Source organism: Neorhizobium sp. 2083 (genome assembly GCF_031455615.1).
Lineage (GTDB): Bacteria > Pseudomonadota > Alphaproteobacteria > Rhizobiales > Rhizobiaceae > Neorhizobium.
The window spans coordinates 173,014-229,116 of the sequence record NZ_JAVDTC010000008.1 but is presented as its reverse complement, the minus strand read 5'-3'; the positions used below and the strand labels follow the sequence as shown (position 1 = coordinate 229,116).

The 56,103-nt window shown below is 62.1% G+C and carries 54 protein-coding genes and 1 riboswitch (2 of these 55 cut by a window edge); of the genes, 32 read left to right on the top strand and 22 right to left on the bottom strand.

The genetic code is table 11. From position 1 onward, the window contains the following. From J2X76_RS26710 to J2X76_RS26680, 7 genes are all read left to right on the top strand, one after another. Window positions 1-215: the end of an ABC transporter permease gene (locus tag J2X76_RS26710; protein WP_310220580.1), read on the top strand. 772 nt of this gene lie to the left of the window's left edge; 215 of the gene's 987 nt are visible here — the last part of the coding sequence; its start codon lies beyond the left edge, outside the window; the stop codon is at window positions 213-215. 12 nt (window positions 216-227) lie between these two features. After that, the gene (locus J2X76_RS26705) at window positions 228-1,361 is read left to right on the top strand and encodes an ABC transporter permease (RefSeq protein ID WP_310220579.1); all 1,134 of its coding nucleotides are present in this window, start codon (window positions 228-230) and stop codon (window positions 1,359-1,361) included. Then, entirely contained in the window at window positions 1,351-2,400 is a 1,050-nt protein-coding gene (locus J2X76_RS26700; RefSeq protein WP_310220578.1) for an ABC transporter ATP-binding protein, read from the top strand. Before J2X76_RS26705 ends, J2X76_RS26700 begins: the two co-directional genes overlap by 11 nt. Continuing rightward, on the top strand, window positions 2,400-3,458 hold the full coding sequence (locus J2X76_RS26695; RefSeq protein ID WP_310220577.1) for an oligopeptide/dipeptide ABC transporter ATP-binding protein: 1,059 nt from the start codon (window positions 2,400-2,402) through the stop codon (window positions 3,456-3,458). The genes J2X76_RS26700 and J2X76_RS26695 overlap by 1 nt, the downstream gene beginning before the upstream one ends. After that, the gene (locus tag J2X76_RS26690; RefSeq protein ID WP_310220576.1) at window positions 3,458-4,291 is read left to right on the top strand and encodes a 5-deoxy-glucuronate isomerase; all 834 of its coding nucleotides are present in this window, start codon (window positions 3,458-3,460) and stop codon (window positions 4,289-4,291) included. The genes J2X76_RS26695 and J2X76_RS26690 overlap by 1 nt, the downstream gene beginning before the upstream one ends. A 65-nt stretch (window positions 4,292-4,356) precedes the next feature. Beyond that, window positions 4,357-6,222, top strand: coding sequence for a GH39 family glycosyl hydrolase (locus J2X76_RS26685; RefSeq protein WP_310220575.1), 1,866 nt, complete (start codon window positions 4,357-4,359; stop codon window positions 6,220-6,222). Window positions 6,223-6,300: 78 nt separating this feature from the next. Further along, window positions 6,301-7,113 (top strand): SDR family oxidoreductase, encoded by an 813-nt coding sequence (locus J2X76_RS26680; RefSeq protein WP_310220598.1) that lies wholly within the window; start codon window positions 6,301-6,303, stop codon window positions 7,111-7,113. A 128-nt stretch (window positions 7,114-7,241) separates the two neighbouring features. On the opposite strand, the gene J2X76_RS26675 is transcribed toward J2X76_RS26680, so the two are convergent. The 7 genes from J2X76_RS26675 to J2X76_RS26645 all read right to left on the bottom strand — a co-directional run bounded on the left by J2X76_RS26675 (window position 7,242) and on the right by J2X76_RS26645 (window position 13,589). Then, window positions 7,242-8,690, bottom strand: coding sequence for an amidohydrolase family protein (locus J2X76_RS26675; protein WP_310220574.1), 1,449 nt, complete (start codon window positions 8,688-8,690; stop codon window positions 7,242-7,244). Window positions 8,691-8,771: 81 nt separating this feature from the next. Beyond that, on the bottom strand, window positions 8,772-9,155 hold the full coding sequence (locus tag J2X76_RS26670; RefSeq protein WP_310220573.1) for a hypothetical protein: 384 nt from the start codon (window positions 9,153-9,155) through the stop codon (window positions 8,772-8,774). Next, window positions 9,152-10,012: an extradiol ring-cleavage dioxygenase gene (locus J2X76_RS26665; protein WP_113282844.1), complete on the bottom strand. Its 861-nt coding sequence runs from the start codon at window positions 10,010-10,012 to the stop codon at window positions 9,152-9,154. The genes J2X76_RS26670 and J2X76_RS26665 overlap by 4 nt, the downstream gene beginning before the upstream one ends. A 37-nt stretch (window positions 10,013-10,049) precedes the next feature. After that, window positions 10,050-11,228, bottom strand: a complete 1,179-nt coding sequence (locus J2X76_RS26660) for a CaiB/BaiF CoA-transferase family protein (protein ID WP_310220572.1) — start codon at window positions 11,226-11,228, stop codon at window positions 10,050-10,052. Between the two features lie 9 nt (window positions 11,229-11,237). Continuing rightward, window positions 11,238-12,050 (bottom strand): citryl-CoA lyase, encoded by an 813-nt coding sequence (locus J2X76_RS26655; RefSeq protein ID WP_310220571.1) that lies wholly within the window; start codon window positions 12,048-12,050, stop codon window positions 11,238-11,240. Between the two features lie 21 nt (window positions 12,051-12,071). Then, window positions 12,072-12,647: an NADPH-dependent FMN reductase gene (locus tag J2X76_RS26650; RefSeq protein WP_310220570.1), complete on the bottom strand. Its 576-nt coding sequence runs from the start codon at window positions 12,645-12,647 to the stop codon at window positions 12,072-12,074. Between the two features lie 126 nt (window positions 12,648-12,773). Then, complete coding sequence (locus tag J2X76_RS26645) at window positions 12,774-13,589, bottom strand: IclR family transcriptional regulator C-terminal domain-containing protein (RefSeq protein WP_310220569.1); 816 nt, start codon at window positions 13,587-13,589, stop codon at window positions 12,774-12,776. 118 nt (window positions 13,590-13,707) lie between these two features. On the opposite strand from J2X76_RS26645, the gene J2X76_RS26640 reads away from it, so the two are divergent. From J2X76_RS26640 to J2X76_RS26610, 7 genes are all read left to right on the top strand, one after another. Continuing rightward, complete coding sequence (locus J2X76_RS26640; protein ID WP_310220568.1) at window positions 13,708-14,976, top strand: amino acid ABC transporter substrate-binding protein; 1,269 nt, start codon at window positions 13,708-13,710, stop codon at window positions 14,974-14,976. Window positions 14,977-15,029: 53 nt separating this feature from the next. Next, the gene (locus J2X76_RS26635; RefSeq protein WP_310220567.1) at window positions 15,030-15,908 is read left to right on the top strand and encodes a branched-chain amino acid ABC transporter permease; all 879 of its coding nucleotides are present in this window, start codon (window positions 15,030-15,032) and stop codon (window positions 15,906-15,908) included. Continuing rightward, the gene (locus J2X76_RS26630; protein ID WP_310220566.1) at window positions 15,905-16,858 is read left to right on the top strand and encodes a branched-chain amino acid ABC transporter permease; all 954 of its coding nucleotides are present in this window, start codon (window positions 15,905-15,907) and stop codon (window positions 16,856-16,858) included. The genes J2X76_RS26635 and J2X76_RS26630 overlap by 4 nt, the downstream gene beginning before the upstream one ends. Continuing rightward, window positions 16,855-17,568 (top strand): ABC transporter ATP-binding protein, encoded by a 714-nt coding sequence (locus J2X76_RS26625; RefSeq protein ID WP_310220565.1) that lies wholly within the window; start codon window positions 16,855-16,857, stop codon window positions 17,566-17,568. The genes J2X76_RS26630 and J2X76_RS26625 overlap by 4 nt, the downstream gene beginning before the upstream one ends. Further along, a complete protein-coding gene (locus tag J2X76_RS26620) occupies window positions 17,561-18,295 on the top strand; it encodes an ABC transporter ATP-binding protein (RefSeq protein WP_310220564.1) in 735 nt (244 codons plus the stop codon). Before J2X76_RS26625 ends, J2X76_RS26620 begins: the two co-directional genes overlap by 8 nt. 223 nt (window positions 18,296-18,518) lie before the next feature. Continuing rightward, window positions 18,519-19,286 carry an SDR family NAD(P)-dependent oxidoreductase gene (locus tag J2X76_RS26615; RefSeq protein WP_310220563.1) on the top strand — a complete coding sequence of 256 codons (768 nt, stop codon included), beginning with the start codon at window positions 18,519-18,521 and terminating at the stop codon, window positions 19,284-19,286. An 8-nt stretch (window positions 19,287-19,294) separates the two neighbouring features. Next, window positions 19,295-20,533, top strand: coding sequence for a D-arabinono-1,4-lactone oxidase (locus tag J2X76_RS26610; RefSeq protein WP_310220562.1), 1,239 nt, complete (start codon window positions 19,295-19,297; stop codon window positions 20,531-20,533). Between the two features lie 98 nt (window positions 20,534-20,631). On the opposite strand, the gene J2X76_RS26605 is transcribed toward J2X76_RS26610, so the two are convergent. Further along, window positions 20,632-21,627 (bottom strand): LacI family DNA-binding transcriptional regulator, encoded by a 996-nt coding sequence (locus tag J2X76_RS26605; RefSeq protein WP_310220561.1) that lies wholly within the window; start codon window positions 21,625-21,627, stop codon window positions 20,632-20,634. A gap of 175 nt (window positions 21,628-21,802) precedes the next feature. On the opposite strand from J2X76_RS26605, the gene J2X76_RS26600 reads away from it, so the two are divergent. The 5 genes from J2X76_RS26600 to iolG all read left to right on the top strand — a co-directional run bounded on the left by J2X76_RS26600 (window position 21,803) and on the right by iolG (window position 26,703). Then, window positions 21,803-22,750 (top strand): sugar ABC transporter substrate-binding protein, encoded by a 948-nt coding sequence (locus J2X76_RS26600; protein WP_113128209.1) that lies wholly within the window; start codon window positions 21,803-21,805, stop codon window positions 22,748-22,750. Window positions 22,751-22,872: 122 nt separating this feature from the next. Beyond that, entirely contained in the window at window positions 22,873-23,994 is a 1,122-nt protein-coding gene (locus J2X76_RS26595; RefSeq protein ID WP_113282853.1) for an ABC transporter permease, read from the top strand. Between the two features lie 2 nt (window positions 23,995-23,996). Continuing rightward, window positions 23,997-24,791, top strand: a complete 795-nt coding sequence (locus J2X76_RS26590) for an ATP-binding cassette domain-containing protein (protein ID WP_113282854.1) — start codon at window positions 23,997-23,999, stop codon at window positions 24,789-24,791. A gap of 73 nt (window positions 24,792-24,864) precedes the next feature. Then, complete coding sequence (locus tag J2X76_RS26585) at window positions 24,865-25,668, top strand: TIM barrel protein (protein ID WP_310220560.1); 804 nt, start codon at window positions 24,865-24,867, stop codon at window positions 25,666-25,668. 42 nt (window positions 25,669-25,710) lie between these two features. Further along, window positions 25,711-26,703: an inositol 2-dehydrogenase gene (gene iolG, locus J2X76_RS26580; RefSeq protein ID WP_310220559.1), complete on the top strand. Its 993-nt coding sequence runs from the start codon at window positions 25,711-25,713 to the stop codon at window positions 26,701-26,703. Between the two features lie 91 nt (window positions 26,704-26,794). Here iolG and J2X76_RS26575 read toward each other — a convergent pair whose 3' ends face one another. Continuing rightward, on the bottom strand, window positions 26,795-28,183 hold the full coding sequence (locus J2X76_RS26575) for an MFS transporter (protein ID WP_310220558.1): 1,389 nt from the start codon (window positions 28,181-28,183) through the stop codon (window positions 26,795-26,797). A gap of 117 nt (window positions 28,184-28,300) precedes the next feature. On the opposite strand from J2X76_RS26575, the gene J2X76_RS26570 reads away from it, so the two are divergent. Together J2X76_RS26570 and arr are read left to right on the top strand one after the other, a co-directional pair. Next, a complete protein-coding gene (locus J2X76_RS26570; protein ID WP_310220597.1) occupies window positions 28,301-29,200 on the top strand; it encodes a LysR family transcriptional regulator in 900 nt (299 codons plus the stop codon). Between the two features lie 22 nt (window positions 29,201-29,222). Beyond that, a complete protein-coding gene (gene arr / locus J2X76_RS26565) occupies window positions 29,223-29,639 on the top strand; it encodes an NAD(+)--rifampin ADP-ribosyltransferase (RefSeq protein WP_310220557.1) in 417 nt (138 codons plus the stop codon). A 96-nt stretch (window positions 29,640-29,735) separates the two neighbouring features. Here arr and J2X76_RS26560 read toward each other — a convergent pair whose 3' ends face one another. From J2X76_RS26560 to J2X76_RS26545, 4 genes are all read right to left on the bottom strand, one after another. Then, window positions 29,736-30,686 carry a sugar-binding transcriptional regulator gene (locus J2X76_RS26560; protein ID WP_310220556.1) on the bottom strand — a complete coding sequence of 317 codons (951 nt, stop codon included), beginning with the start codon at window positions 30,684-30,686 and terminating at the stop codon, window positions 29,736-29,738. 21 nt (window positions 30,687-30,707) lie between these two features. Further along, a complete protein-coding gene (locus J2X76_RS26555; protein WP_310220554.1) occupies window positions 30,708-32,174 on the bottom strand; it encodes an FGGY-family carbohydrate kinase in 1,467 nt (488 codons plus the stop codon). Window positions 32,175-32,240: 66 nt separating this feature from the next. Continuing rightward, window positions 32,241-33,197, bottom strand: a complete 957-nt coding sequence (locus J2X76_RS26550) for a transketolase family protein (protein ID WP_310220553.1) — start codon at window positions 33,195-33,197, stop codon at window positions 32,241-32,243. Then, on the bottom strand, window positions 33,197-34,006 hold the full coding sequence (locus J2X76_RS26545) for a transketolase (protein WP_310220552.1): 810 nt from the start codon (window positions 34,004-34,006) through the stop codon (window positions 33,197-33,199). Before J2X76_RS26545 ends, J2X76_RS26550 begins: the two co-directional genes overlap by 1 nt. 209 nt (window positions 34,007-34,215) lie before the next feature. On the opposite strand from J2X76_RS26545, the gene J2X76_RS26540 reads away from it, so the two are divergent. The 7 genes from J2X76_RS26540 to ribB all read left to right on the top strand — a co-directional run bounded on the left by J2X76_RS26540 (window position 34,216) and on the right by ribB (window position 41,144). Next, a complete protein-coding gene (locus J2X76_RS26540; RefSeq protein WP_310220551.1) occupies window positions 34,216-35,196 on the top strand; it encodes an ABC transporter permease in 981 nt (326 codons plus the stop codon). 117 nt (window positions 35,197-35,313) lie between these two features. Then, the gene (locus J2X76_RS26535; RefSeq protein ID WP_113128196.1) at window positions 35,314-36,243 is read left to right on the top strand and encodes a sugar ABC transporter substrate-binding protein; all 930 of its coding nucleotides are present in this window, start codon (window positions 35,314-35,316) and stop codon (window positions 36,241-36,243) included. Window positions 36,244-36,271: 28 nt separating this feature from the next. After that, window positions 36,272-37,750: a sugar ABC transporter ATP-binding protein gene (locus J2X76_RS26530; RefSeq protein ID WP_310220550.1), complete on the top strand. Its 1,479-nt coding sequence runs from the start codon at window positions 36,272-36,274 to the stop codon at window positions 37,748-37,750. A 24-nt stretch (window positions 37,751-37,774) separates the two neighbouring features. Continuing rightward, entirely contained in the window at window positions 37,775-38,563 is a 789-nt protein-coding gene (locus J2X76_RS26525) for an SDR family oxidoreductase (RefSeq protein WP_310220549.1), read from the top strand. A 4-nt stretch (window positions 38,564-38,567) separates the two neighbouring features. Next, window positions 38,568-39,305 (top strand): triose-phosphate isomerase, encoded by a 738-nt coding sequence (tpiA, locus tag J2X76_RS26520; RefSeq protein ID WP_310220548.1) that lies wholly within the window; start codon window positions 38,568-38,570, stop codon window positions 39,303-39,305. Window positions 39,306-39,369: 64 nt separating this feature from the next. Then, the gene (locus tag J2X76_RS26515) at window positions 39,370-40,152 is read left to right on the top strand and encodes a glucose 1-dehydrogenase (protein ID WP_310220547.1); all 783 of its coding nucleotides are present in this window, start codon (window positions 39,370-39,372) and stop codon (window positions 40,150-40,152) included. A 105-nt stretch (window positions 40,153-40,257) separates the two neighbouring features. Beyond that, a riboswitch (FMN riboswitch) is annotated at window positions 40,258-40,402 on the top strand. Between the two features lie 115 nt (window positions 40,403-40,517). Further along, window positions 40,518-41,144, top strand: a complete 627-nt coding sequence (gene ribB / locus J2X76_RS26510) for a 3,4-dihydroxy-2-butanone-4-phosphate synthase (RefSeq protein WP_310220546.1) — start codon at window positions 40,518-40,520, stop codon at window positions 41,142-41,144. A 216-nt stretch (window positions 41,145-41,360) separates the two neighbouring features. Here the strand turns inward: ribB and J2X76_RS26505 are convergent, their stop codons facing one another. From J2X76_RS26505 to J2X76_RS26480, 6 genes are all read right to left on the bottom strand, one after another. Beyond that, window positions 41,361-43,196 carry a methyl-accepting chemotaxis protein gene (locus tag J2X76_RS26505; protein WP_310220545.1) on the bottom strand — a complete coding sequence of 612 codons (1,836 nt, stop codon included), beginning with the start codon at window positions 43,194-43,196 and terminating at the stop codon, window positions 41,361-41,363. A gap of 134 nt (window positions 43,197-43,330) precedes the next feature. Further along, window positions 43,331-44,212 carry a dihydrodipicolinate synthase family protein gene (locus J2X76_RS26500; protein ID WP_310220544.1) on the bottom strand — a complete coding sequence of 294 codons (882 nt, stop codon included), beginning with the start codon at window positions 44,210-44,212 and terminating at the stop codon, window positions 43,331-43,333. Window positions 44,213-44,247: 35 nt separating this feature from the next. Further along, window positions 44,248-45,864 carry an ABC transporter ATP-binding protein gene (locus tag J2X76_RS26495; protein WP_310220542.1) on the bottom strand — a complete coding sequence of 539 codons (1,617 nt, stop codon included), beginning with the start codon at window positions 45,862-45,864 and terminating at the stop codon, window positions 44,248-44,250. Further along, window positions 45,857-46,780: an ABC transporter permease gene (locus J2X76_RS26490; protein WP_310220541.1), complete on the bottom strand. Its 924-nt coding sequence runs from the start codon at window positions 46,778-46,780 to the stop codon at window positions 45,857-45,859. Before J2X76_RS26490 ends, J2X76_RS26495 begins: the two co-directional genes overlap by 8 nt. Window positions 46,781-46,791: 11 nt before the next feature. Further along, complete coding sequence (locus tag J2X76_RS26485) at window positions 46,792-47,706, bottom strand: ABC transporter permease (RefSeq protein ID WP_113128187.1); 915 nt, start codon at window positions 47,704-47,706, stop codon at window positions 46,792-46,794. An 81-nt stretch (window positions 47,707-47,787) separates the two neighbouring features. Further along, a complete protein-coding gene (locus J2X76_RS26480; protein WP_310220540.1) occupies window positions 47,788-49,287 on the bottom strand; it encodes an ABC transporter substrate-binding protein in 1,500 nt (499 codons plus the stop codon). Window positions 49,288-49,728: 441 nt separating this feature from the next. Here J2X76_RS26480 and J2X76_RS26475 point away from each other — a divergent pair, with 441 nt between their 5' ends. Genes J2X76_RS26475 through J2X76_RS26465 form a run of 3 tightly spaced genes read left to right on the top strand, consistent with a single transcriptional unit; the run spans window position 49,729 to window position 53,002 of the window. Then, window positions 49,729-50,922 carry an exo-alpha-sialidase gene (locus tag J2X76_RS26475; RefSeq protein WP_310220539.1) on the top strand — a complete coding sequence of 398 codons (1,194 nt, stop codon included), beginning with the start codon at window positions 49,729-49,731 and terminating at the stop codon, window positions 50,920-50,922. Then, entirely contained in the window at window positions 50,922-51,869 is a 948-nt protein-coding gene (gene pdxA, locus J2X76_RS26470; protein ID WP_310220538.1) for a 4-hydroxythreonine-4-phosphate dehydrogenase PdxA, read from the top strand. Before J2X76_RS26475 ends, pdxA begins: the two co-directional genes overlap by 1 nt. A gap of 14 nt (window positions 51,870-51,883) precedes the next feature. Beyond that, window positions 51,884-53,002: an iron-containing alcohol dehydrogenase gene (locus J2X76_RS26465; protein ID WP_310220537.1), complete on the top strand. Its 1,119-nt coding sequence runs from the start codon at window positions 51,884-51,886 to the stop codon at window positions 53,000-53,002. A 61-nt stretch (window positions 53,003-53,063) separates the two neighbouring features. Here J2X76_RS26465 and J2X76_RS26460 read toward each other — a convergent pair whose 3' ends face one another. The 3 genes from J2X76_RS26460 to J2X76_RS26450 all read right to left on the bottom strand — a co-directional run bounded on the left by J2X76_RS26460 (window position 53,064) and on the right by J2X76_RS26450 (window position 55,628). Next, a complete protein-coding gene (locus J2X76_RS26460; protein ID WP_310220536.1) occupies window positions 53,064-53,768 on the bottom strand; it encodes a FadR/GntR family transcriptional regulator in 705 nt (234 codons plus the stop codon). Between the two features lie 3 nt (window positions 53,769-53,771). After that, window positions 53,772-54,800, bottom strand: coding sequence for a four-carbon acid sugar kinase family protein (locus tag J2X76_RS26455; protein ID WP_310220535.1), 1,029 nt, complete (start codon window positions 54,798-54,800; stop codon window positions 53,772-53,774). A gap of 624 nt (window positions 54,801-55,424) precedes the next feature. Further along, window positions 55,425-55,628, bottom strand: a complete 204-nt coding sequence (locus J2X76_RS26450) for a cold-shock protein (protein ID WP_310220534.1) — start codon at window positions 55,626-55,628, stop codon at window positions 55,425-55,427. 395 nt (window positions 55,629-56,023) lie between these two features. Between J2X76_RS26450 and malQ the strand changes: the two genes are divergently transcribed. Then, on the top strand, window positions 56,024-56,103 hold the beginning of the coding sequence (malQ, locus tag J2X76_RS26445; RefSeq protein WP_310220596.1) for a 4-alpha-glucanotransferase. Its footprint extends 1,762 nt past the window's final position; 80 of the gene's 1,842 nt are visible here — the first part of the coding sequence; its start codon is at window positions 56,024-56,026; its stop codon lies beyond the right edge, outside the window.

The following is a 56,103-nucleotide window of genomic DNA, read 5'->3' as shown; positions in this document are numbered from 1 at the left end:
GCTGGGTGCTGCCGCACCTGGTTTCGGGTTCGGTGGTGGTTTCCATCGTCCTCAGCCTGCCGATTACGGGCCCGCTTCTGCTCAACGCCCTTTTTGCCCAGGACATGTATCTGGCCGGCACCTTCATCCTGCTGATGAGCATGTTGACCCTCATCGGCACGCTGATTTCCGACCTGCTGCTCGCCTGGCTCGATCCACGTATTCGCAACGGCTGAGGGACGATAACCATGACCGACCAAGTCATCGCGCTGGCGCCGGAAGCCGTTCGCAATTCCGATGCCGTCGCCGGGCAGTGGAAACTGATCTGGCGCCGCTTCTGTCGCCATCGGCTGGCGCTGGCGGCAGGCGTCGTCATCCTCCTGATTTATCTGGTCGCCCTGTTTGCCGAGGTTCTCGCCCCGGTCTCATCGCAGACCTACGATCCGCGCTACACCTACGCGCCGCCACAACAGCTGAAGATCGCCGGTTATGACGCCGCGGGGCAGTTTTATCCGCTCTATGTGAACGGCTATTCGATGAAGATCGATCCGATTGCGCTCAACCGCAATTATGCCGCCGATCCGGCCGTGCTCATTCCCGTCGGCTTCTTCGTCAAAGGCGAACCCTATCGGCTCTGGGGGCTGTTCGATCTGGACCGGCATCTCATTGGCCCGACCGAACCGGGCAAGCCGTTCTATCTGTTCGGGGCCGACCGCCTGGGCCGGGACGTCTTCAGCCGGACGGTACACGGTACCCGCGTTTCCATGTCTGTGGGCCTCATCGGAGTGGCGATCAGTCTCGCTCTCGGCATCATCCTGGGCGGCATCTCCGGCCTCTACGGTGGATGGGTCGACGATGTGATCCAGCGTTCCATCGAACTCATCAACTCGATCCCGACGATCCCGTTGTGGATGGGCCTTGCGGCGGCCGTGCCGATCAGCGCCGATCCGGTTCTCGTCTATCTCTGGATCACGGTCATCTTGTCGCTGATCGGCTGGACCGATCTGGCGCGGGTGGTGCGCGGCCGCTTCCTGTCGCTGAAGACTGAGGACTTCGTGATCGCCGCGGGCCTCGATGGCTGCTCGCGGATGCGCATCATCTGGCGGCACATGGTTCCCTCCTTCATGAGCCATATCATCGCCTCGGTCACGCTTGCCATCCCGACGATGATCCTCGCCGAAACCGCGCTCTCCTTCCTCGGCATCGGCCTGCGTCCCCCCGTGGTGAGCTGGGGCGTTCTGCTCCAGGAGGCGCAGAACATTCTCGCCGTATCGAGCGCGCCCTGGCTGTTTCTTCCAGGCCTGGCGGTCATCGTCACGGTGCTCGCCCTCAACTTTCTCGGTGATGGACTCCGCGATGCTGCAGATCCCTATGAATACTGATCCCGATTTCGCCATGGCCGGCGGAAGGCTCCCGGACCGCGACCTGCTGATCGAAGTCGACGATCTCAGGACCCATTTCTTCGGTGGAGCGGGTTCCATCAGGGCGGTCGACGGCGTTTCGTTTTCCATCCCGCGGGGCAAGACGGTCTGCGTCGTCGGCGAATCCGGCTCCGGCAAGAGCATTACCGGCCGCTCGATCCTCAACCAGGTCCCGCGCGGCGGACGCATCGTCTCCGGCGCCATCCGCTATCGGCCCGATCCGGCGGCGCCCGCCATCGATCTCGCCTCGCTTGATCCGCGCGGACGCGACATGCGGGCGATCCGCGGCGCCCAGATCGGCCTGATCAGCCAGGAGCCGATGGCGGCGCTTTCGCCCGTCCATACGATCGGCAACCAGATGATGGAAGTGATCCGCCTGCATCTGAAGATGGGAAAGAAGGAAGCGCGCGAACATGCGATCGAAACGCTTGCTCTGGTCGGCATTCCCCGGCCGGCAGAGCGGATGGACAGTTATGCCTTCCAGTTTTCCGGCGGCATGCGCCAGCGCGTCTGCATCGCGCTGGCGCTCGCTTGCCGGCCGAAGCTCCTGATCGCCGACGAGCCGACCACGGCGCTCGATGTCACCACCCAGGCCAATATCCTGGATCTCCTCGGCTCGCTGCAGGCCGAATTCGGGCTCTCGGTGCTCTTCGTGACCCACGATCTCGGTGTCGTGGCCGAGATCGCCGACGAGGTCGTCGTCATGTATGTCGGCCGGGTGGTGGAGGCAGGCGATGTCGATACGATCTTCCATGCGCCGGCCCATCCATACACCAAGGCGCTGCTGCAATCCGTGCCGCGCATGCATGGGCAACCCACGGAACGGTTGGCGATCATCGAGGGCATGGTGCCCTCGCGTTTCGCCCGGCCTCAGGGCTGCAGCTTTCATCCCAGGTGCAAGCAGGCCAGGGCAGGCCTTTGCGATCAAAGGGATCCCCAATCCGTCGGTGTCGGCGACGGGCATGTCGTCAGCTGTCTGCTTTACGAGGGAGGACAATAATGGCCGTTTCCCAGACCCCGCGCAGCCCGCTGCTGGAGCTCAATGATCTGCGGATGCATTTCCCCATCCGCAAGGGCGCGTTCCGTCACGTCGTGGGGCACGTCAAAGCCGTGGACGGCGTCTCGCTCCGCGTCGAAGATGGCGAGACGCTCGGCATCGTCGGGGAATCCGGCTGCGGCAAGTCCACGCTTGCCCGGACGGTGCTGCGCATCTACAAGCCGACCAGCGGCGAAATCCGCTATCGCGACCGCAGCGGCGGCACCGTCGATCTCGCGGCGCTGTCCGGTCCGGCGCTCGACGAAATCCACCGCGACCTGCGCATGGTCTTTCAGGATCCTCAATCCTCACTCAATCCGCGCCTTCCCGTCATCGACATCATCGGCGAAGTGCTGAGCGTCAACGGTATCGTCAAGGGCCGGGAGCTTGAGCATCGGGTTGCCGATCTCATGCTGAGCGTTGGCCTGCGGCCCGAATATATGCGCCGGTACCCGCATGCTTTTTCGGGCGGGGAGCGGCAACGTATCGGTATTGCGCGGGCGCTGGCCTCCAATCCGCGCCTTGTCATCGCCGACGAAGCCGTTTCGGCGCTGGATGTCAGTGTGCAGGCGCAAACCATCAACCTGCTGCAGGACCTGCAGGAGCAATTCGGCCTCACCTATCTCTTCGTCGCCCACGATCTCTCGGTCGTCCGGCATATCTCGGACAATATCGCCGTCATGTATGTCGGAAGGGTCGTCGAAAAGGCGCCGACCGAGCTGATCTTCTCGCGCCCGCTCCATCCCTATACCGAAGCGTTGCTCTCGGCCGTTCCGATCGCCGATCCCCGGCTGCGGCGCCACGGCACGCGCATCCGGCTCGCGGGCGAGGTCGCCGATCCTGCGCATCCGCCTCCCGGCTGCCCATTTCATCCGCGCTGCCGCTACGCCACCGAGCTTTGCAGGCAGGAGCTGCCGGTCTTGCGCACCATTACGGCCGATGGGCACGCGGCGGCCTGCCATCACGCCGAATCCTTGTCGCTTAATCCCTTTGCCGACCGCACCGTTCCGGAGTTCAATTGATGCCCGAATTTATTCCACGCTCCGAGCAGCGCCCCATCGTGGACGCCTCCTCCGGGACGCTCGATCTTATCTACTTCGACCTCGTGACGCTTGCTGCCGATGGCGAGGACAGCCGGCGGCTGCCCTTGCACGAAAGCCTCTATGTCGTGCTCTCAGGTCAGGTGGATATCGAGGTCGATGACACCAGGTTCGAAGCCGTGGGCCGGCGAACGGATATCTGGGGAGGCGATGCGGATTCGGTTTACGCACCCGTCGATGCGAACGTCCGGCTATCGGCCCGCGGCGGCCCGGCGGAAGTTGCGATCGCCGGCGGCCTTTGCGACACGCGCTATGCCCCGTTTCGGGTGAGGCCTGATGAGGTCGATGCGGTCGAGGTCGGTTCGCCCGACACCCACAGTCAGCGGCGGATCGTCCACCTTCTCGGCCAGCGGCAGAACGGACGCTGCGGCAATCTTCTGGTCAGCGAGCTCTATGCCGGCGAGGGCTGCTGGTCGGGCTACCCTCCCCACAAGCACGATACGGAGGACGGCGATGCCGAGACGCTTCACGAAGAACTCTACCACTACCGTTTCCAGCCCGAGACCGGCTTCGGCAGCCAGATCACCTATGACGAGAACGGTCCGGTCAAGATCTTGATGACCCGCAACGGCGACACCTTTCTGCTCGATCGGGGATACCATCCGACGGTCACCTCGCCGGGCCATCGCGGCTACATCTTCACCATCCTCGTCGGCAAGCATCGCCGGGGGCTGATCCAGCGCTTCGATCCTGCCCATCAGCATCTGACGAAGACCATACCCGGCATCGATGCGATGCGCGACAAGTTCAAATAATCGCCTTCAACCTTCCGCGCCGGCTCCATGGCGCGCCGTCAGCCTTCCGCTCAAGGAGAACGACCATGCGTGAACGTACACGATTGATCATCGATGCCAGCGAAACGGTGCGCCCTTTCGACCGTTTCTGGCGCGGCACCGGCTTTTCGCCCGCCGAACTGCTGCTCGAACCCGAGATGCGCCAGATGCTTGCCTATATCGGCGGCCTGCCCAACGAGGGCATCCGCTATCTGCGCGTGCATTATCTTTACAATCTGCTGCGTACGGCCGGCAATGCGGACGTCTATGACTGGTCGCTGCTCGACCGCGCGCTCGACGTGATGATCGAGCACCGCCTGAAGCCGTTCTTCGAGCTGATGGGCAATCCGTCGGGCCTGTTCACGGACTATGAGGACATGGACCAGGTCAGGCGCTGGCGCGATCTGGTAACCGCGACGGCAGACCGCTATGGCGCGCGCTACGGCATGGACGAATTGCGCACATGGTATTTCGAAACGACCAACGAGGCCGATTCCGGCTGGTGGACCTACGGGATCAAGGGCTACACCAATTATTACGACGCCTGCGTCGCAGGGCTCGATGCTGTCGACCCGTCCCTTCCGATGGGCGGCCCCGGGACCGCCCGCACGCTTTCGCCGATTTTTCGCGCCCTGATGGCCCATTGCGACAGCGGCACGAGCTGCTTGAGCGGTGATGGCCCGCCGCGCCTTGACTATATCTCGATCCATGAAAAGGGCGTCAACGGCAGCAAGGACGACCTCACCCCGAAAACCAACGGCATCGTCGATCGCACGTTGCTCGTGGTCGACTATCTCAGGGAGCACCATCCGCGCCTTGCGGGCCTGCCGATCGTCAACGATGAATGCGATCCGCAGCTCGGCTGGAGCGATCATCACAGCTGGCACGGCAAGGCTTACTATGCCGGCATCATCGCCCGCATCATCGAACAGCACGACCGGCGCATCATCGCCCCCAAAGCGGCGAACTTCTCCTTCCTCAGCAATGACCACGCCTTTATCGGCGGCTGGAGCCAGCGCACGATCTTTGCCTATTTCGGCTCCCGCAATTTCACCAAGGCGCAATGGGAGCACAAGACCGATCTCGACAAGCTCGTTACCGACATCGACAGTGCCCCGCCCTTCGACATCATCAAGAAGCCCGGTCTGACCTCGATGGAATTGCTGGCAACGCTCGGCGACTCCGTCTGCAAGGTGACGGCCGAACCGCCGCTTTCTCCCGATCAGGACGGGCTCGCGATCCTGCCGACGCGACTGCCGGGCGGCGGTGTTTCCGTAAGCCTTATCCATAGCGTCGATGCCATCAACCGCTCGGGCCGGACTGCCGTCCGCCTTGAAGTGGGCGGACTGGTTTCCGGCCGTCACGCGCTCTGCCTGCTGCGCATCGACGACGAATTCACCAATCCGATGGAAGTCTGGGAGGCCCAGCGCGACGAAAGCAATCCGCGTGGCCTCTTCGAGCCGGTCGGCGCGCCGTCTGCACCGACGCAAGCGCAGTTCGAGGAAATGCGTCGCGCCCAGGAACCAGCCCTGCTGCATCCGATCAGCGTCTTCGCCTGTGACGAGGGGCGGATCAGCGTCGATCTCGACGTGCCGTTACCGTCGCTGACACAGGTGCTCGTCGTTCCCGACGCCGGCAGGCGTCCGGCCGCACCGGTCGGGCTTGTCGTCGAGCGTTACCTCGGTCTCGGCGGTCGGGAAGAGCGCATGCTGTTCTGGGGGGCCGGGGATACCAGCCCTGCGATCTTCTACGACGTCCTGATCAGCACGGATGGGGAAACCTTTGAGAAGGTCAGCCCCGCGCCACTGATCTCGACGGCGTTCCTCCATATGTCGCCGCCGGAGGGCGTGCGTTATGCGGTGCGCGCCTGCGACGCATTCGGCCGCCGCAGCGAGCTTTGCGTCTATCCTTGATCGCCACCGGTTCGCTTGGCGCCGTCGGCTGCGCGGGCGGCGCCTTGCCCGATTTCGAAGCAATGGAGGCGTTTCACGATGGTTACGGATAGTCAGCACCAACTTGGGGAGCGGGTTTTGTCAAAGGGTATTGAACTGTTCGATCTGTCCGGCAAGCGGGCCCTGATCACCGGATCGAGCCAGGGCATCGGGTTGAGCCTGGCGAAGAGCCTGGCCGCGGCGGGTGCCGAAATTGTGCTCAACGGCCGGGATCGCAGAAGGCTTGCCGCTGCGGCCGAGAGCATGAGCGGTGCCGGCGCAACGGTGCGGACGCTGTTGTTCGACGCCATCGACGTCAGGGCTGTGCGCGCCGCCATCGATGGGTTCGAGCAATCCACCGGGCCGATCGATATTCTGGTCAACAATGCCGGCATGCAGCATCGCGCCCCGCTGGAGGAGTTCGATCCCGACATGTTCGAACTGCTGATGCGAACCAATGTCTCAAGTGCCTTCAATGTGGGGCAGACGGTCGCGCGCCACATGATCGCGCGCGGGCGCGGCAAGATCATCAACATCGCTTCGATACAGACCGCGCTCGCACGGCCGGGAATTGCGCCCTACACCGCAAGCAAGGGCGCACTCGGCAATCTCACCAAAGGCATGGCGACCGATTGGGCCCGCCATGGGCTCGCGGTCAATGCCATCGCGCCCGGCTATTTCAATACTCCACTCAATGCGGCACTTGTCGCCGATGCCGAGTTTTCCAGGTGGATCGAGCGGCGCACGCCGGCGGGCCGCTGGGGCAGGCTGGAGGAATTGACCGGCGCATGCATCTTTCTCGCCTCGGACGCTTCCAGCTATGTCAACGGCCACATATTGTACGTGGATGGAGGTATGTCGGCATGTCTGTGAAGGCCACCGGATACCGTCGACGACCGGGCCGGCATGGCCCCAACTGATCCCATCTCAATCCAGCCGTGCCGGTTCAGGCATCGCGTCGAGGCGGCTGCAGGTATCAAAGCCCCATCGTCCGTCGCTTCTCAAAACATGTCGGGCGTGATGCCCGCCTTGTCGAGCAGATAGTCGCGGCTGGCCTCCAGTTCCGCCCTCAGCCTGGCGATGTCGTGACCGAGCAGCGAGCCTTGCCACTTGCGGACCCTTCCGGCGCAAAGGACGGTCGAGACGTTCGAGCGCTCCATCAGCGTGACGACCGCGCCCGGCACATGGTTCAGCGGGGCGACGTTGATGGCATTGGCATCGAGCAGGATGATGTCGGCTTCCTTGCCGGGCGTCAGGGTGCCCGTCTTGTGGTCGAGCTTCAGGCCGCGCGCGCCCTCGATGGTCGCGAAGCGGATGACATCCATCGCCGACAGCAGTTTCGGGTATTCCTCGCCGCGCAGCGCCTTGTCGTTGGCGAGCATGCGCTGAAGCGTGATTGCCGAACGCATCTGGGTGAACATGTCGGCAGTCATGGTGCATTCCACGTCCGTCGACAGGGAGGGTTGAAGACCAAGATCGAGCGCCTGTTGCAGCGGCGGATTGCCGTGCCGCATCTGCATCTCGATCGGCACGGAGAGCGAGACGTGCGCACCGGCATCCGCCGCCCGTTTCCAGGCCATGTCGCTCATGCCCGTCATGTGGATGAAGATGTTGTCCGGCCCGAATTTTCCCGCCTCGGCCAGCTGGTCGAAGATCGGCTGCATGCCGAACGTGCCGACCACATGCAATGCGATCGGAATGTCGAGCTCCCGCCCCAGTGCCCAGGCCTCTTCATGGAAGGGCAGGTAGATTTCGCCGCCCATCACCATGGTCAGCAGTTGATCGTCGCTGGAGAAGTACTCGGCCTTGATGCGCCGCGCGTCCCCCGGATACTTTGAGGCCTCGCCCCATCCTTCGAAATAACCGAAGACTGCGCGCCGTCCCGCATCCCGGAGTGCCGCGACCGCCGCATCGGAATGGTCCGGTGAATGGTGGATCTGGCTGACGTCCATGACGGTCGTGACGCCAGCGTCGATCTGCGAAAGCCCACCGAACAGCTCCGAAATATAGACGTCCTGCGGCCGGTAAAGAACCGAGAACTTCTGCAAGATCCATTCGTAATAGTTGATGGCGCTTTCCGGCCGCCCGTCGTTGATGAGGATCGCGTCGGCGAGCAGGCCGCGCAGTGCGGTCTCGAATTGGTGATGATGGGTGTCGATGAAGCCGGGCATGACGATCATGCCCGCAGCGTCGATGACGGCAGCCTCCGGCGCGGAGATCGAAGCGGCGACCTCAACGATCCGCGACCCGCGGATCAGGACGTCGCCCCTGACGAAATTGCCGACCGCGTCGTCCATGGAAAGAACCGCACCGCCGCGGATGAGCGTCAGACGGTCGGCATCACCGATCCCGGCAGGCATGCCGGCCGGGACGATGCCGGACTTGCCGGCGCCGATGCCGGTACCGATTTCCGCCGGCGCATGTGTCCGGTTGCCGCAGAATTTGCACATCGCTTTCCTCCCGATCCCTGTGCCCAACGCGTCGAGCCTTCCGTCTTCGAAGTGGGCGGAAGGCCTATGCAAACGAAACGATCAGCGCGCCGCCGCCTGCCACAGCGCCACCGACGGATAGTCCTTGCCGGTCCAGTGCTGCAATTTTTCGGCAAACTCCCGCTGGAAGGAGAGCGGGCCGCTCTTCGCCATATAGTCCCCGTCATAGATGGCGATGAAGATCGTCAGCGACAGAAAGAAATGGGCGCCCATCTCGAACAACGCGACATAGTCGTGGTCGATCAGCGCCTCACGCTCCGCATCCGTCAGGAAATTGACGGTCGAAAGCTCCGCGTCGTTCAGCTTCGGGCCGATCGACTGCTCCCAGCTGGCGACGAGCGAGCGTGGATCTTCCTTGTAGCGGCGCAGGAGTTCCGGGTCCCTGTCGACGGTAAAGAGGAACTTGTTCACATAATATTTGCTCATGCGGCTGCTCCTTCCGGATACCAGGTGAAATATGCCTCCATCGTGTGGAAGAGGTCCAGGTTATCGTGATAGGCGGTCGGGATCGGCCCGGCGATGCCCATCATCAGGATCAGGTCCATGAAGCCGTGGGTCGCGTTGCCGCTCTTCGTCATGCTCTCATGAGTGACGTTTTCAAGGATCGCGCCGATATTGCCGGTCGACAGCCATTCGATCGCCTTGCGGTCGAATTCGGGGTCGGGCCCCGTTTCCTTGAACTGACGCGGTCCACCGAGTTCGAGCGACAGGTGCCCGCTGCCGACGGCGGCGATGCGTTTGTCGGATGGAAACTCGTCGATGATCTCGCGGATGGCGCGGCCGAGATCCCAGAAACGCTTCGGGGAAGGGAGCGGCGGTACGAATATGTTGGTGTAGATCGGCACAACCGGCAGATCGGCGTCCGGCCGCGTGGTGATGATCGGGCAGATGATCGAATGGTCGAGCTTCAGTTCATGGCTGAAGGCGAAGTCGAAGCCGCGCTCCATCAGCCCTTCATGCATGAAGTTCGAAAGTTCCTCATGGCCCTCCAGCACATATTTCGGGATGCCGAACTCGCGTTCCTCGTTGTAGAAGGTGGCGTCGTAGCGCGGCGCCTTGCCGATCAGGAATTGCGGATAGTTGTCGAGGAAGAACTGGTGGAAATGGTCGGCGCCGACCATGACCAGGATATCGGGTTTCGCGCGGGTCAGCGTCTCTCGATAGGCCTCGACCTTGCGCTTCCATTCCGCCGCCTGCGGCATCTGCTGCTCCGGCGGCATGGTCGTCGCCTTCAGGTAAAAGGGGTGATGGGTGGTCGCAAGGACCGCTGCCAGGGTTGCCATGTCTCTCCTCCAGATCCGCTGTGTTCCATATATCGAATTATCGTGCGTCGGCGTCCGGTTTCAGCGCCGGCCATGCATCGGGATTGCTTTCGAGTGCCGAGCGGATCTCGGCGCTGTGCTGATCGACGATCGGCGCGGCCCGTACGTTGGTCGCGTGCTTGCCATCGAAGGAATAGGCCGGGCGGATCGTCTGCCGGGCACCCTCGATCCGGTCGGCGACGGGGACGAACATGTCCAGATGCCTCGCCTGCGGATCGTCCACCACGTCGGGGATCGTGTTGATCGGCGCCGCCGGCACGTCGAACCCGGCGAAACGCTTCACCCAATCCTCCCGCGTCTTCGTCGCGAAGATCGCGTTCAGCTCGGCATTCAGCGCCTCGTAATTGTCGATACGCTTGAGCCGCTGCGAGAAACGTTCGTCGTTTGCGAGCGCCTGCCCTTCGATCGCCTCGACCAGCGCGTCCCAAAATTTGTCGAGCGAGGAGAGGTGGAAAGCGAAGAGCTTGTCGTCCTTGCAGCGGACGATGAAGGCTTGTGCAAGCCGCGGGCGATCCACGCCGCTCGGCTCCTCCCCGAGCGCGAAATAGCCCATGAACGGCTCGACGGCGAAGTGCATCATCGCTTCGATCATCGAGATGTCGATACGCTTGCCCTGGCCGGTGCGGTTGCGCTCGACAAGAGCTGCGGAAATGCCGAGTGAGGCATAGATGCCGGTGATCGCATCGGCGAGCGCCGGGCCGATGAATCGCGGCTGTTCCGGGTCGATGGAGACGCTCAGAAAACCGCTGACGGCCTGGGCGACCGAATCGTAGACCGGCCGCTGCGCATAAGGGCCATCGGGACCGAAACCGCTGATCGAGCAATAGATGAGCTTCGGATTGACCTTCGACAGCGTTTCGTAGTCGGCGCCGATGCGGCCGGCGGCGCCCGGGCGGAAATTCTGGATATAGACATCTGCCTGGGCGATGAGCTGATAGAAGACCTCCCGGTCCTTCTCGCTCTTGAGGTCGAGACCGATCGCCCTTTTATTGCGGTTGTAAGCCTGGAAATGGGCGCTGTAGAAACCGGTCTTGAAGCTGCGATAGGGGTCGCCGGTGCCGGCCGACTCGATCTTGATGACGTCGGCACCGAGATCCGCGAGCATCATGCCTGCGCAGGGACCGGTGATGAACGTGCCCTGTTCGACGACACGGATATGGTTCAAAGCAGTCAGCATTTCCGGATCCTAGTTTTCATTCGCGACGAAGCCCTCGGGGGCGGGGCCGTCATATTCGATGGCCCCGGCGGCGGCGTGGGACATGATGAAGCCGATCGGGCGGGTCTGTTCTTCCAGCAGATGGCCGATCAGCCCCGCGGTGCGGGCAAGAAGCGGTACGCCCTTTAGCGCCAGGAGCGGGTAGCCGGCATCGAGCAGCACGCAGGGAATGGCGCTCGATACGTTCATCACGAGCGGCTTGCCTATGATCCCGGGGATCAGCCTCTCGACCGTCTTGGCGATTTCGCAGTGAACGCCGGCGAGGCCGAGTTCGCGGGCGATCGCCAGCAGCCGTTCGGCGCGCGGGTCGTGCCCCTTGTGCAGCGGATGGCCGTAGCCGGGCACCGCCTTTTTCTGCTCCTTGTATTGGCGCAGCAGTTTTTCGGCCGCCGCCTCGGTCGTGCTTCCGTCGGCTTCCTTTTGTTCTCGCACATCGCGGAAGAAAGCGCCGGACGTCTCCGACGCACCGAGGATGACCGAGCCGCAGCCGAGAAGACCCGCGGCGACGGCTCCCTGCACCGCCTCGGGGGAAGCGGCAAGCGTCATGCGGGCCGCCTGCACGCTCGGCACCAGCCCATGCTCGGCGATCGCCACCAGCGTGGCGTCCAGCATGCGGCGCTGGTTTTCGTTCGGCAGCGAACCGGTGACGAGAAGCCAGGTGTAGTCCGTGAAGGAAATCGAGCCGACGAGGTTTTCGACGAGGTCATGGCCTCTTACGATGATCCTGTCCGGATTGGAGGTGCATATCGCCTGATAGGGGGCGGACTGCTTTCCGATTTTCATGTTCAAGTCCTTGGGTTTGGGTCAGGCCGGGGTGCTCGTCTTGCCGGCGAAGCGGCTGGCCCAACGGTCGAACTGATCCATGAATTGCTGCAGGAACAGGCGGGTCTCCTCATTGGTCACGTCGCCTTCCGGGGTGATGAGGCCGGGAGTGAGATGGATGAAGGCCTCCGGCAGTCCCATCACAGCCACGTCAAGGCAGCCGAGAATGGCCCGCAGGTGCTGCTGCGCGGCGGCCGTACCGATCCGCCCATAGGAGGCACCGGTGATCGCCGCCGGCTTGCCGGCCCAGACGCTGGCGTCCCTCGGCCTTGATCCCCAGTCGATGGCGTTTTTCAGCATCGCCGAGATCGAGCGATTGTGCTCCGGAGTGACGAAAAGCAGGGCATCGGCCTGACTTATCTGATCTTTCAGCCGCTGGACCTGCGGCGGGGTGCCCGCATCCAGCACCTCCTGGTCGAAGATCGGCAGGTCGCGGATGGTGATCCAGTCGAACCCGATATCGGGTTTTGCGAGCTTTGTCAGGGCGAGCGCCAGCAGCCGGTTGAGTGACGCCTGGCGTGCACTGCCGACAATGACCGCGACGGTCAATCGCGCCATGAAGAATCCTCCCGTCAGCATTAAATATTCGTCTAGCGAATTTATATTCGTATAATGAATTCGCAAAATGGCCGGGGTGTCAAGCCCTCGTCAGGGCCCGCAGGAAAATTTCGGGGAAGCCGAAGGTTAGCGGACCGCAGCCGTCGTCGGTCCCAACGAATGCAGCAGCGCCGGGAAACGGGTGAAGAGTTGCGAGAGGCGGTTTGCGGCAAGCCGCATTTCCGGCAGGCGCTGTTCAATCAACTCTTCGGGCGTCAGCCGCGGCGTGTAGCCGGAGCTGTTGATCGAACAGACCACGCGACCGGTGTTGTCCTTCACCGGCACCGCGATCGCGGTAATGCCGTAGTCGAGTTGGTCGACGGTGATCGAATAACCCTTGGTCCGGGTTTCGAGAAGGATCTCCCGCAGTTCGGGCTCACCGGTCACGGTATAGTCCGTAAGCTTGACGGGTGCGTAGGTCTCGAAATAACGGTCGATCTCATCCTCCGCCAAGGCGCAGAGCAGCACGCGCCCCATCGAGGTGGCGTAGGCCGGATAGGTGACGCCGAGACTGGCGTTGCGGCGCACGCCGCGGCTTTCCGAAAGATGGGCAATGTAGAGCACGTTGGTGCCGTCGAGCACCGCCATGTTGGCGGCATCGCCGAATTGCGAGGTGATCCGGTGGAGTTCGGGTGTCACCGCTTCCTCGACATTGAAGGCGTTGAGATAGGCCGACCCGAGGGTAAGGACGCGAGGCGCGAGCAGGAAATGCTTGTTGTGGCGGCGGATGAAGCCCAGCGCTTCCAATGTCAGCACGTTGCGGCGGACGGTGGCGATCGACATTCCGACTTTGCGCGAAAGCTCGGCGAGCGTCATCTCGGGGTCCCGGGAATCGAAAGCTTCCAGAACGGACAGCCCCCTTGCCAAAGCCTCTACGAACTCGGGTGAATTGCTGTCGATCATCGAATTCTCCTGCGCTTCCGTTTTTCGTTCGCACACGGGATTGACAAGCGCAAGGCCCACTGCCTATCGTTATGCGAATATTTATTCGTCTAGCGAATTTTCTTTGGGAGGGAAAGTTATGAAGACAAGACGTCAGTTTCACAAGCTCGCGGCCGCCACGGCTGCAAGTCTCGTTGCGCCTGCGATCCTCGGAAACAAGGTGTTTGCGCAGGACAAGCCGATCCGGATCGGCGCCAGCGTTTCGCTAACTGGTCCGCTGGCCAGCACCAAGAACGGCCTCATCGGCTACGAACTGTGGCGCGACGACGTCAACGCGGCGGGCGGTCTTCTCGGCCGGAAGGTCGAACTGGTCACTTATGACGACCAGAGCAGCGCCGCGAACGTGCCGGCGATCTATTCGAAGCTAGTCGATGTCGATGCCTGCGATGTACTGTTTTCACCCTATGGCGCCAATCTGTCGGCGCCGGTCATGCCGTTCATCAAGCAGCGCGATCTGTTCATGGTCGGCATGTTCGGGCTTGCCGGAAACGATGTCGCCAAGCACGACAAGTTCTTCCATAGCGGTCCCTGGGGACCGAATTCCGGTCGCGACTGGGCCCGCGGTTTCTTCGACCTCGCCAAGGCGCAAGGGGTGAAGAAGATCGCCATCATCAATGCGGATCTGGAGTTTTCCAAAAACGCGGCGAAGGGCGGTGCGGAAGTCGCCAAGGAATACGGTATGGAGATCGTCTTCAACCAGAGCTATCCGCCGAACACCTCCGACTTCTCGGCGATGATCCGCAACATCAATGCCGGCGATCCCGAAGCGATCTTCATTGCCTCATATCCGGCCGACAGCACCGCGATCATCCGCGGCGTCAAGGAAATCGGCATTTCCGACAAGGTGAAGCTCTTTGGCGGCGCCATGATCGGACCGCAATACGGCGCGCTCCTGAGCTCTCTCGGCCCGGAACTGAACGGTCTCGTTAATTCGCATACCTTCGTTCCCGAGCCGACCATGCAGACCCCCGCGATCAAGGGCTTCTTCGATCGTTACACGCCGATCGCGGTCAAGCAGGGCGTCGATCCGCTCGGCTACTACATCCCGCCCTTCTATTATGTTGCAGGCCAGATCGCCGCGGCCGCCATTACCGGTTCAAAATCGGTCGATCCCGCCAAGATGGCGGCTTTTCTGCACGCCAACGCGGTCGATACGATCGCCGGCAAGATCGCCTTCAACGAGATCGGCGACTGGAAGGAGCGGCGCGTGCTGATGGTGCAGCTGCGGGGCATCAAGGGCAACGACCTCGAACAGTTCCGCAGCCCGGGCCGCCAGGTCATCCTCGATCCGCCGTCGCTGAAGACAGGCGATCTCGCCGCTCCCTACAACAAGGCGCGCGCCAGCTAATCCCGTCAACCGATCCAGAGAGCCGGCGGGTCGCCGGCTCAAGGACCCTTTATATGTTCTCGATCGACATTCTGCTGAACGCCATTGTGACGGGCATTCTGCTGGGCAGCGTTTATGCATCGCTTGCCCTGGGGCTCGCCATCACTTTCGGCATCCTTCACATTCCCAATATCGCGCATCCGACGCTGGTCGTCGCCGGTGCCTTCTTCGTCTATACGCTGGCGCAATGGGGGCTCGATCCGATCGTTGCCGCCGTGATCGGCCTGGTTCCCTTCTATGTGCTCGGCCTCGCGCTTTACCTCTTCTATTCGCGGGTCTTCGAGCGACGCGGCGGCGCCAATGTGCTTCAGAGCCTGACGCTGTTCTTCGGGCTGTCGCTTGTGGTCGAAATCCTTCTGGTGCTGAGCTTTGGTTCCGAACTCAAGTCCGTGAACGTCTCCTATATCGGCTCGAGCCTGAAGTTCGGCGCCTTGACGATTCCCTACCGGCTGCTGATCCCCGCGCTGCTCGGCCCGGTGATGATTGCCGCTGTCTGGCTCTATCTGAGCCGCACCAATTCCGGCACCGCTATCCGCGCCGTCGCCCATGAGGAGCGGGCGCTGTCGATTGCCGGCCTGGATCCGGCAGCCGTCAAGCGGCACGCTTTCGGCATTGCCACGGCGACGGCGGTCGTGGCCGGCGCCGCATTGATCATGATCGGCCCGGTCGAGCCCTTTGGCGGACGGTTCCAGATCGGGCGAGTGTTCGCCATCGTCGTCCTGGCCGGCATGGGCTCCATCCCCGGCAACCTCGTGATCGCCATCGTCATCGGCGTCGCCGAGGCCCTGGTTGCAAGCTATCTCAATCCCTCCTGGTCCCCGGGCGTCGCCTTCGCGATCCTGCTTCTGGGCCTTGCATTTCGCCCGCAGGGCCTGTTCGGAGCGGCGCGATGAGAAAGAACTCCTTCCCGTTTCTCGCGGCCGTGGGCATCGTGCTCGCGCTCGGCTTTCTTCTGCCCTGGACGGTCCGCAATCCGTTCTATTTCTTCGTCGGCTATGTCGTCCTTCAATATGTGACGATCGCCACTGGCTGGAATATCCTCGGTGGCTATGCGGGTTATATCAATTTCGGCGCCGCGGGCTTCTTCGGGTCGGGCGTCTATCTCTCGGCCTTCCTGTTCACCACCCTCGGTTTGCCGCTGCCGCTCTGCATCCTCGCTGCGGCGATTTTCGGAGCCCTCCTCGGCGTATTGACGGGATATCTGACGCTGCGCATCCAGGGCGTCTATTTCGCCATCGCCACACTCGGCCTCGTCGTCGTGCTGGAGACGATCGTGCACAACATCTCCGCCCTCGGCGGGGCAAGCGGCATGGCCGTCTACGGTCCGCGCCCGCCAGCCTGGAGCCCCGGTCCGTCGCAATATAACTTCACCGTCATGCTGATCATCGCGGTTGCGAGCGTGGCGCTTGCCCGCTTTGTCGAAATCTCCTGGATCGGCCGTGGTCTGCGTGCGGTCAAGGCCAGCGAGGATGCGGCGGAATGCTCAGGCGTGCCGACGCTGCGCCTCAAGCTGCTTGCCTGCGCCCTGAGTGGAGCGGTGCTGGCGGCGGCCGGCGCGCCTTATCCCTTCTACACGTCCTATGTGGAGCCGGTCACGGCTTTCAGCCTGATCATCGGCCTCAATGCCATCGCCATGCCGCTGATCGGCGGCACGAAGAGCTGGTCGGGTCCGGTTCTCGGCGCGCTGCTGCTCGCTTCGGTGCAGCAGATAGCGACCGTCACGATTTCGTCGGAGCTCAATATCCTGTTCGTCGGACTGGTGCTGATCGCCTTCGTCGCCTTCGCGCCTGGCGGGCTTGCCGATCTCTTCGGCCGCAAGTCGTCCGGAGGAGCGAAGCCATGAGCGAGATTGTTCTTTCGATGAAGGGCGTCGAAAAGGTGTTCGGCGCGTTTCGGGCGCTCGGGCCCCTCGATCTCGACCTGCGGGCCGGCGAACGGCTCGGCATCATCGGCCCGAACGGATCCGGCAAGACGACGCTGATCAACTGTATCACCGGCGTCTACCGTCCCGACAAAGGCTCGATACATTTCCAGGGGCAGGATATTTCCCATTTCGAGGCCCATAGGCGGGCCCGGCTCGGCATATCCCGCAGCTTCCAGATCCCGCGGCCCTTTACCGGCATGACGGTGCTGGAAAACCTGCTCGTGCCGCTGGACTACTGCCATATCGACGGCAGCAAGGAGGAGCGGGCGCGCTCGGTGCTGGCAAGCGTCGGCCTCGCCGGTCGCATCTCCCATCCCTCCGAAAGCCTGTCGCAGCTCGAACTGCGCAAGCTCGAACTTGCCCGGGCGCTTGTCGGGGACCCGAAGGTGCTGATCGCCGACGAGGCGATGGCGGGGCTTTCGGAAGGGGAGATTGACGAGGTTCTGGCAATATTGCTTGCGCTCAACCGGTCCGGCGTCGCGGTGATCATGATCGAGCATATCATGCATGCCGTCATGCGCTTTTCGGAGCGGATCGTCTGTTTCGAGACAGGCAGGTTGATCGCATCCGGCACCTCGGCCGAGATCGCGGAAAATCCACTGGTTCGGAGGGTGTATTTCGGTGAATAGGCTGATTGTCGAAAATCTGTCCGCCGGCTACGGCGCCGTCTCCGTGCTCCGCAATGTCTCGCTGGAAGTGAACGAAAACGAGATGGTCGCGCTGCTTGGCATGAACGGCAACGGCAAGAGCACCCTGCTCAACTGCGTGCTGGGTTTCGTGCGCGCGAGCGCCGGCCGCATCCTGCTCGAATGGGATGGCAAGGTCAGCGATCTTACGAAGCTTCCGCCGCACGAAATCGTCCGGCTGGGCCTGTCGATCGTGCCGGAAGGGCGGCGGCTGGTGCCGAATATTTCCGTGGAGGACAATCTCAGGCTCGCCGGCAGCAATCCGCTGGTCAGCGGCCGGATGAAGGAAAACGTTGCCTCCTGTTTCGAGACCTTCCCGCTGCTTCTGGAACGCCGCAGGCAGATCGCCGCGACGATGAGCGGCGGCCAGCAGCAGCTCCTGGCGATCGCCCGTTCGCTGATGACCGCGCCGAAGATCATGGTCATCGACGAACCGTCGGTAGGGCTGGCGCCGATCGTTGTGCGCGACGTCCTGAACGCCATCACGCAGCTTCGCGAAAGGAGCAGCATGACGATCCTCATGGCGGAGCAGAGCTTCTTCCAGGCAGTCGACGTATCCTCGCGCGCCTATGTGCTGGCGCATGGCAGCATTCACCGGGAGTTCAAACGCTCGGACGGCGGGATCGCCAATGAGGAAATCCGCCAGGCGATGCTCGGAACGACCCACTGACGAGGATGTTGCGCGTCCGGTGGCCAGCGCATGTCAGGTCGACCGGCCATCCGCCGACGTGAACGGCACTGGGTCATATCCCCATGGACCATGGCGCGAATTTAGGCCAAGTTGCTCCCATCAAGGAGAAGTATAGCCGCCCTTCGCCGGCCGGAGAACAAGAGGCGCGAAAAAGCCCTGCCCAGCCATCGATCGGCCGTTATCGACAACGGTTGGAGGATGAATGGCCGGTCGTCTGGATGGAAAGGTCGCGCTCATCAGTGGTGGCGCGGGTGGATGCGGGCTTGCCGCGAGCGAGTTGTTTGCCAGAGAAGGCGCAGCGGTCGGGATTGTCGATCTCCCGCAGAGCCAGGGGGCCGCCGTCGCCGCCCGGTTGCGCGAAGAAGGCCTGAGGGTCGCATTCGCGCCCGCTGACGTTTCCGACGAATTGCAGGTGAAACAGGCGGTAGACGCGATCTCCGACGAACTCGGGCCGATAACGGTACTGTTCAATCATGCCGGAACGATCATCGTCCGGCCGTTCCTCGAAACCACGGCGGAAGACTGGGATCGGCTGATGGCCATCAACGTCCGCAGCATGTTCCTGATGACGCGGGCCGTGCTGCCGCAGATGATCGAGGCGGGCGGCGGGTCCATCGTCTGCACGTCGTCGATCTCGGCGGTCGCCGCGACGCCGATGGAGGTCCTCTACGATACCACCAAGGGTGCGTGCCACATGTTTGCCCGGGCAATCGCGGTCGAGTTTCGCGACCGCAACATCCGCTGCAACGCGGTCTGCCCCGGATTCATCCAGACGCCGCATGGCAGGAGGGAGGTCGAGGAACTGACCCGCTACGGGGTCGACGTCTCGGATGCCGCCATCGCGGCCCAGCAGGGCAGGATGTGCCGGCCGGACGAGGTCGCCAAGGCGGCACTTTACCTCGCGAGCGACGACGCCAGCTTCGTCAGCGGTACCCATCTGTTTGTCGACAATTGTTTTACAGCGATGTGAGGTGAAACATGGCTCTGGAAAAAGGCGGCCTGTGGCGCAACTGGGTCGGCAATCAATATTGCGTTTCACAATTCAAGGCTTCGCCGGAGACGGAAGCCGAGGTGGCGGAGCTCGTCCACGAGGCCGACAGGCGTGACCTGGCCGTCCGCGTGTCGGGCTCGGGACATTCCTTTACGCCGGTGGTCGGCACCAACGGGCTGTTGCTGTCGCTCGCAAATCTGCGCGGCGTGCAGAACATCGACCGGGAGCGGAAACAGATCACGGTGGCAGGGGGAACGCGCATCAACGAGGTCGGCAGGACGTTGAAGGAACACGGCCTTTCTCTGACCAACCAGGGCGACATCGACAGCCAAGCCGTTGCCGGTGCGTTTACGACCGGAACCCACGGAACGGGGATCAAGCTCGGAAACCTGGCCTCATCGATTGCCGGCATGCGTATCGTCACCGCGAGCGGGGATGTTCTCGATATCGACGGTCGCGACAGCGACAGGCTGCATGCAGCCCAGGTTTCGGTGGGAACGCTCGGGGTCATTTCCTCGCTGACGCTCAACGTGATGGACGCCTATAACCTGCATGAGCGCCTGTGGCGGGACGATTTCGAGACCTGCATGGAGCGCCACGACGAACTGGCCGCCAGTCACCGCCACTTCGGCTTTTTCTGGTGCCCGACGCCGGAAAGCCGACATCTGTACTGCCTTGCCGACACGTCCGCGGTATCGAGCACGAACAAGCTGGCCGACGTCTGCGAGATGAAGGTGATGGACATCACCGACGCCGCTCCGATGGAAAGCGAATTTGAAAAGATCGCCTATAGTTCCGACGTCTACCCGATCGAATACGTGCCGAATTTCGTCGAACTGGAATATGCGGTTCCCCTCGAACACGGCAAGGCGGCGATAAGGGCCGTCCGGGATCTGATGCTGAACAAGCACACCAACTGCATCTACCCGATCGAATACCGCTTTACCGCCGGCGATCCGGCATGGATGAGCCCATTTCACCACCAGGACAGCATCACCCTATCGGTGTCGGGCGGTCCGGGTATCGACTACTGGCCCTTCCTGAAGGACGTCGATCACATTCTACGCGGGTACAATTCCCGCCCGCATTGGGGGAAGATGCATTTCCTCGACACCGACGACGTCACAAAACTCTACCCTCGTGCCGGGGAGTTTCGAGCGCTGAGACGGGAATTGGACCCGAAGGACCGGTTCCTGAACGACCATCTGAAGATGTTGTTTGGATAAGCATCCAGCCAGCCGAGCTTCGACATGACGGCTTAGCCTCAGGAGCCGACCGATGTGGCGAAGGGAGTCCGCATCTTAGGAGTTCCTTATCAGGCACTTCATGCCGATGATCTTGGCACTAGTCTGCCCGGCAGGAGCACCATTTTGGCGGCGCGCTTGCCCGTGATCATCGCGACCATGATATCGACCATCTTCTCGTTGGGCTGTTCATAGCTGGTCAGCCCGTAGGCGGGAAACCCGCCGGGTTCGATATTGTCAAAACCGACAACCGCGAGGTCCTCCGGAACCCGAAGGCCGAATTCGCTCCTGACCACATCCATGGCTCCAAGCGCCAGAATGTCGTTCTCGCACATCAACACGTCGATGCGCGATGCGGGCGAGCTGCTATTCAGATAGGCCCGCGCCGCCTCTGCCCCGGCCTCAGCGCTATATCTGCCCGCAGCCAGTTCCACGACGCCTTCAATGCCCTTCCGGCGCCAGAAATTCGCATAGTGATGGCGTCTGCCGAGCGCGGTCGACAGGGTTCTCGCTCCGGTCATGAACCCGGGACGACGGTAGCCTTTGTCGAATAGATAATCGACAATTTCGCCGAGAGCGCGTTCGGCGTCGCAGGCAATGGCGGGCACGCCGGGGATTTGGCTGCCTCTGGCAAGGACGAACATCGGCGGAAAACCTGGTTCAAGCCGGCGGTCACCCAGCGTCTCCTCGCGAAAGGCCGTACCGAACAGGATCACGGCGTCGAATTGCCGTTGGCCTGCATTGATCAATGCGTGAACGTGATCGAAATGGCGGTTGATGTTGATCAGTACCGTCAGCAGGCCCTCCGCTTGGAGACGTTCGCTCAACAGTTCCAGAACCGGAAGTTTGTGCGGGTTGGCAAAGTCGTCGACGAATACTGCGACCTGATGCGTGGTATTCGTAGCAAGGCTGCGAGCGAGCAGGTTGGGGGAATAGTTCAGCGTTTCAGCCGCCTGCAGCACTTTCTGCCGGCTGGCGTCCGTAATGGATGCGCCGGGCGTGAACGCCCGAATGACGGTCCATTTCGATACGCCGGCGGCTTCCGCCACTTCCTTCGCCGTCGCCCTTTTGCGCATCGCCTGCTCCCAAAAAAATTGGAATGAACATTCCATCAAAATATATATTTGGAATGCCGCTTGATTTTTACCGACAATAAAGTAGATTTGCGAAGCTTGCTACCGGTAGCAAGAGGAGTTGCAACCGGTGACATGGGAAAGTTCGCAACCGTGCGGACTGTTTTGGGAGGGTAAGATGAAATTCGGTCTGAAATCGCTTCTCGGCTGCGCAGCCATGGCTGCCGCGCTCCTGTCTTCGTCGGCGATCGCCAATGCCGCTGACGTTCGAATTGTCGCCGTCACCCACGGCCAAGCCAATGATCCTTTCTGGTCCGTCGTGAAGAACGGCGTCACTGCCGCAGCGAAAGACATGGGTATCAGCGTCGATTACCGCGCGCCGGAAACCTTCGACATGGTGTCGATGGGGCAACTCATCGATGCGGCGGTCAATCAGAAGCCTGCCGGGCTTATCGTTTCCATCCCGGATGCCTCGGCGCTCGGTCCGTCGATCAAGAAGGCTGTCGCCGCCGGCATTCCGGTTATTTCGATCAATTCCGGGTCCGACGTTTCAAAACAGCTGGGAGCGCTTCTGCACGTCGGCCAGGACGAATACACGGCCGGCAAGGCCGCAGGCGCGAAGCTGCATGATCTGGGTGGCAAGGAAGGCCTCTGCGTGAACCAGGAGGTCGGCAACGTTGCGCTCGATCTGCGCTGCAAGGGATTTGCCGACGGTTTCGGCGGCAAGGTCACGGTTCTGCCTGTCAGCAACGATCCCGCCGACGTCCGCGCAAAGGTCAAGGCGGCGCTGAGCTCCAATTCAGCCGTCGACACCGTCATGGCGCTTGGTGCCGGCACGGCGGGCGAACCGGCTCTGGCAGCAGTCGGAGATGTCGGAATGACCGGCAAGATCAAGGTTGCGACATTCGACCTTTCCGCCGATTTCCTGAAGGCCGTGGCCGACGGCAAGGCAGCCTTCGCGATCGACCAGCAGCAGTTCCTGCAGGGCTATCTGCCGGTCGTGTTCTTGGCCAACTACGCCAAATACGGACTTATCCCGGGTGGCAATGTTCCGTCCGGCCCGAACCTCATCACCAAGGAAAAGGCCGCCCAGGTCGTGGATCTTTCCGCCAAGGGCATTCGCTGACCGGATTTGCCGAAAGGCATTCTCCCAGAATCTCCTCCCCTTAACGGGGAGGGGGTTTGGCCGACAGAGCGCGCCACCGGCAGCGTCGTCGCTATCTTAGATAACAACCCGTGGGAGGAGTTATGGCTTCGCTTGAGCAGAAAACGGCCGCTGCACCGAAGGCCGACGAGCGCGTCAAACAAGTGGGTTTTGTGACGCATATGATGCGGCGCCCCGAGCTTGGTGCCGTGGCCGGCCTCGTTCTCGTCATCGTCTTCTTCTTTCTCACCGCAGATTCGACGATGTTTTCCCTTTCCGGCCTGATGACCATCATGGCGCCTGCGTCGCAATTGGGTATTCTTGCCATCGCGGCGGCACTGCTGATGATCGGCGGCGAGTTCGATCTCTCGATCGGCTCGATGGTGGCCTTCGCCGGGCTGATCTTTGGCGTCATCCTCACGAATTTCGGTCAGCCGCTTTCGGTTGCCATCGTCATGACCATGCTTTTTGCGGCGTTCATGGGAGCGATCAACGGGCAGATCGTCATTCACACGCGCCTTCCTTCCTTCATCGTGACATTGGCGTTTCTGTTCATCCTGCGCGGCCTGACGCTCGTTGGCCTGAAATGGGCGACGGGTGGTTCGACACAGCTTCGCGGCATCGGGGACCGCGTTAAGGACAGTCCGCTGCTCGGGCTCTTCTCCGGCGATGCGTTCAAGGGCGCTTTTGTCTGGCTCGCGGATCACGATTTGATCGACAAATTTCCGAATGGCATGCCGAAGGTCACGGGCATTCCCGTATCGGTCCTGTGGTTCGTCGTCCTTGCCCTGGCTGCAACCTGGGTGCTCCTGCGTACCCGCATGGGCAACTGGATCTTTGCAGCCGGAGGCGACCCGAACGCGGCACGAAATTCCGGTGTCCCCGTTCATCGGGTGAAGACCGGCCTGTTTGCCCTGACGGCATGCGCGGCTGCTCTGGTCGCCATTATCACCGTGCTCGATGCCGGTTCGACCGACGCCCGGCGCGGCTTTCAGAAGGAATTCGAGGCGATCATCGCCGCCGTCATTGGCGGGTGCCTGCTGACGGGCGGCTACGGCTCGGCGATCGGCGCCTTCTTCGGCGCAATCATCTTCGGCTCGGTCTCCATCGGCCTGACCTATACAAAGTTCGACTCCGACTGGTTCCAGGTCTTCCTCGGTTCGATGCTGCTTCTGGCTGTTCTCTTCAACAATTTTATCCGCCGCAAGGTTACCGGGGAGCGCTGATCATGCCAGATGTCAACAATCGAGCCCCGATCATCGAAGTAACCGATATCATCAAGCACTACGGCTCCGTGATCGCCCTCAACGGCGTATCGATGCAGGTGTCGGCCGGAGAGGTGCTTTGTCTCCTCGGGGACAATGGTGCGGGCAAATCGACCCTGATCAAGACGCTTTCCGGTGTCGTCCGGCCGAGCGGCGGCGTATTCCGGGTGGAAGGCAAGCAGGTCGATTTCCGCAGCCCGCGCGATGCGCTCGATGCGGGGATCGCGACGGTCTATCAGGATCTCGCAATGATCCCGCTGATGTCGATCACCCGTAACTTCTTCATGGGCCGGGAGCCCCGCAAAGGCATTTTCCCTTTCCGTCACCTCGACCTCACGCACTGCAATAACGTGACGCGTGAGGAAATGCGCAAGATCGGCATCGATATCCGCGATCCTAACCAGGCGGTGGGGACGCTTTCCGGGGGCGAACGCCAATGTGTTGCGATTGCGCGCGCCGTTTATTTCGGCGCGAAAATCCTCATCCTCGATGAGCCGACTTCGGCGCTCGGCGTGGCGCAAACCTCGATGGTGCTAAAATATATCCACCAGGTCCGGCAGAACGGGCTGGGCGTCATTTTCATCACCCACAATGTCCGCCATGCCTATGCCGTGGCGGACCGCTTCACCATCCTCAATCGCGGCCAGACGCTCGGCACCTTTGCCAAGGCCGACATAGCCATGGACGAGCTTCAGAACCTCATGGCCGGCGGCAAGGAACTGCAGCAATTGTCGGCAGAACTCGGCGGCACAATCTAGCCCGGCTGTCCGGATGCGGCGCGCCTTTCAAAGGCTGCCGCAGCCACTCAATCATCAAACATGGAATACGGTCATGAACGACGGTCCGTCGCATACTTCATCCCCCTTCACGCTCGCAGTCTGCGCCGAGATGGTTTTCAAGTCGCTTCCTGTTGTCGACAGGCTGAAGCGTATCACCGAGCTCGGTTTTCAGGCCGAGATCTGGGACTGGACGAAACATGACATTGCTGCCCTTGCGAGATCCGGAGCGGCCTTTTCGTCAATGACGGGCTATGTGACCGGCACGCTCGCCGACGACGAAGGCGCAGAAGAGCTGCTGCTAACCGCCAGGCAATCGATCCCGGTTGCCAGGGAACTCAATTGCCCGCGCCTCAACCTGCACGGGACCGGTCTCGACGGCCAGGGTCTGCCGGTGGTCAAGGCCGACAAGGTGACAGGTGCGATGTGGCTGAAGGCGCGCGATACGCTTAACCGCATCGCCGATCTCGGAGAGCAAGAGGGGGTCACCTTCGTGCTCGAAAACCTCAACGAAGCGGTCGATCACCCCAGGACGCCGTTTGCGAAGGCCGAGGATACGCTTGCGCTCGTTTCGTCGGTGAACCGACCGGCGTTGAAGCTCAACCTCGACCTCTATCACGCCCAGATCGGCGAGGGGAACCTGATCGAACTGTGCCGGCGCGCGCTGCAATATATCGGCGAAATCCAGGTGGCTGATGTCCCCGGTCGCATGGAGCCGGGCACCGGCGAGATCAACTACAAGGCGGTTGCCCGTGCGCTCAAGGATATGGGGTATCACGGCACGATCGGCATGGAGGCCTGGGCTTCGGGCGATGACGAGACGGCGCTTGCCCGCTTCCGTGACGCCTTCACGGTTTGAAGACTTCGATAGCAAACGCTTACATATCATGGAGCAAAAGAGATGATCAGGTTTGGATTGATCGGTGCCGGCCGGATAGGCAAAGTGCACGCCGCGACCATCGCGGCGAACCCGAAGGCGAAGCTCGCCTATGTGGCGGATGCCTTCCAGGCATCGGCAGAGGCGCTTGCCGCGCAGACGGGCGCCGAGGTCGCGGACGCTGAGGATGTCATCAAATCTGCGAATGTCGATGCGATCCTCATCGCGACGCCGACCGCCAGCCACGCCGACCTCATCGAGGCGGCCTCGAGGGCCGGCAAGGCGATCCTGTGCGAAAAGCCGGTATCCCTGTCGGTCGAGCGTATCAATGCCTGCCTCGATGTGGTCGAGAAGAACAGGTCGACACTGATGATCGGCTTCAATCGCCGGTTCGACCCGAACTTCGCCAGCGTGGAAGCGCGGTTGCGTCGCGGCGATATCGGCGAAATCGAAATGGTGACGATCACCAGCCGGGATCCCGCGCCGCCGCCGGCCGAGTATGTCAAATCCTCCGGCGGTCTGTTCCGCGACATGATGATCCACGATTTCGATATGGCCCGCTTTCTCATGGGAGAGGAATTCGTCGTCGTAAACGCACTGGGATCGTCGCTCGTCGATAAGGCGATCGGTGCGGAGGGTGATGTGGATACCGCCGCCGTGCAGATGCAGACGGCTTCCGGGCGCATTGCAGTGATCACCAATTCGCGCCGGGCGACATACGGTTATGACCAGCGCATCGAGGTCCATGGAGCTGCCGGCATGCTTGCGGCAAAGAATATCCATGCCACCAGCGTCGAGCTTTCCAACGCGAACGGTGTCAGCGGCGATCCCGTTCAATATTTCTTCCTCGAACGCTATGCGCAGGCATACGCCAACGAAATCAGTGCCTTCATCGACGCGGTCGACAGCGGCAACCGCTCGCCGAAGCCTGATGGATCGGATGGGCTTCAGGCTCAGAAGTTGGCGGAGGCTGCTACCGCGAGCTGGCAGACGGGCAGACCAGTGCAGATCGATTGACGAGGTGCCGGTGGACTGCGGCCGTGTGTTGACATGGTCGCAGTCCACCGGATGGAAGGCTTTGTTACCCACAGAGCGACCCCGATCTTTTTCAGGCCGCTCCAGGCTGTCCCGCCACTTCATGGCGCGCCCGGCTCAGGCTGACCAGGCCGGCTGCCGCCGCGCAACCGGCTGCAATTAAAACCGCGAGCTCAAGTGCCGTGGACAACGGCAATGTTGCGAAAAGCACGGACGCGGAGATCCCGCCCAGGGTTTGGCCGAGAAGCCGGGCGGTCCCCTGCATGGCGCCCGCCGCACCGTTTCTTTCCTTGGGTGCTGACAGAAGGAGAATTCGGTTGTTCGGTGTCTGGAACAGTCCGAAGCCGAGACCGGAGATCGCGGTGCCGACGAGGAATGCGAGACCTCTGGGATCGACCGGCGCAAGGCCTGCTACCAGAAGGCCAAGGGCCAGCAGCGCGCCGCCGAAAGCGCAGAGCCATGCCGTCTTGACGCGGTTTGCCAGACGGCCCGAAACGGGCGCGATGAAGGCGGTCGCAACAGGCCAGGCCATCATGTAGAGGCCAGCCACAACCGGCGTCATGTGCAAGGTGCGTTGGAGGTAGAAGGGCAGGGCGATGTAGCTCAGCATCTGGCCGCAGAAGCAGCATATCGAGGCGATGACCGATACCCGGAACGCAGGCGCCGCTAACAGATCCGTCGGCACGAGGGGCGCGTCGCTGTTCCGTTCGAGGCGCAGCAGGATCAGAAGGCAGGCCAGCGAGGCGGCAATGAGAACCGCGCCCCTGACCGGCGCAGTCGCCATTTGGTCGGCGCCGCAGAAGAACAGGATGAACATCAGCGTGTTGGCCAGAAGCGCCCCGGTGTTCAGCTTCCGCTTCGCGTTCCCGATTTCACCCAGCAGACCGCCCCCGGCGAGCACGATGACGCCGAGCGGTATGTTGATCGCAAAGAGCCATGGCCATGTCGTGAAGGAAAGGATGGCGCCCGCGATCCCCGGCCCGGCAGCCGAGGAAATCGCGATGACCATGGCGTTGAAGCCGATGATCGGTCCGAGCATATGTTGCGGCAAGGCCTGACGCAGGTTCATCATCGCCAGCGCCATGATCGCGCCGGCGCCAAGCCCTTGCGCGAAACGGGCAAGGACCAGCAAGGGGAGGTTGCCCGCAAAGGCGCAGGCCGCTGACGCCACGGTAAACAGCACGACGCCAATCAGGAAAACCCGCCGCGCTCCATAGATTTCGCCAAGGGCGCCACATGGAAGGATGGCGACGAGCACGGCCAGCTGATAGGCGGACACGACCCATACGGTGCTGCCTGCCTCCGCTTGCAGCGAGAGTGCGATCGAGGGCAGGGCTACATTGGCGATCGCGCCGTCGAGAACCACCAGCACAACCGCCAACAGAAGGACGGCGACGGCCAGATATCGTCGAGGCGGCGCCAGACCGTCATGAAACGTGGTTTGGGTATGGGAAAGCGACATCGATGCCTCCGTCGTTGTGGAAATCTGACGGAAGGTAAAATTTCCCCAGTGCGGGCGCCAGGCGCAACAAAGTAAAGACATGGTTGCGCATGGCGCCATGCCTTGGTAAAACTGGCCATGTCGGATCTTGACCTTAATCTCTTGCCTGCACTCGATGCCTTGCTGCAGGAACAGAGCGTGACGGCGGCCGCGCGCCGGCTTGGCCTCAGCACGTCAGCCATGAGCCGAACGCTGTCGCGGTTGAGAGCCGCGGTTGGCGATCCGATCCTTGTGCCGGCGGGACGCGGCATGGTCGCGACGCCGCATGCCCTGGCGATCGCCGAGGAGGTGCGCTTCCTGCAGGAAGCGGTGAAAACGGTGCTCAGTCCGCCGGCCACCGTGAATATTCGGGACGCACGACGCGACTTCACGATCCGGGCGAATGAGGCATTCGTTCTCCTCTATGCGGCACGCCTGAGCGCCGCTGTCGCGAACACGGCACCCGGCATAAGGCTCCGTTTTGCGCCGCGATCGGACAAGGACGTCCAGTCTTTGAGAGAAGCGGCCATAGACCTGGACATCGGTGTCCTCCCGTCGGAGAGCGGGGAACTGCGTTGTCAAACCCTCTTTGAAGACCGATATGTGGGGATCGCAAGGGTCGGGCATCCCATCTTTGAAGCGGATCCGATCACGGTTGCATCCTATGTCGCCTGGGGCCATGTCGTCTTTTCGCCCCATCCGGATTTTTTTGGTCCGATCGACAGGGCGCTCGCCGGGATTGGCCATGCCCGTGATGTGAGACTGATCGTGCCAAGCTTCCCTGCCGTAATCGCGGTTGCGGCAGCATCGGATTTGATCGGTTCCGTTCCGAGATCTTACTGCAAGTCCGGCGCAGTCACGGAAATCGATACCTTCGAGTTGCCAGTTACGGTATCGGGGTTTGGCGTCGTACAGGCCTGGCATCCACGCATGGATGCGGATCCTGTTCATCGGTGGCTAAGGGCCCTTATTTTCGAGTCTTTCCGCTCGATGGACTAGCTGTTTCCAAGAAGGACCGTTCATGACTGAAAACCAACGCCCCATTACCTCGGACCTGTTCTACCATGGCACCCGGGCGGACCTGAATCCGGGCGATTTCATCAGCGTCGGCTACATGTCCAACCATACGGGAAGAGCGCTGTCATGGGTCTATTTTAGCGCAACGGTAGAGGCTGCCACCTGGGGGGCAGAGCTTGCGGCGGGCGAAGGTCGCCAGAGGATTTATATCGTCGAGCCGACAGGGCCGTATGTCGACGACCCGAACCTCACCGACAAGAAGTTCCCCGGCAATCCGACGAAGTCTTATCGCTCCCGCGATCCGCTGCGCATCGTCGGCGAACTCACGGAATGGCAAGGCCACACTGCGGAACAGCTAAAGGCCATGAAGGACGGTCTCGCACGCCTCAAGGCGGAGGGCAGGGATACGATCGAGGATTGAATTGCCCGTCGCGTCGCTCATTGCTGTGCCATTTTACAGCTGATTTGCGGCACGGCGGAGCGCGAGGCTCGGCAGCAGCCGGCTCGGCTGCCCGGGCTAGTCGATCAGGCGCTGAGCGGTGAACTTGTCGGTCACCAGCGTGTCGATGACGCCAACTCTCAACGCGCCTGCGATCGCATCGGTTTTCTTTGCGCCACCCGCCAGCGCGATCACCCTGTCGACACGTGCTAAATCCTCAAGAGGGAGGCCGATGACGCGCTCGTCCAGCGGCGTCTTCACAGGCTTCCCGTCTTTGTCGAAGAACCTCAGCGAGATGTCTCCGACGGCGCCGGCCTCGGCGAGGTCGGCGAGTTCCCGCGACGAAAAGATGTTCCCCGATCTCGCCAGCAGCTCGGACGGCTCGACGGCGCCGATCCCGACGATCGCAAGCGAGATGCTGCCAAACAGGTCCAAGGTCTCGCGGACAAACGGATCGGTCTGCATCAGCAGTTTGGCTTCCCGCGACGACGTTACACCCTGTACAGGAAGCAGCTTCGGTTCCGCACCCGTAAGTCGCGCCAGTCGAGTGGTCAGCTGCGTTGCATGGGTCTGCACCGACGGGTCTCCCATGCCGCCAAGCGTCTGCACGACATACTTGGCCTGGGCGCTCTTCTGCGGATGGATGTTCTCCACCATCTTGAAGATGGTCTGGCTCCAGCTCGAAACACCGATGATCTCGCCGGGCGCGAGCGTGACCTCAAGCAAATGGGCCGCAGCCTCACCGATGCGGGCCATGATCGCTCCGTCGCGATCTTCGGTGCATTCCACGACGATGGCTTCGGGCAGGCCGTATTTTCCGCGAAGCGCGCCTTCGAGCTCGCTATAGGTCCCTACGGGGGGAATGACGCTCGTGCGGACGATGTCCTCGACCTCGGCGCGCTTCAACATCCGGGAAACGGTTGCCTGAGACAACCTGAGATGCTGGGCGATATCCGCCTGGCGCTTGCCCTCGATATGATACATCTGGGCAACCCGTGAAATAAGTCGGAGTTCGTTCAGACGAGACATCGTAGGTTCCGGTGTGAATTTTTATTCACCTTTAGCCGGTGTTTGGCACAACGTCGAGCGCTCCAACGCATCATTCCAGCTATTCAGAAGCGTTGTGCGGTCCACAGGTTCGGGGGCAATGATCTGTGTACTTCTGGGCAGTTCCGCGATGACGTCGATATCCCGCCACAGGCCGAGCGAGAGGCCGGCCAGATATGCGGCACCCAGCGCCGATGCTTCGGGCGCCTCGCACTGGATGACCTCGTGCTCGACAAGATTCGACACGCACTGCATCAGGAAGCGGTTCTGGCTGGGGCCGCCGTCGACATAAAGGGCGCCGAGCTCGCCGCCACTCTGTGCCCGCATGGCCGCGATCACGTCATGGACCTGGAAGGCGATCGAGTCCGTCACGGAGCGCGCCATCTGCGCCCGCGTGGTACTGAAATTGATCTGCGAGAACAGGGCGCGTGCGTCGGAGTTCCAGTACGGCGCGCCCAGCCCGACGAAGGCGGGCACGAAGCCTGGTCCTCCAGGTTCGGCGGTCGCCGCCAGCTCGACGAGGGCGGCCACATCAGGCAGGCCGAGAATGTCCGCCATCCACGGGAGGCTTGCGGCGGAAACGAGAATGTTGCCTTCGAAAGCGAATGTCGGCTTTCCGTTGAGGCGCCATGCGACGGTAGTCGTGACACCGTTGCGCGGCGCGATGAACCGGGGAAGCGTCGACATCACCGAGGAGCCCGTACCGAAGGTTACCTTGCCGTCGCCCGATTTGAACGCTCCGTGACCGAACAGGGCGGCATGGCTGTCGCCGATGGCGGCCCGGATAGGCGTGCCGTCTGGTACGCCCGGAAGTCCCCGTGTCGCGCCGAAATCGGCAGAGCTGTCGAGCACCTCCGGGAGAAGTGCGGTATCGACGCCGAAAATCTCTCCGAGTTCCTCACTCCATATCTGCTCCTGGAGGTCGAACAACTGGCTTCTGGCGGCGTTCGAGGCGTCGCAGACGTGCCGCTTTCCGCCGGTCAGGCAGTGCACGAGCCAACTGTCGATCGTTCCAAGCCGGACCTGCCGGCCTTTCGGCACCCGATCGAGCAGCCATCGGAATTTGGAGCCGGGGAACATTGGGTCCAACGGGAGGCCGGTGAGCGCCTGCACGCGCTCGAGGCGGCCTTCGGCACGCAGATGCTCGCAATCCGGCGCCGTCCGTCGGCACTGCCAGCTCAGCACCGGGCCCAGCGCGTCTCCCGTTTCGGCGTCCCAGGCGGTGACCGATTCGCGCTGATTGGAAATCGCCACGGCTTCGATGGTCACATCGGGCGCGGCTTTCAAGCAGGCGTCGATTGCCTCGCACACCGAGGCGTAGAGCCGGCGCGGATCCTGTTCGACCCAACCGGGCTTCGGATAGGAGATGCCGACCGGCGCCGAGCCTCTGGCGACGACATCTCCCTTCTCGCCCACGAGAACCGCCTTGGAATTGGTCGTGCCCTGGTCGATCGCCAGAATAGCCCGCATCGTATCCTCCCAGATCATAGGGGTGGGGCGGCGGAGTGCGCCCCGGCTTGATTACGCGCCACCGGTTTATTTGCGCTTGATCAGCGATTGCGCCGCGTCGGCGATTGCCGACGGCGCCATGCCGAACTCGTCGAGCAGGAACTCCGCCGATCCGGTCGGAGCATAGATGCCGGGAACGCCGAGACGCTTCATCGGGACGGGAGCGTTGTCGACCACCACTTCGGCGACCGCCGAGCCGAGCCCGCCAAAGATCGAATGCTCTTCGGCCGTGATGATCGCGCCGGTTTCCAGGGCCGCGGCGATGATGGCGTCCTCATCGATCGGGCGAACCGTCGCGAGGTTGAGTACTCTGGCGCTGATGCCGCGTTCCGCGAGAAGTTCCGCAGCCGTTACCATGCGATGGGTCAGAGTTCCGTTGGCGATGAGCGTGACGTCGGAACCTTGGCGCAGGAGGTTTGCCTTGCCAAGCTCGAACTTGTGACCTTCCGGAAGAAGGTCGGGCACGCCCACGCGCGAAAGGCGCAGGAAACAGGGACCGTTATAGGCGGCTGCCCATTCGACGGCCGCGGCGGTTTCGATCCTGTCGCAAGGCGCGATCACCGGAAGATTGGGCAGGACGCGCGTCCAGGCGAAATCCTCGATCGAATGATGGGTGGGACCGAGTTCGCCATAGGCCATGCCGGAAGAAATGCCGACCAGCTTGACGTTGGCATTGGAGTAAGAGATGTCGGCCTTGATCTGTTCGAGCGACCGTCCCGTCAGGAACGGAGAGGCGCCACAGACGTATGGCAGGTGCCCGCCGTTGGCCAGGCCTGCTCCAACGCCGACCATGTTCTGTTCCGCGATGCCGACATTGACGAGGCGCTCGGGAAACTTGGACTTGAATCCGCCGAGCTTCGAGGAGCCTACGGAGTCGTTACAGACCGCGACGATCGTTTCGTTCTCGGCTGCCAGGCGCTCGATCGTCGCGGCGAACGCGTCGCGGCAGTCGTAGAGCTTGGGTGTGCTTGCAGGCGCGTTCATCACAGTGCCTCCGACAGTTCTGCAATAGCGGTTTCGTACTGTTCCTTGCTCGGAACCTTGTGGTGCCAGTCGACACGGTCCTGCATGAACGAAATTCCGTGGCCCTTGTTGGTGTGGGCCACGATGCAATGCGGCCGTGAGCCGCGATGTTCGAGAGCGGAGACGACCTCGCTCATATCGTTTCCGTTGATCTCGGTGACTTCCCAGTCGAAAGCCTCGAGCTTCGGACGGAGAGGGGCGAGATCATTGGTGTCGGAAAGAGAGGCGCCCTGCTGGAACCTGTTATGGTCGATGACCAGGGTGAGGTTGTCCAGCTTAAACTGCGCGGCCGCCATGATGGCTTCCCAGTTCGAGCCTTCCTGCATCTCCCCGTCTCCGGTCACGACATATGTATGATACTTGGCGCCGGAGAGCTTGGCGGCCTTCGCCATGCCGACCGAGACCGGCAGGCCGTGGCCAAGCGGCCCCGTATTGGTTTCGACACCCGGAACCTTGTTGCAGTTCGGGTGGCCGTTCAATCTGGAATGCGGCTTCAGAAAGGTCGAGATTTCATCCTCGGGGATGAAGCCGCGCTTTGCCAGGGTGACGTAGAGCGCACAGGCCGTATGGCCTTTGGAAAGCACGAACCTGTCTCGTTCCGGGTTCTTGGGCTGGTCCGGCCAGACCCTCAATACGCGGAAATAAAGGGCCGTCAGGATGTCGATGACCGACATCTCGCCGCCGATGTGTCCGGCGCCCGCTTCGAAAACGGCCTGAAGATCACGCAGTCGGATCTCGCGAGCGAGACGCTCGAGTTCTTTGATATCCATGGATTTTCTCGCGAATATTTATTCATATATCAATATTTTTGCACAAATTGGCTTTCAGTCAAGCCCCTGCGGACAAGATAAGCTGAGCGGGGAGGGTCCAAATCCTGTTGACACCCGTGTGGCAACTTGTTAATGAATTTTCCAGCACGTATGCATAAATATTCTTGCTTGAACAGCTATTGGCTACCGACCTAGCCTTGGGAGGAAAGATGGTGGCGCTCGACATCAAGGAACAGAAACTTTCGTCCGGCCATTGGCTCGGCAAGCTCAAGGGCGCCACCGGTCCGCTCGTGGGCCTGCTCGCTCTCTGCGTCTTTCTGAGCTTCAGCACGGACGCGTTTCTTTCCGTTCGAAACGGGCTGAACATTCTCGACCAGATCACCGTTCTCGGCATCATGGCGGTCGGGATGACCTTCGTCATTCTGATCGGCGGCATCGATTTGTCGGTCGGCTCGGTGCTTGCGCTCGCCATGATGGTCATGGGCTGGAGCGCAAACGTGGCCGGCCTTCCGCTGGCCGTCGGCATCGTGTTCGGGCTGGTCGCTGCGGCTGTGTCGGGCCTGATCGTCGGGATCCTCGTGACGCAGTTCAGGGTGCCGGCGTTCATCGCCACTCTCGCCATGATGTCCGCAGCGCGCGGCGTGGCGAACATGATCACCGACGGCCAGCAGATCGTCGGCTTCCCGGACTGGTTCATGATGCTGGCGATCGACCGGCATTTCGGCATCCTGACGGCCACCGTCTTCCTCATGCTCGTCGTCGTCCTCGTGGCCTGGCTGTTCCTGCATTTCCGTTCCGAAGGCCGGATGCTCTACGCGGTGGGCGGCAATCCTGAAGTCGCTCGTCTCGCCGGCATCAACGCCCGGCTGGTGACGATCGGCGTCTATGTCGTCAGCGCCGTCCTTGCGGGGCTTGCCGGGATAGTGCTGGCCGCCCGTCTCGACTCCGTGCAGCCGTCCAGCGGCTTTGGCTATGAGCTCGACACCATCGCCGCTGTCGTGATTGGCGGCACCTCGCTCTCCGGAGGCGCGGGCGGCATCGGCGGAACGCTCATCGGCGTGCTGATCATCGGTGTCCTGCGCAACGGTCTCAACCTGCTTAACGTCTCGCCGTTCCTGCAGCAGGTGATCATCGGCATCGTCATCGTTCTTGCGGTGGGTGCGGAGACCATCCGTCGGCGTCGCAACTGAGGATCGGGTCCGCCGCTTGGCGGACCTCCAGGAATTCCGCTCCGAATTCTCGGAGCGGATCTATACCCCGAGGGGAGGACCTGCTCGAGGGTTTCATCTAACAACGGAGGAACTACGATGAAAATTGCGCGCATCATGCTCGCGTCCGCTGCTCTGCTCGGTCTCACCCTTGGACCGGTCCACGCCGCGGAACTGAAAAAGCTCGGCCTGGCCGTCGCGAACCTTCAGGCCAACTTCTTCAACCAGATCAAGCAGTCGGTCGAAGCCGAAGCCAAGAAGCGCGGCATCGAAGTCGTGACGGTCGATGCCAAGGGCGACGGTCCGACGCAGGTCAACCAGATCCAGGACCTTCTCACGCAGAAAATCGACGCCCTGATCTACATTCCCGCCGGCGCGGCCGCTGCGACCGTTCCGGTCAAGCTTGCGAAGAACGCCGGTATTCCGGTCGTGAACGTCGACCGCAACGCCGAAGGCGCCCCAGGCGACACCTTCCTCGCAACGGATTCCGTCGCGTCTGCAAAGAGCGTCTGCGACTACATCCTGAAGCAGGCCGGTGGCAAGGGCAAGATGGTCATCATTCACGGCCAGAAGGGCACGACGCCCGAGGTCGACCGCTCCAAGGGCTGCGGTGAATCGATCAAGGCCAATCCGGGCGTGAAGGTCGTCGCCGAGCAGTATTCCAACATCTGGAGCCAGGACGAAGGCTTCCAGATCATGCAGAACATGCTGCAGGCGAACCCGGACGTGTCGATCGTCTTCGCCCAGGCAGACGCACTCGCACTTGGCGCCGCACAGGCCATCAAGGTCGCCAATCCCTCGCAGAAGATCGTTGTCGGCGGCTTCGACGGCGATACCGCGGCCCTCGAAGCGCTCAGCAAGGGCGTGTTCGATGTGACTGCCACGCAGCAGACGCAGAAGATGGGCCGGGACGCGGTCGCCAACGCTGCGAAGCTCGTCGCTGGCGAGAAAGTGCCGGCGGTGCAGCTCATGGACGCGACGCTGACAACCAAGGAAAACGTGGCGGGCTTCATCGCCAACCATCCATAATAACGTCAAGGTCTTGAGGAGGCGTGCCGTGACGGATCCGGTTCTTTCCCTGAGGGGCATATCGAAGTGGTATGGGCCGCTTCAGGTTGTCAAGGATGTCAGCCTGGACGTCTATCCGGGCGAAGTGGTCGCACTTCTGGGTGAGAACGGTGCGGGCAAGTCGACGCTCTCCGGCATCATCGCCGGGTCACGCACGCCTTCCGAGGGATCGATGACATGGCTGGGACAGCCTTATGCCCCAGCCTCTCCGAGGGAGGCTATCGACAAGGGCGTGGTCCTGATCCACCAGGAACTGCAGCTCCTGCCGCAGCTCTCCATCGCAGAAAACGTCTTCATCGGACGCTGGCCCGTGAGAAACGGTGTCTTGGATCGCGCGCAGATGGTCCGTCGCGCTCAGGAGCAGCTCGCCCGCCTCAACCTGCACATTCCCGCTTCCCGCAAGGTTGAGGGCCTGTCGACCGCCAACCAGCAGCTCATCGAGATCGCCAAGGCCTTGGCTCTCGATGCGAAGCTTCTGATCCTCGACGAGCCGACCGCGGCCCTTGGCGGCGCGGAGACGGAGGCTTTGTTCGAGCAAGTCCGCAAGCTGCGGTCCGAGGGCGTCGGCATCATCTACATTTCCCACCGCATGGAGGAGATCAAAAAGATCACCGACCGCATCGTCGTGCTGCGCGACGGCGAACGCGTCCAGGAATTCGCCGACAGCGCGACGCCGGTGCGGACGATCGTCGAAAGCATGGTCGGACGCTCGCTCGAGCGCATGTTTCCGGCACTGCCCGTTCCCACGGATCGGCCGGTGCTGGAAGTCTGCGGACTGAGCTCTCCAGCCAATTCGTTCCGCGACGTCACTTTCGACGTGAAGGCCGGCGAGATTCTCGGAATAGCCGGGCTGGTCGGCGCCGGCCGAACGGAACTCGTGCGCGCCATCACCGGAGCGGATCAGATCAGCGCCGGTTCGGTCAAGCTCGAAGGCAGGGAGCTCAAGCTTCGCGACCCGGCCGATGCGATCGCCCGGGGTATCGTCATGGTCCCCGAGGACCGCAAGGACCAGGGACTGGTCGTCGACCACCGCATCGGCGACAACATCGTCTATGCCAATCTCGACAAGCTCGGAGGAGGGTGGATTTCCCCGAGCGTCAAGCGCTCGTTCGCGCAGAAGGCGGTCGCCAAATTCGGCGTGAAGGGTCGTCCTGAGCAGCTCGCCTCCGACCTCTCCGGCGGCAACCAGCAGAAGGTGGTCATCGCCAAGTGGTTGATGCGCGATCCGAAGGTCGTGGTGCTGGACGAGCCGACGCGCGGCATCGACGTCGGCGCGAGGGCCGGCATCTACGACATCATCGTCAATCTCGCCAAGCAGGGCGTGGCCGTCATCGTCGTCAGCTCCGATCTCGAAGAGGTTCTCGGAGTGTCAAACCGAATTCTGGTTCTGGCTCAAGGGAAGCAGGCGGGCATCCTCAACCGTGACGAGGCCAACGACGTCTCCGTCATGGAGCTGGCGACAATCTAAACAACTATGGAAAGGAAGAGAGCGATGTCCGACATCACTCTGAACGCCCCGAAGCTTTTCGATCTCAGCGGCCAAGTGGCCATCGTCACCGGAGCCGGAAGCGGGATTGGCCAGCGTATCGCCATCGGTCTCGCCCAATGCGGCGCCAGCGTCGCCCTGCTCGATCGCCGCACGGACGACGGGCTTGCCAACACCGCAAAGCATATCGAGGCCGCCGGCCAACGCTCGATCCGGATCGCGGCTGACGTCACGAGCAAATCCTCTCTGGCGGACGCCGTAGCCCGCACCGAGGCCGAGCTCGGCCCGCTGACCCTTGCCGTCAACGCGGCCGGCATCGCCAACGCGAACCCGGCGGAGGATATGGAGGAGGACCAGTATCAGACGCTGATGGACATCAATCTGAAGGGGGTCTTCCTTTCCTGCCAGGCAGAAGCCCGCGCCATGCTGAAGAACGGTCGAGGCTCGATCGTCAATATCGCATCCATGTCGGGCGTCATCGTCAACCGGGGCCTGAGCCAGGCTCATTACAATGCATCCAAGGCGGGCGTGATCCATATGTCGAAGTCGATGGCGATGGAGTGGGTCGACCGCGGCGTCCGCGTGAACACCATCTCTCCCGGCTATACTGCGACGCCGATGAACACGCGTCCGGAAATGGTCCATCAGACCAGGCTTTTCGAAGAGCAGACCCCGATGCAGCGCATGGCGAACGTCAATGAGATGGTTGGCCCCGCCGTGTTTCTGCTTTCGGACGCCTCGAGCTTCGTGACGGGCGTCGACCTGCTCGTCGACGGCGGCTTCTGCTGCTGGTGATGTCATGCGCAAGCTGATCGCAGGGAACTGGAAAATGAACGGTCTCGCCTCCTCCCTGGCAGAGATCGCGGCGCTGAAGGGGCTAACGGGCACGGCGACGTGCGATATCGTCGTCTGCCCGCCCTTCACGCTGATCGAAAAGGCCGTGGCCGAATCCAGGGGTTCGGCCATTCTCGTCGGCGCACAGGATTGCCATGCGCAGTCCACAGGCGCCTATACCGGTGATGTGTCCGCCGACATGCTCGCCGAAATCGGTGCGCATTTCGTCATCCTGGGACATTCCGAACGGCGCTCCGCCTACCGTGAGGCGGATGCAGCGGTTGCAGCCAAGGCCACGGCGGCCCACAAGGCCGGGCTGACGAGCATCGTCTGCCTCGGTGAAACGCGCGAGGAGCGCGAGGACGGCAGGGCGATCGACGTCGTCCGCGCCCAGCTCGAAGGATCGGTCCCGGAGGGCGCGACCAGTTCAAACACGACCATCGCCTACGAGCCCGTCTGGGCTATCGGCACCGGACTGGTTCCGACGATCGAGCAGATCGAGGAGACCCATGCGGCGATCCGGCAGGCGCTCGAAGGGCGGATGGGCTACGATGGTCGCCATGTCAGGATCCTCTACGGCGGTTCGGTCAAGGCCTCGAACGCGGCGGCGATCTTCGCCGTCCCCAACGTCGAGGGAGCCCTCGTGGGAGGCGCGTCGCTGAAGGCGTCGGAGTTCGCCGGCATCATTTCCGCAGCAGTCTGAACTTCGAGCGGGTGGTCGGGTCGCATCGGCGCCGCACCCGCCAGCGCCGTGAAAGGAAAAGAGAATGCAACGCTTCACAAACAAGACGGTCGTCATTACCGGCGCAAGCCGGGGCATCGGCGCCGCAATCGCCAGACGGTTCGCGCGCGAAGGTGCCAACCTGATGGTCTCCGCCAATGAAGAGAGCGTGCACGACGTCGCCGGACAGATCAGGGCCGAAGGCGGCAAAGCTGCCGGCTTTGTCGGCGACGTTACGGACAAGGCCAGCGTCAAGGCCCTTTATGACGCGGCCGAACAGGCCTTCGGCACTGTCGACGCCTCCATCCAGAATGCCGGCGTCATCACCATTGCCCGCATCGAGGATATGACCGAAGGGGAGTGGGACAAGGTCATGGCGGTCAACACCAAGGGCGTGTTCCTCTGCGCCCAGGAAGCGATCGCCCGCATGCGCAAGCATGGTCGCGGCGGCCGTATCATCAATACCGCCTCCGGCCAGGCGCGCGACGGCTTCATCTATACGCCGCACTACGCCGCTTCCAAGATGGGCGTCGTCGGCATTACCCAGAGCCTAGCCAAGGAAGTCGCGACCGATGGCATTACCGTCAACGCCTTCTGCCCGGGCATCATCGAAACGGACATGTGGGCCTATAACGACCAGGCATGGGGAAAGCTGCTCGGCAATTACGGCCCAGGCGAACTGATGAAAGAGTGGGTCGACGGTATTCCGATGAAGCGGGCCGGATCGGGTGAGGATGTCGCGGGCCTCGTCACTTTCCTTGCCAGCGATGATGCGGCCTATATCACCGGCCAGACGATCAATGTCGATGGCGGCCTGATCATGTCCTAGCTTTGTTCGACAATAGGCAACTGTGCTTTCACCCAATGAAGCATTTGCCGGGCCGAGATCTGTATCCAACCTCTTGCGGAACAAGGCCTTCGTCATCTATCTAAGTAATGTTCTCAGGGCGGGGTGTAATTCCCCACCGGCGGTATCGAGGCAACTCGGAGCCCGCGAGCGCCTTCGTGAGATCGAAGGGTCAGCAGATCCGGTGAGATGCCGGAGCCGACGGTCACAGTCCGGATGGAAGAGAGCAACGCAGAGGGCGCCGCTCGGCAAGCGGCGTTCGCTATGCTTGTTCGCCCAAGGGAAAATGGTGGCTTTTGACAGGCCATGTATGCCGCGCACGCGGCTAACCCTTGAAAGGCAGAGAAATGGCAATATCCAAAATCGAAGATGCGGTCGCCGCGATCAGGCGTGGCGAGATCGTTGTCGTCGTCGACGACCGCGATCGTGAAAACGAGGGCGACCTCGTCATCGCATCCGAGGCGATCACCCCGCAGGCGATCGCCTTCATGATGAATTACGCCCGCGGCCTCATCTGTGTGGCCATGGAGGGTGAGCGGCTTGATAAGCTCGACATTCCACTGATGGTGCCGCGAAACACCGAGGTGCTCAAGACGGCCTTCACCGTGTCGGTCGATTCCATTCGGAATACGACGACAGGGATTTCGGCCGCCGATCGGGCCGAGACGGTTCGCGCTCTCGTGAGCGACGGCTCCAGACCGGATGATTTTGCCCGGCCCGGGCACATCTTCCCGCTGCGCGCCCATCCCAACGGCGTTCTGTCGCGCCCCGGGCATACCGAGGCGGCGGTTGATCTTGCCAGGCTTGCCGGTCTTTTTCCTTCAGGCGTGATCTGCGAGGTGGCCAACGATGACGGGACCATGGCGCGTCTGCCAGAACTCGAGGTGTTCGCCGAACGGCACGGCCTTCATCTGATCACGATCGAAGACCTCATCGCCTACAGGGTGGAGAACCTGCCCGTCAAGGCTGCTTGATCGAACCAGCACAAGCGTCTGCGGATGCTTGTGCTCCAGCGTGGTGGCGCCGAATACGAAGTCATTCTCTCCGCGCCACCAATGCTACGTTTGCTGTCCATCACGCTTGTTTCAGATCCGGCCAAAGGAGAGCCTGATCGAACCTGGCCGGGAAATCGGCGCTGGCGGAAATGTCAGAGCATATGATGCGGCGACAGAACCGCGGGCAGATCACCGTCAGGCAGCCAGCTGCCCGCCCCGCCGTCCTGCATGGGGGTGCGTTGCCCCTGTCGCATCGAGGAGGTTGAACCGGGAAACGAGTTCGCGAAGCTTGGCTGCTTCCTCGGCCAGATGGGCGGATGCGGCGGTGGATTGCTCCACCATCGCCGCGTTCTGCTGGGTCACCTGATCCATGGCATTGACGGCGGTGTTGACCTCGGCAAGTCCGGTAGACTGCTCTCTTGCCGACACGGCGATTGCATCCATGTGCTGGTTGATGCGGGCGATCTGTTCGCTGATCGCCTTCAGGACCTGGCTGGTGTCGAGAACCAGTTTGACGCCGCCTTCCACTTCCGCCGACGATTTCTGGATGTGGCCTTTGATTTCCTTGGCCGCCTGAGCCGATCGCTGGGCGAGTTCGCGGACCTCCTGGGCTACCACCGCAAATCCCTTGCCTGCCTCTCCGGCGCGCGCCGCTTCGACGCCGGCGTTCAGCGCCAGCAGGTTGGTCTGGAACGCGATCTCGTCGATGACGCCGATAATGCTGGAGATCTGCTCGGAGGAGGCTTCGATGCGGCGCATGGCTTCTTCGGCATGCGAGACAACCTCGGCGGATTTCGCGGCGTTTCGATTTGCATCAGTCGCTTCCGCGCGCGCCTCGTCCGTCCGCTTGCTTGAATTCGAGACATTGGCGGTGATCTGGTCGAGCGCTGCGGCGGTTTCTTCGAGAGAGGCGGCCTGTTGTTCGGTCCGCTTCGACAGGTCGCCGGCCCCTGATGCGATTTCGCGCGTGCCTTCGTCGATCGCGGCAATGGCGTCCCTGATGGCGCTGAGCGTCCGGTCGAGTTGCCTGATCGACATGTTGAAATCATGCCGGAGGCCCTCGAAATCGGCGGCGAAGGGCTCTTCGATCTGGAAGGCGAGATCGCCGGATGCCAGTCTCTTCAGACCCATGGCGAGGCCGGCCGTCGCGGCCCGCAGACGTTCGGCGGCATCGTCGTCGGCTTGCTTGCGGGCCATGACCCGCTCCGCTTCACCCTGCAACCGGGCTTCCTCGGCGTCCTGCTCGAGTTGCCTGTTGGCAATGGCCGCCTGGCGAAAGACCTCGACGGCCGATGCCATCGTCCCGATTTCGTCGGCGCGGCCGATGCCGTTGCAGGCGATGGCTGTGTCACCTCCGGCGAGCCGCTGCATATCGTTGGAAAGAGCCAGGATCGGTTTGCTGACGGTCCTGCGGGTCAGGAAATAAAGGCCTGTGGCGAATATCGCGGCGGCGGCGAGAAGTGCTTTCAGAACGATGTCGACCGATGCTTTTATATCGGCACTCCGTTGGAAAATATCCTCGGAGGTCTGCGTGATCTGATCCCCCGCCTGTTCCATGGCCGTTTCCAGCACGGAGAATTGCCCCATGAAGTCGGGCAAACCCGTCAATGCCGCCGAAGGCTCCTCGCTCGCAAGATCCACCAGCTTTGTGGCGCTTTCGATATAGGTCAAAAGCGGACGTTCGACGCCGGCAAGGACCTTTTTTGTCTTTTCGTCGGTGGCAAGAGCCTTGTTGGCGTCGATCATTTCCCGGAAGGACGCTACGTGCTCGGCCAGGTCCGCCTTTACGGCATCGATGGTGACGCCTGCAGCCGGATTGGATGCCAGCAATGATGCCAGCACGTCCGCGCGCAGCGCGTCATGCATCATGTCGGCCTGCATGTGGTTGCGCAGAATTTGCGCCGACCGGGCAACATCGGCGCTGTTGGCGGAAAGGACGGACGCCGACCAGATGCCGACGCCTGTGGCGCCGCCCGCCAGGCCGAAAATCGCGATGCTCGCAATGATGATCTTATGCTGGATCGACGCCATGACACGGGCTCTCGTTAATTAGAACGTGAGAATACCCGCACGTACTTAACGATTTATCCCAATATTGTTGGAACTCTCCGATTCATCGATGTCGCGCCCAAAACGCATTTCTCGTCCATATGCTGTGGGTGCTGCTAGAGCAGATCGTAGCGCCTCAGGATTTCCCTTATTTTCTCGTCCTGGGCCTCGTCCGGGAGCAGGGCGGGCTGGCGGCTTGCCCCTACCGATTTGTCCTGAAGGTAGAGCGAGCGCTTGACCATCGCAGGTGCAAAACCCAGCGCATAAAGCTCGGTGCGGAACGCGGTATAGATCTTTTGCTGGCGCTCGGCTTCGGCAATGTCGCCGGAGTTGTAGGCGTTGAGGATGCCGGAAAGGACATGGGGCAGGGCATTTCCGAGCCCGGAAATGCAGCCCGCCGCGCCGTTCTGCAACGACCACAGGACCAGGTGATCGGGGCCGGAATAGACCTCGAAGCCCGGGTTTTCCTTTGAGACCTGAAGATAAGCCGCCAGCGTTTCCTGCGCGCCGCCCGAATCCTTGATGCCGGCGATATTGCCGTGTCCGGCAAGTTTTGCGGCGGTGGCAGGCTCGATGTGGTTCTGGGTCCGCGCCGGGATGTCGTAGAGATAGACCGGCGTCTTGACCGCATCCGCGACCGTGGAGAAGTGGCGGACCAGTCCGTCCTGGGTGCAGGCGATGAAGAAGGGGGTGATGACGGCGATGCCGTCGACGCCGATCCGGTCGAATTCCTTGGCAAGCTGCACCGTTTCGAACGTGGCCGGCATGCCGGCATTGACGATGACCTTGGCTCGGCCCGCCACCTCGTCGACCACGTGCTCCGTCAGGCGGATCTTCTCTTCGTGGGTAAGGGCCGTGAAGTCGCCGTTGGTGCCGGCGCACATGATGTTGTTGCCGGCGGCCACCTGCCGGCGCACCTGCGCGCGGGTCGCCTCGTAGTTGATCGTCTCATCGTCGTTGAAACAGGTCACGAGTGCGACAAAGGCATGTCTGGTCATTCAATCAACTCCGCTATGCGCCGGTCGGCGCTATGTCATGCACGTTTGAGACGGGCTGCCCGGTGTTCGGCCTGTACATCCGGATCCGGATCGAGGCTCGCCGCTAGGAGCGCCTGCGTATAGGGTTCGCGGGGCGTCTCGAAGACCTCCCGAACCGTACCCAGTTCCACCACTTCGCCCTTCTGCATGACCATGACGTAGTCGGCAAAATCGCGGACCACGGGCAGGTCATGGGCGATGAATATGAAGGAAATTCCCATGTCCCGGCGCAGCCTGTCGAGAAGCGCGATGACCTGGGCCTGGACCGACACATCGAGCGCCGACACCGCCTCGTCGCAGACGATCAGCTGTGGTTCGAGCGCCAGCGCGCGGGCGATCGCGATCCTCTGCCGCTGGCCGCCGGAAAACTGGTGCGGATAACGGCTCATATGCTCGGCCGAAAGGCCCACCTGCACCAGCAACTCCGCGACCCGTTGCCGCCACTGGCGTTTCGGCAGGATATCGGGATGGATGGCCCATGCTTCGGATACGAGCTGGAACACCGTCATGCGCGGATTGAGCGACTGAGTGGGGTCCTGGAACACCATCTGAAGGTCGCGCCGGAGCTTGTAGAGTTCCGATGGCGAAAGCTTGAAGAGATCGCGCCCCTTCCAGTGCGCGGTGCCGTCATCCGGTTCATCCAGCCGCAGAAGAACGCGCGCGAGGGTCGATTTGCCGGAGCCGCTCTCCCCGACGATCGCCATGGTCTCGCCGGCCTTGAGATTGAACGAGACACCCTTCAGCGCCTCGAAGGAGCCGTAGCGCTTGCGGACGTCTCGGACGCTGAGCAGTGGCTCGCCCGCTTCCCGGGCGATGTGCATCTCGCCCTTTCCGGGCGCGGCGCCGATCAGCTTTTTGGTATAGGGATGGCTCGGGTTCCTGTAGACGTCGCGAACCGTACCGGTCTCGACCAGTTCGCCCTTTTCCATGACCACGACCCGATCGGCGATTTCGGCAACCACGCCGAGATCATGGGTGATGATCAGTACGCCCATTCCGGTTTCGCGCTGCAATGCCTTCAAGAGCGCCAGCACCTCGGCCTGCACCGTCACGTCGAGCGCAGTCGTCGGTTCGTCGGCGATCAGCAGATCGGGACGCAGCGCGAGCGCCATGGCGATCATGACCCGTTGACGCTGGCCGCCCGAAAACTCGTGCGGATATTTGCCCATCGCATGTTCGGGGTCGGGAATGCCGACCCGCGTCAACAGGCGCACGGCTTCGCTCCGGGCTGGTCCGGGCTGCAGGCCGTGGGTCGTCATGGCCTCGCGGATCTGCCATCCGACGGTGTAGACCGGGTTCAGGTGGCTCAGCGGGTCCTGGAAGATCATGGCGATCCGCCGTCCGTTCGCCTCGCGGCGCGCCTGGGGCGGCATGGTCAGTAGATCCTCGCCGTCGAGCAGGATCTGGCCGGACGTGATCCGCCCCGGCGGCATGTCGATGAGGTTCATGATCGCCGCTGACGAAACCGACTTGCCGGATCCGCTTTCGCCGAGGATCGCCAGCGTCTCGCCGCGGTCGAGGTGATAGGAGATGTTTTTCACCGCCTGCACCACGCCGGCGGCCGTGTGGAACTCGACCGAGAGGTTGCGAACTTCCAGCAGATGCTCAGCCATTCTTGCGGCCTTTCATTTCCAGGCGCCAGCGCTGGACCGGATCGAGCGCGATGCGCAGCCAGTTCGACAGCAGGTTCAGCGACAGGGTCGTCATGATGATCGCAAGCCCCGGCCAGAACGACAGCCACCAGGCGTTGGTCAGGTATTGGCGGCCCTGCGAAATCATCAGGCCCCAGGTGATCTCGGGCGGCTGGATGCCGATGCCGAGGAAGGAGAGTGCGCTTTCGGCCAGCATGACATAGGCGAAATCGAGCGTGGCCAGCGTGGTCAGCGTCGGCAGGACGACCGGCAGGATGTGGCGGAAGAGGATGCGGTTCTGCGAGGCACCCATCACGCGCGCCGCCTGCACGAACATCCGTTCGCGGATCTCCAGCACCTCGGCACGGGTCGTGCGAAGGTAGACGGGGATACGGGTGATCGACAGGACCGCGACGAGGTTGAGGATCGAGGATCCGAGAAGGTAGAGCACGATCACCGCGATCAGCAGCGAGGGGAAGGACATGATCACGTCGGCAAGGCGCATGATCGCCTGCCCGAGCCTCGGGGACGAGAAGCCGGCGACCAGGCCAAGCAGCGTCCCGATCAGCGACGACAGGAAAACTGCCCCGGCGGCAACCATCATGGTGTTCTGGGTGGCGACGATGATGCGGGCGAGCAGGGGACGGCCAAGGGCGTCGGCTCCCATCCACCACACCCATTCGCGGCTCCAGTCGAATGGCGCGAGGTTGCGGCCGCGAAGGTTCTGCTTGGTGGCAAGATCGCCGAGCCAGGACGGTCCTATGAGGGCAAGCACCACGACCAGGAGCAGGAAGATCGCGGCGCAGAGCGCAAATTTGTCGGCCAGAAGCATTCGCGCCATGCGCAGCGGGAAGGACGGTTCCTGCGCAATCGCCGTATCTGAGGTGGAAACACTCATCTCTGGGCTCCTCAATGCCGGATACGCGGATCGAGCAGCGCATAGGCGAGATCGATCAGCAGGTTCATGAGGAAGATCGCCAGCGCGGTGACCAGGATTGCGGCGAGAACGACATTGAAATCCCGCTGCAGGATCGAGTCGATCATCAGCTTGCCGACGCCGGGAAAGCCGAAGATGGTCTCGACCACCACAGCGCCGTTAAGCAGGCTCGCCGCCTGGTCTCCGATGACGGTGATGACGGGAAGCATGGCATTGCGCAGGGCGTGGACGAAGATGATCGGCCCGGCCTTGACCCCTTTGGCGCGGGCTGTCTTCACATAGGCGGAAGACAGCGCGCTGATCATCGAGCCGCGCACCACCTGGACGATGATGCCGAAGGGCCGGACGAACAGCACGCCGATCGGCAGGATCCAGTGCAGGATCGACCCCGTGCCGGACGTCGGCAGCCATGCCAGGTTCACGGAGAATACGACGATCGCCACGATGGCCAGCCAAAAATCGGGTACCGACGCGCCGATGAGCGAAATCATCGACGAGAGCCGGTCGAAGAAGCCGCCGGAGCGGAACGCTGCAAGCGAACCGACGACGATTGCGGCGGTGGTGACGAGCGACATGGTGATCACGGCCAGCCAAAGCGTCCATACGAAGGCTTCTGTGACCACGTCCAGCGCCGGCCGAGCCTTGCGAAGGGATTCACCGAGGTTCCCGGTCAACACGTCGCCGACATAGCGTCCGAACTGCACCATCAACGGATCGTTCAACCCGTGAAGCTCGCGAAATTGCTGTTTCATTTCGGCGGAAGCTTCCACCGGCAGGAAGAGAGCGGCCGGATCACCCGTCAGGCGGGACAGGAAGAATACCAGCACGAGCAGACCGACCAGTGAGATCAAGCTCGCCACGGAGCGCTTACGAATGAAACTGAGCATGTCGCCCTCAACTATTGTGGCGGCGGGTAAGGACCCGCCGCCCTTGGATCGTGACGGGATATCGTAGCCGATATCCTGAGCTTATTTGATGCCGATCTCGGAGAGCTGCAGCATCGAGTTGGTGGCGATCGTCGGCTTGAAGTCGATGCGCGGCGAAACGCGAGAGAAGCCGACCATGTGGAACAGGAGGCCATCGGCGACCACGTCGTCATGCAGGTAGGCAATCAGCTGCGACCAGAGTTTCGCACGTTCGTCGCCGACGGCCGCAGATGCGCGCTTGATCAGGTCGTCCACCTTGGGATCCGAAAAGCCCGACTGGGTCCCCTGCGATGCATATTTGAAGAACATGGTGAAGGACGGGTCGCCCTTGGAGTTGTCATGCATGGCAGCGACGATAATCGGGCCGCGGCCTTCCTTGAACGGCTTGGAGTAGTAGCTTTCGTGCTCGGCCACTTCGACGAACTTCAGATCGATCTTGAAGCCGACTTCCTGAAGCTGCGACTGCACGGCTTCCATGATCTCGGTGACGTTCGGGAAGTTCGCCGTGCGGGCGATCAGCGTGATCGGGGTATCGACCTTCACGCCGGCGGCCTTGGCCTCGGCGAGAAGCTTCTTGGCGCCTGCCGGATCATAGGGGAACACCTTGACGTCCGGGTTCCAGCCGAGAGTGGTCGGCGGAACGAGCGCCGTCGCGAGCACCGCGCCGTCCGGCACCAGCGTGCCGATGAAGGCCTGGCGGTCGATGGCAAGGTTGAGAGCCTTGCGCACTCGCACGTCGTTCAGCGGCTGGATGTTATGGTCCAGACGCAGATAGACCGTCTCGCTGTCGAGATAGGAGAAATCGGTCTTCGGATCGGTGGCATCGAGCTGCGAGATCGACGGAGAAAGATCCGCTTCGCCGGCCTTTACCATTGCCGCACGAACGGCGGGATCGGCGCGGAAGACATAGGTCGCTTCGGTGACCTGCGGCTTGGCGCCCCAGTAATCGCTGCGTGCGGCGAGCACGATCTGCTGGCCCGGTGTCCAGTTCTTCAGCGCATAGGGACCGGTTCCGATCGGTTCGCGGATGAACTGCAGCGGCGTTTCTTCCGGCACGATCGTGACGAGCGACATCAGCAGCGGCAGGATCGGCTGGGCCGGGTCGGCCTTGAAATCGATCGTATTGTCGTCGACGACATTGGCGCTGATCTTCATGCCGCCGAAATAGCGACGGGATTCGCAGGCGTTCTTGTCGCTCATGACACGATCGAAGCTGTGCTTGACGTCCTTGGCGTCGAACGTGGTGCCGTTGGAGAACTTGACACCCTTGCGCAGATAAAACCGCCAGCTGCCGTCCGGGGTCTGCTCCCATTTCTCGGCGAGGCGCGGCATGACGCCCTTCTTGCCGCGAACGTCGAGCTCGGTCAGCGTCTCGCTGACATTCTCCATGATGATACGGCCGATATTGGAGCGGGTCGCCATGCAGGGCTCCAGCAGGTCGGCTTCCTCGGGCAGCACGATCTTGATCGGGCCGGACCCTGCGTAAGCCGGCGGAAGCGCCGATCCCAGGATCAACGCGGTCATCATCAGCATCTTCTTCATGTGGTTTCACCTCCCAAGTGAATATAATGTGGTCGAACACGTTCCGGTCGACCTGCCGTTTGCCTATGGCGCCCAGCGGCGGCCGACTGTTCTGGTGATTGGCGAGCTGTTCCGTTAACGGAAGGCCGGCGGCGATTTCCGAGGCCCTGTCTGTGGGTGTTCGACCCTTCGATCGAATTCCCCGCTGAGGGTTCTCACATTTCGCTGCACTGCGATCGCCGCACTCCTCCTGTGCTATTCTGTTTCAGACCATCTTCCGTTGCGAGCAGTTTGTCAAATTATTTCGTAATGTTATTTTCCAGAAAAATTTATGTCTGAAAATTATACATATATATCAAATAATTAATAAGGATGATTGGGCGGATGTCGGCAATTCAATAACATTATAAAACTTGACAACTTTGTGTTTCTGGTAATCCTTTGGGCCAAAAGGAGAGCTTTATGAGCCCTGATGAAATAGCGGCAGCAATGACCGGCGCCGTCCGGATGGTCGCTGCCAACCGGCGCGAAGCCTTCCTGCCTTCGCCCATGGTGCAGAACCATGCGAGCTTCCTGCACGTCTCAGGCGATGGTGCATTGACCTGCGCCTGGTTCGGCGGCTCGCTCGAAGGCAAGTCCGACATATCCATATTTGCGTCCGTTTTAGTGTCCGGATCGGATGCCTGGGGTCCGCCGCAGAGGCTGAGCTTCGATGACGCGCATTCCGAGCAGAATCCGGTCCTGTTTACCGCGCCCGATGGCAGGCTCTGGCTTTTCCATACGTCGCAACCTTCCGGCAATCAGGACGAATGCCGCATCCGCATGGCGGAGATCCGGCGTGATCCAAGCGATCCGGCACGGTTGACGTCGGAGGACGGCCGGTATCTCGATCTGCCCCGAGGGTGTTTCATTCGGGCGCCGCTGACGGTGCGGGATGATGGCGCCTGGCTTCTGCCGATCTTCCGCTGCGTTCAGCGGCCCGGCCAGAAATGGAACGGGAGCCATGACACGGCGGCGATCGGGATATCGACGGATGCCGGGAAAACCTGGCGGCTCGAAGAACTGCCGCAATCGACCGGCTGCGTCCACATGAGCCCCGTCGCGCTGCCGAAGGGAGGCCATGCGGCATTTTTCCGCCGCAGGCAGGCTGACTTCGTCTATCGGACCGAAAGCGCAGATGGTGGCCGGTCCTGGTCGGTGCCGGCAGCGACCGATGTACCGAACAACAATTCCTCGATCGCGGTTATACGGCTGAGGGATGGACGGCTTGCGATGATCTGCAACCCGGTCAGTGCTGCCCAGTCCGGCGATCGCCGTGCCTCGCTTTATGACGAACTCGGCGAAAACGACGACAGGCCCGATGCCGATCCGGCGGGCGGTTGCGTGCCTGTCTGGGGCGTGCCGCGCGCACCGGTCTCGCTATGCATCTCGGACGATGGCGGGCTGAGTTTCCCCGTGCGCATCCTCGTCGAAGACGGGCCGGGCACATGTCTGTCGAACGATTCCACGGATGGCCGCAACAAGGAAATGTCCTATCCATGGCTTCTGGAAACGCCCGACGGGGCCTTGCACATCGCTTATACATATCACAGGCGGGCAATCAAATACGTGAGCCTGGCTTCGGGCTGGGCGGACGCGACTGACGGGAGAGTTTGATGAGCAATATCATTGGCATCACCATGGGAGACCCCTGTGGCGTTGGGCCGGAGATAACGGTCAAGGCCCTGGCCGAGATGTCAACCGCGGACCGCTCCGCGACGCGTGTCTACGGTAACCTTGCGACGCTTGAGGCGGCCCGCGATGCTGTAGGGATCGCGCTCGACCTCGCGCCCTACGTCGTCGACCTTCCGGTCGAGGGAGCGCCTCTGCCCTGGGGCCAGTTGTCCGCGATCGCCGGCGATGCGGCGTTCCGCTTCATCGAACGTGCCGTGCGCGATGCCGAAGCCGGCTCGATCGGCTGTATCGTCACCGCACCGATCAACAAGGAGGCGCTCAACCTCGCCGGCCATCACTATGACGGCCATACCGGCATGTTGCGTAGCCTCACCGGTTCGGCAGCGGCATACATGCTTCTGGCCTCCGACCGTCTGAAAGTGATCCACGTCTCCACTCACGTTTCCCTGCAGGAGGCTATCCGGCGCGCCACGACGGAAAGGGTGCTGGCGACCATCCGCGCCGGCGACGCGCATCTGAAACGCATCGGCTACGAACATCCGCGCATCGCGGTCGCGGGCATCAATCCCCATTGCGGCGAGAATGGCCTCTTCGGCACGGAAGACGACGACCAGATCGCCCCCGCGGTTGCGGCCGCGCGCGCCGAAGGCATCGAGGTTCACGGCCCGATCTCGGCCGACACGGTTTTCCACCGGGCCTATTCAGGCGCGTTCGATCTGGTTGTCGCGCAGTATCACGATCAGGGCCATATCCCGATCAAGCTCGTAGCCTTCGATACGGCTGTCAACGTTTCCGTCGACCTGCCCATCGATCGTACCTCCGTCGACCACGGCACGGCGTTCGATATCGCCGGCAAGGGTATCGCCAATCACGGCAACATGAACTCCGCCATCGCCTACGCGCGCAAGCTCGTGGCGGGGCGTGCCTGATAAGGACAAGCGCCATGGCCATTGCGCCGATCACACTTCATCAGCCGCTGCGGCTCGCCGTCGGCGCAGGCACGGTCAGCCAGGTCGGCCCCTGGGCCGGCGATGTCGCCTCGACCTTGGTCATCGCAACGCCGATCACGGCGGGCTTTGTCGATCGTCTTCAACTGTCCGGCCGGTTCTCGGTATTCGACGCCATTCCGGGCGAGCCGGATACCGCAACGCTGAACGCCGCGCTGGAGGCAGCCCGCAACGTCCGCCCGCAGGTGATCGTCGGGCTTGGCGGCGGGTCCGTATTGGATGTCGCCAAGCTGGTCGCTGTCCTCTGGGATTCCGAGCAGACCCTCGAGGACGTTGCCGGTCCCAACCGCGTCGCCGGTCGTCGCACGCGGCTTGCCCAGGTCGCGACCACCGCCGGTACCGGCTCGGAAGCCGGAATCCGCTCGCTCATCACCGATCCGGTAAAGCGGACGAAGATCGCGGTGGAAAGTCCGCACATGATCGCCGATTTCGCGGTGCTCGATCCCGAGTTGACCTATTCGGTGCCTCCCGCCGTGACCGCCGCGACGGGCGTCGACGCCATGGCGCATTGCGTCGAAGCCTTTACCAGCCGCCGCTCTCACCCGATGATCGATGGCTTTGCCCGCATGGGTTTCGGGTTGGCCGGCCGGTATCTGGCGCGTGCGGTGAAGGACGGGCACGATACGGAGGCTCGCGAAGGGCTGATGCTCGCTTCCTATTACGGAGGAATCTGCCTTGGGCCGGTCAACACGGCCGCCGGTCACGCCATCGCCTATCCGCTGGGCACGCGCCTCAACCTGCCGCACGGTCTGGCGAATGCCATCGTCTTTCCGCATGTTCTGGCTTTCAACCAGCCGGTCGTGGCTGCGAAGACGGCAGAAGTGGCTGCTGCGCTGGGTCTTGGTGCGGAACTCTCGTCGGATGAACTGCGCTCGTCGGCCTTCGAGTTCTGCAGGGGGCTCGGCATTCAGATGTCGCTTGCGGCCCATGGGGCGAAGCGGGACGAACTCTCCCTCTACGCTTCGGAGGCGCATGCCATCCGTCGGCTGATGGATAACAACCCGGCGGAAATGACCGTTGGTGACGTGCAGGGGATCTACGAGGCGGCGTTTTGAACGCCCATCATCCGGCGCGACCATGCCGGATGCCCCCTATTTCCTGATGACCATACGGTTTTCATCGGTTCGAGGATTGAAACAGCCGTTCCCGTGACCCCTTCAGGTGGTCCAGCATCAATTGCCGGGCTGCCTCCTGGTCCGCGCGAGCGATTGCATCGGCAATCGCCTCGTGCTCGCCGAAGACCTTCGCCAGCCCGGTAGCCTCTCTTTTCACGGAGGCTCCGTGGAACTTCATCCCCACGGCGATGTGATCCTTCAAGGCTTCCATCGCCGTCGAAAAGTAGGTGTTCTGCGCCGCCCGTGCGATGGCCAGATGGAACTGGTAGTCTGCATCTTCGCGATGGGCCTGACGGTTGGTGGCGTCGCGCAGCAATTCCAGGGCCCGCTTTATGGCCCCCAGGCTTTCCTTGTCATGACGTGCAGCCGCAGCGGCCGCAGCGGCCGGTTCGAGGGTCATGCGAAACTCGTAACAGTTGAGGAGATCGGCGACGTTCTCCAACTGGCCAAAGCCAAGCGGCTCGCGTAGCCCGAGCGCACGCACGAAGCTGCCCGCCCCACGCCTCGAATAGATCAGTCCCTGTTCGCGCAGCCGCCTCAGTGCTTCGCGAATGACCGGCCGCGACACCTCGAATTCCGTTGCAAGATCGTGTTCGGTCGGCAGCCGTTCATCCGGCTTGTACGCTCCCGACTTGATCGCGCGCAACATCCGCTCGAAGACGATATCGGGGAGGCCCTTGCGGGCGGTGCCGCTCTCCAGCCCCATCGTTCAATCCTTCTCGCCCATGGTTGCTCTCGCGATCTCACATAAGGTGCTCGGCGTGCCGAATCCCCCGGATTTGGCGATGATGCATTGGCCATCGATATAAGCCAAGCCGAGGCCCGGAAGACATTCGCCGAGAAGTTGAAAACTGGACACGTTCATCGCCTTGAGGACCGCCTCGGCGGTCGCTCCGCCGGATAGAAGCAGAGTGGCGACTGGCGCGGTCATGTCCGGCACGACGCCTTCCGCAAGCCTCTCCGATACCAGAAGCGGCGGATCGTCCTTTTCACCCGGCGTTGCCTGGACGAGCGTCACGAGATGCTGCGGCCGCACGACGCGTTCCGGGCACCCGTTCGGCGCGGCGATATGGTCAGGGGCCACCCGGCGCCGCAGTTCCTCGATCTGTGCCAGCGTGATGGGATCTCTCGATCCGATGACAAAAAGGGCAGGGCCGGGTTTGGGCAGGGCCGGCTCGGCCGTCCGGCGACCGGTCACATGGCATGCCAATGCCTCGGCGAGGCCCCTGGCGCCGATCAAAAGGTCGGCACCGGCTTCCCGGCCGGCCGCCAGGGCGTCGAACATGCTCGCCTGGGAAAGGGTGTCGGGAATGATCGCGCGCTCCGCATGAACGCCCAACGCATCGGCAACCTTCAGCGGTTTGTCCAGGCCGAAACCTTCGACATGTCCCGACCGGACGATCCTGCCGAAATCAGGTATTGCGGGAGCGACCAGCGCCAGATGAAAAGGTGTCGCGTCGAGCTCGGCGGCGATATTCCCTTTGAGGCGGGAATCGACCTTCTTAAACAGAAGGACGTCGGGCGGTAGGGCCGACAGGACTGCCGCAGTCGCCTGCCGCGCCGCTTCGGCGTCGATTTCTCGAGATCCAAGATTGATCGACAGAACCGCTGGCGCGGCTTGCAGGGCCGCCTCGACGGACTTTGGGCTCAACGCGATTTCAGTATGCAGACCTCTGCCGGCAAACGGTGCAGCGCAATCAAGCGCGCCGGTCAGGTCGTCGGCGAGAATAACCAGCATATCGGACCACATAATCTGTTGTTATCTTTATGAGCAGAAATTACCATATATTGTCAATCATGTAACGTCCGCATTTAACAAATTACGATGTCGTTTGGGATTGCCGGAGAGATCGCCGGAGTGTCGTGATTTGCGTGGATTGCAGCTTTCTGCCCCCTGCGGAATTCGGGGTGCCCAAGACGGATTGCAGGCAGGATAGGTCACGCATCGCGTCCCGCCCGCTCGTCGGCCGGGTTGATGCGAGGGGCAGCCGAAAGCATCTCGGCTCGGAAGATCGGCAATGGTTTTTGCACGGTGGGGGCAGGCGTGAGGACGATTTCATCGTCTTCCACGAAGATTCAGGCATCGCGAAAAATCGATGCCGATCCTCTTTGCGGTGCCTGGCCTGAACCGCTGAAGATTCATTCGGAAGGGGAGCGATCGATCACCACAGCCGCGGTGATGAACCGTTACACCGAGCTTGAGAGGCATTCGCCTCATTGAGGCATCGGTGGATACGCAAGCGGGGCCGGGGCCAACAACGTCAGGCCCAGCCTCGCTATTTATCAAATAGATCCGCCGAACCGCGCCGGATTGTGCAGGCCCGAGCCTCAATAACCAGGCGGTATTCGGCGAATGAGGGCTTCAAATCGTTCTGACGTTTTCGGCTTTTGATTTTCCGGTCTTGCGATCCTGGCCGATCTCATAGGAGACCTTCTGTCCGTCCTGGAGCGGTCCCGCCCCCTGCAGCGCAGATATGTGGACGAACACATCGGCTCCGCCGGTTTCGGGGGTGATGAAGCCGAAGCCCTTGTCCTGATTGAAAAACTTGACGGTACCGGTGGCCATGCTTATTCCTCGGATTGAATAGTCTCAAGCCGATACTCTTATCCAGCAACCCGCCTTCACGCAACAGACGTCGGCTGCGGTTGAGCGATATAAGCGCCGTTTCCGCGAGGGCTCTTCCCGTCCGGGCGCCGTGTCGCAGCCGATTCACCTCTGCCGGCTTCTTTACCTTGCCCCTGAAACATTCCGGTTGCATTGAAGTTTAGACCTTCTCCTCGCCATAACGACCAAAGGTTTTCTCCTTGCAGCAATCCGAGTTCGTCCCTTTCCCGAGCATGACGGCGCCCTGTTTCGTCGCTGTTCCGTCCAAGGTTCCGGCCGGTGGCGTAGTCCTGTCAGCTTTGGTGAGACATCGGCCGGCTTGATGTTGCGTCCGCCTTAGAAAGGGCATGGAAATCATGAAACGCGCAGAACTCGACGATCTGGCTTGCAGACACGGTGTTGGCCTGACCAGACCGAGCCCGGATAATGAGGAGGT

Coding starts and splice junctions, on each gene's coding strand:
- J2X76_RS26705 (WP_310220579.1), top strand. CDS start 228: ATGACCGACCAAGTCATCGCGCTGGCGCCGGAAGCCGTTCGCAATTCC.
- J2X76_RS26700 (WP_310220578.1), top strand. CDS start 1,351: ATGAATACTGATCCCGATTTCGCCATGGCCGGCGGAAGGCTCCCGGAC.
- J2X76_RS26695 (WP_310220577.1), top strand. CDS start 2,400: ATGGCCGTTTCCCAGACCCCGCGCAGCCCGCTGCTGGAGCTCAATGAT.
- J2X76_RS26690 (WP_310220576.1), top strand. CDS start 3,458: ATGCCCGAATTTATTCCACGCTCCGAGCAGCGCCCCATCGTGGACGCC.
- J2X76_RS26685 (WP_310220575.1), top strand. CDS start 4,357: ATGCGTGAACGTACACGATTGATCATCGATGCCAGCGAAACGGTGCGC.
- J2X76_RS26680 (WP_310220598.1), top strand. CDS start 6,301: ATGGTTACGGATAGTCAGCACCAACTTGGGGAGCGGGTTTTGTCAAAG.
- J2X76_RS26675 (WP_310220574.1), bottom strand. CDS start 8,690: ATGTGCAAATTCTGCGGCAACCGGACACATGCGCCGGCGGAAATCGGT.
- J2X76_RS26670 (WP_310220573.1), bottom strand. CDS start 9,155: ATGAGCAAATATTATGTGAACAAGTTCCTCTTTACCGTCGACAGGGAC.
- J2X76_RS26665 (WP_113282844.1), bottom strand. CDS start 10,012: ATGGCAACCCTGGCAGCGGTCCTTGCGACCACCCATCACCCCTTTTAC.
- J2X76_RS26660 (WP_310220572.1), bottom strand. CDS start 11,228: ATGCTGACTGCTTTGAACCATATCCGTGTCGTCGAACAGGGCACGTTC.
- J2X76_RS26655 (WP_310220571.1), bottom strand. CDS start 12,050: ATGAAAATCGGAAAGCAGTCCGCCCCCTATCAGGCGATATGCACCTCC.
- J2X76_RS26650 (WP_310220570.1), bottom strand. CDS start 12,647: ATGGCGCGATTGACCGTCGCGGTCATTGTCGGCAGTGCACGCCAGGCG.
- J2X76_RS26645 (WP_310220569.1), bottom strand. CDS start 13,589: ATGATCGACAGCAATTCACCCGAGTTCGTAGAGGCTTTGGCAAGGGGG.
- J2X76_RS26640 (WP_310220568.1), top strand. CDS start 13,708: ATGAAGACAAGACGTCAGTTTCACAAGCTCGCGGCCGCCACGGCTGCA.
- J2X76_RS26635 (WP_310220567.1), top strand. CDS start 15,030: ATGTTCTCGATCGACATTCTGCTGAACGCCATTGTGACGGGCATTCTG.
- J2X76_RS26630 (WP_310220566.1), top strand. CDS start 15,905: ATGAGAAAGAACTCCTTCCCGTTTCTCGCGGCCGTGGGCATCGTGCTC.
- J2X76_RS26625 (WP_310220565.1), top strand. CDS start 16,855: ATGAGCGAGATTGTTCTTTCGATGAAGGGCGTCGAAAAGGTGTTCGGC.
- J2X76_RS26615 (WP_310220563.1), top strand. CDS start 18,519: ATGGCCGGTCGTCTGGATGGAAAGGTCGCGCTCATCAGTGGTGGCGCG.
- J2X76_RS26610 (WP_310220562.1), top strand. CDS start 19,295: ATGGCTCTGGAAAAAGGCGGCCTGTGGCGCAACTGGGTCGGCAATCAA.
- J2X76_RS26605 (WP_310220561.1), bottom strand. CDS start 21,627: ATGCGCAAAAGGGCGACGGCGAAGGAAGTGGCGGAAGCCGCCGGCGTA.
- J2X76_RS26600 (WP_113128209.1), top strand. CDS start 21,803: ATGAAATTCGGTCTGAAATCGCTTCTCGGCTGCGCAGCCATGGCTGCC.
- J2X76_RS26595 (WP_113282853.1), top strand. CDS start 22,873: ATGGCTTCGCTTGAGCAGAAAACGGCCGCTGCACCGAAGGCCGACGAG.
- J2X76_RS26590 (WP_113282854.1), top strand. CDS start 23,997: ATGCCAGATGTCAACAATCGAGCCCCGATCATCGAAGTAACCGATATC.
- J2X76_RS26585 (WP_310220560.1), top strand. CDS start 24,865: ATGAACGACGGTCCGTCGCATACTTCATCCCCCTTCACGCTCGCAGTC.
- iolG (WP_310220559.1), top strand. CDS start 25,711: ATGATCAGGTTTGGATTGATCGGTGCCGGCCGGATAGGCAAAGTGCAC.
- J2X76_RS26575 (WP_310220558.1), bottom strand. CDS start 28,183: ATGTCGCTTTCCCATACCCAAACCACGTTTCATGACGGTCTGGCGCCG.
- J2X76_RS26570 (WP_310220597.1), top strand. CDS start 28,301: ATGTCGGATCTTGACCTTAATCTCTTGCCTGCACTCGATGCCTTGCTG.
- arr (WP_310220557.1), top strand. CDS start 29,223: ATGACTGAAAACCAACGCCCCATTACCTCGGACCTGTTCTACCATGGC.
- J2X76_RS26560 (WP_310220556.1), bottom strand. CDS start 30,686: ATGTCTCGTCTGAACGAACTCCGACTTATTTCACGGGTTGCCCAGATG.
- J2X76_RS26555 (WP_310220554.1), bottom strand. CDS start 32,174: ATGCGGGCTATTCTGGCGATCGACCAGGGCACGACCAATTCCAAGGCG.
- J2X76_RS26550 (WP_310220553.1), bottom strand. CDS start 33,197: ATGAACGCGCCTGCAAGCACACCCAAGCTCTACGACTGCCGCGACGCG.
- J2X76_RS26545 (WP_310220552.1), bottom strand. CDS start 34,006: ATGGATATCAAAGAACTCGAGCGTCTCGCTCGCGAGATCCGACTGCGT.
- J2X76_RS26540 (WP_310220551.1), top strand. CDS start 34,216: ATGGTGGCGCTCGACATCAAGGAACAGAAACTTTCGTCCGGCCATTGG.
- J2X76_RS26535 (WP_113128196.1), top strand. CDS start 35,314: ATGAAAATTGCGCGCATCATGCTCGCGTCCGCTGCTCTGCTCGGTCTC.
- J2X76_RS26525 (WP_310220549.1), top strand. CDS start 37,775: ATGTCCGACATCACTCTGAACGCCCCGAAGCTTTTCGATCTCAGCGGC.
- tpiA (WP_310220548.1), top strand. CDS start 38,568: ATGCGCAAGCTGATCGCAGGGAACTGGAAAATGAACGGTCTCGCCTCC.
- J2X76_RS26515 (WP_310220547.1), top strand. CDS start 39,370: ATGCAACGCTTCACAAACAAGACGGTCGTCATTACCGGCGCAAGCCGG.
- ribB (WP_310220546.1), top strand. CDS start 40,518: ATGGCAATATCCAAAATCGAAGATGCGGTCGCCGCGATCAGGCGTGGC.
- J2X76_RS26505 (WP_310220545.1), bottom strand. CDS start 43,196: ATGGCGTCGATCCAGCATAAGATCATCATTGCGAGCATCGCGATTTTC.
- J2X76_RS26500 (WP_310220544.1), bottom strand. CDS start 44,212: ATGACCAGACATGCCTTTGTCGCACTCGTGACCTGTTTCAACGACGAT.
- J2X76_RS26495 (WP_310220542.1), bottom strand. CDS start 45,864: ATGGCTGAGCATCTGCTGGAAGTTCGCAACCTCTCGGTCGAGTTCCAC.
- J2X76_RS26490 (WP_310220541.1), bottom strand. CDS start 46,780: ATGAGTGTTTCCACCTCAGATACGGCGATTGCGCAGGAACCGTCCTTC.
- J2X76_RS26485 (WP_113128187.1), bottom strand. CDS start 47,706: ATGCTCAGTTTCATTCGTAAGCGCTCCGTGGCGAGCTTGATCTCACTG.
- J2X76_RS26480 (WP_310220540.1), bottom strand. CDS start 49,287: ATGAAGAAGATGCTGATGATGACCGCGTTGATCCTGGGATCGGCGCTT.
- J2X76_RS26475 (WP_310220539.1), top strand. CDS start 49,729: ATGAGCCCTGATGAAATAGCGGCAGCAATGACCGGCGCCGTCCGGATG.
- pdxA (WP_310220538.1), top strand. CDS start 50,922: ATGAGCAATATCATTGGCATCACCATGGGAGACCCCTGTGGCGTTGGG.
- J2X76_RS26465 (WP_310220537.1), top strand. CDS start 51,884: ATGGCCATTGCGCCGATCACACTTCATCAGCCGCTGCGGCTCGCCGTC.
- J2X76_RS26460 (WP_310220536.1), bottom strand. CDS start 53,768: ATGGGGCTGGAGAGCGGCACCGCCCGCAAGGGCCTCCCCGATATCGTC.
- J2X76_RS26455 (WP_310220535.1), bottom strand. CDS start 54,800: ATGCTGGTTATTCTCGCCGACGACCTGACCGGCGCGCTTGATTGCGCT.
- J2X76_RS26450 (WP_310220534.1), bottom strand. CDS start 55,628: ATGGCCACCGGTACCGTCAAGTTTTTCAATCAGGACAAGGGCTTCGGC.